We start from the raw sequence: 57083 nt of genomic DNA on the forward strand, positions 1-57083 counted from the left end.
TCTTGATATGATTCAAAAGTTAACCAGTTAATATTTGAATGTGGGTTTACTAACCAGTTATGTTTAGTTGGAATATAGAATTTACAATCGGAAAATTGTAGTAACTCCTTCGGATAGATATAAAACCCGTAAATACACTCATTATTTAGTTGTTTAAAGTTTTTTCCGAAGTCTTTTAAAGGAACAAATAATTGTGCTTTAAAATATACTTGTTGTATTATTTTATCTACATTCAACTTTAATTCATCTAAATAAGTTTTAGTATGATTGGAGTAGAGTAGTGGTAATTGTTTTTCTTTTAATTTACTAAGTTTTTGAACGAAAGAATCTCGTCTATTTGGTCCAATCCAATGTTCAACTTCAGAATTACCAACAGAAGCATCATATAAGTAGAACTTATATATAATTTCTAAATGAATTGGTTTCTTGTTTTTCAACAATAAACAATCTAATTCACCTACAGTAATTTTTTCTTTTTGAATTTGAATGTTCTCAGCAAGAATTGATACAGAAGTGTCTTGATTTAATTCAAATGAAACAAAACGTTCTACCAATTTTCCTAAACGTAATTTTTGTGTAATCTCTTGGTTAAACGAAGTTGTTCGAGTTATTGAAATAGGAAATTGTTCTAAATTAAAAACACCTTTTCCATGCCATAGAAAAGGTGTTTTTAAAAATCCTTCGTATTGTAATTGTAAGTCTTTTTGTTTTTGGTACATAAAGAATTACTCTTTAATTCCTAGTTTGTCTAATACTAATTTTGTGATGTCGAAACGCTCATCAAGATATCCAAATTCATTTCCTGTAGTTGTCAAAATTTGAGTGTATCCATTTTCTTTGGCTACTTCAGCAATTACTTCACTTACTTTTTTATATAACGGACGTAAACTTTGTTCTCGTTGAATTTGCATCATTGCTGTTCCGTTTTGACGAAATTTAGCCATTTCTTGTTCTAGCACTTGTATTTCTTGAACTCGAGTCTTTTTATCATCATCCGTCATAATTTTTTCTTCAGCCTTAAAAGAATCAATTTTAGATTTATACTCTGTTGCTTTAATTTGAAAACTAGAATCTAATTGTTTACCATAGTTTTCTACACGTTGCAAAACACCTTTCATTTGTGGCATTTTACTAATAATTAATTCGCTATCTACAGTACCAACTTTCGTTTGTGCATTTGTAAATCCGATAAAAAATAAAGCTAGTATAAATGTGATTTTTAATTTCATAAATTTCTGTGTTTTGTGACAAATATAAAAAAGTGGTTAATGTACGAACCTTAAAATTCGTTAAATTTTATTTTTTACTCTCGATAGTTGTAAAAATGTTATTTACATCTTCTTTAAAATCAAACCAAATAATTTCAGGATCTTTACGAAACCAAGTTCCTTGACGTTTGGCAAACCTTCGAGAATTTTTCTTTATTTCTTCAATAGCAAACTCTTTGGTGAAATTCCCATCAAAATATTCAAATAGTTCTCTATAACCTACCGTTTGTAATGCGTTTAACTCTTTATATTGGTGTAATTGTTTAGCTTCTTCAATTAGACCATTTTCAACCATAATATCTACTCGATGGTTGATACGATCGTACATAATTTCTCTATCTGCTTTTAAACCAATTTTTATAATTTGAAAATTGCGGGGAGCTTTTGGTTTGTTTTTAAAAGAGCTATATGTTTCTCCTGTTCCAATACAAATTTCCAAGGCACGAATTAATCGATGTGGATTGTCAATAGCAATTGTATTGTAGGTTTCAATATCTAATTCTTTTAATAGCTTTTGAAGATGTTCAATTCCTTTATTTTCAAGTTCAGTAGTTAAATCAATCCTAATTTGAGGGGCTACATCAGGAAATTCATCAAAACCCTTTAAAACTGCATCAACATACAATCCACTACCACCTACCATAATTTGAATAGGGTTTTCAGCAAACAATTCGTCAAGTTTTGCTAAAGCATCTTTTTCAAACTGGCCTACAGAATAATCTTCAAAAATACTACGATTTTGAATGAAGTGATGTGGGGCAGCAGCTAGTTCATCTGGATCAGGAACCGCTGTTCCTATAGTCATTTCTTTATAAAACTGACGAGAATCACACGAAATAATTTCACAGTTAAAATGTTGGGCTAGTTTAATACTTAACGCCGTTTTTCCAATAGCCGTAGCTCCTACAATTGTAATTAAGGTATTTGTTTGTGGCATTTAGTTCAGTTTTGTTCCGCAATGATAGCAAAATTCTGCATCATCTTTATGACCTTCGTACGAGCAATTTGAGCAAGATTGAGTATTTAAATCTACTTTCTTTTTTGTCATTTCAGAACTCACAATTCCTGTAGGAATAGCAATAATAGCATAACCAATAATTACGGTTATACTCGCTATAAACTGTCCTAAAGCAGTTTGTGGCGCAATGTCACCGTAACCAACTGTAGTAAGGGTTACGATGGACCAATAAATACTTCTAGGAATGCTGGTAAAACCATTTTCTGCACCTTCAATAAAATACATAATAGAACCTAAAATGATACAGATGATGAGTACAAAATAAAGGAATACCCCAATTTTAGCTTTACTGGCATTTAATGCCTTAATAAGTTGATTAGACTCACCTATATACCTTGATACTTTAAGAATTCTAAAAACTCTTAATAAACGTAAAGCTCTTAAAGCTATTAAGCTACTATGTGAGCCTACAAAGAAGAAGGTAAAATACATAGGAACTGTTGATAAGAAATCTATAATTCCATAAAAACTAAAAATATATTTAGTTGGTTTATTGATAGATATAATTCTTAGAATGTATTCTATTGAAAAAAGAATTGTAATAATCCACTCTGATATATATAAAAAAGTATGGTGCTTTTTATCAAAACTATCTACACTTTCTAGCATTACCAATATGATACTTGCTAAAATAGCAAATAACAACACGATATCAAATAACCTTCCAGCAGGAGTATCTGCTTCATAAATTATTTCGTGTAATTTATCCCTCCAATTAAGTGATTTTTCTTCCAAAACAGTAAATTATTGAGTGGTTTACAACAATATTACAAATTATTTTCAACTTGTAATCGTACAATTTTAGACACTTTGTTCTTTAACAAGTAGTTTTTAATTATCGTTTTTGCTAGCTCTTTGTTTTCAATAGGAGTCAGCATTGATTTTAAGATAGATAACTGATTTTCTTGAAAAGCTAAGTTTGTATATGTGTAACCTATTACTTCATTACTTTCTATTAAAATCACAGCGTGTTCTTCTGGAATACGACCTTTATCAATAATCATCATGTGATCATGATTAAAGTTTTTATCTGCAATTTTTTTTCTTCTAATAATATTGTATTTAGGTCTTAATTTTTCTAGTTCTAAATGATATTTAAGACGTGTAAAAAGTAAATTACCAGTTTCATTAAAAGTAACTTCCGAAGCTCTTTTTGCTATTTTTAAACCTTTTCTGGTTTCTGTTAAAAAAAGCTTATTTACTTCATGTTTCATATTGTTTCCTCTACCAATGTAAATAATACTGCCTTCTTTATTGTGAATGTAGTATACTCCTTGTTTTTCTGGTAGACCGTCTAATATTTTTTGAACTCGAAATTTTTCGTGTCTATTATCAAAATACTTGATGGATTGTTGGATAATCTCTTTTTCGGTGTCTTTTTCTAATAGTAATTTAAATAATTGTATGGTAGCTAATGCATCGCCTGTAGCTCTATGACGGTCAGACATTGGAATACCAATAAATCTACACAACTTACCTAAACTATGTGAAGGAGCTTCAGAAATCAGTTTTTTGCTAAGGGTAACAGTACACAACGTATTACGCTTATAATCATAACCAAGACGGTTGAATTCTGTTCGTAAAATTCGATAATCGAAATTGGCATTGTGAGCAACAACAAAGCAACCTTCTGTAATTTCAACGATTCGTTTTGCTATTTCATAAAATTTCGGAGCATTTCGGAGCATTTTATTGTTAATTCCTGTTAGTTTAACAACAAATTCTTGGATTTCTCTTTCCGGATTCACTAAACTAATAAATTGATCTACGACTTGATGTCCATCAAATTTATAAATAGCAATTTCAGTAATTCCTTCTTCGTTATACTTTCCTCCAGTAGTCTCTATGTCTAAAATAGCGTACAATTCTCTCTTTTTTTAGCAGATTTATGTAAATCTAAGCAATATAATTTCTAACTCCAAAAATAGAGCTTCCTATTCGTACCATATTACTTCCGTTTTCAATGGCTAATTCATAATCTCCACTCATTCCCATAGATAGAGTAGTTAGATTCGGATATTTTTCTTGATTTTTATTGAAGAAGCTCGCTAACGATGAAAATTCATCTTGTAATTGCTCTTGATTCTCCGTAAATGTTGCCATTCCCATCAATCCAACGATTTTGATGTTCTTTAACTCTTTTAACTCATCCGATGCTAAAATTTCTTCTATTTTGTTAAAAGGTAATCCGAATTTGGTATCTTCTTTGGCTATGCGAGCTTGTAATAAACAATTAATAACTCTATTATGTTTTTTAGCTTGTTTGTCAATTTCTTGTAAGGTTTTAAAACTATCTACACCATGAATTAAATGCACAAAATGTGCCATGTATTTAACTTTATTACGTTGTAAGTGTCCAATCATGTGCCATTGAATATCCTTTGGAAGTTCATCATATTTGGTAACCATTTCTTGAATTTTGTTTTCTCCAAATACACGTTGCCCCGCATCGTAAGCTTCTTGTAAATCGGAAACAGGTTTCGTTTTTGAAACTGCTACTAAAGTTACATGTTCTGGTAAACTTGATTTTATTTTTTGAAGATTTTCTTTAATTCCTGTCATAATAATAACTGTGTGTACTGGAAACAGTACTAAAATTCGTAAATAGTTAAAGCACTGCGTAATTTAGGCTCTATGTATGTAGTTTTAGGAGGCATCATTAAACCTGCATCTACAATAGTTTTTAATTCTGCGATGTTGGTAGGTAACATTCCAAAAGAAACTTTAAACTCCCCACTATCAACCTTAGTTTTTAATTCCAATCCGTCTGATTTATTTTGAGAATACACAATTTTAGAAGCATTTCTAATATCATCTATTCCTAAAATAGGTTGTAATACCGTTGTATATAAAATATATGCATCTAACTCGCTTAGGCAATCTGTGAATTTATAGAGTGATTTACGCAAATACAAGGCATAAAATTCACCATTTAAATACATGCTAAAATGATGTTTTTCTTTAGGTTTATACAATTCTTGTCCACGATTTTCTATTCTGAAGTGCGTGTCTAATTCAATCAGTAATTCTTCAGGAGTTAATCCGTTCAAATCTTTAATAAATCTATTGAACTCGTAAATTTTCAACTGGCTTTCTGGTAATAGATAACTCATAAAAAAATTGTAGTCTTCTTTACCTGTATGCTCTGGATTGTTTTCAGCTAAGTTTTGAGCTAATAAACAAGAAGAAGTAGAGCGATGGTGTCCGTCAGCAATATATAAAGTATTTACTTGTTGAAATGCTTCAGAAATTTGAGCTACATCCTTGCTATCATTAACGACCCACAAAAAATGTAAATCTCTATCGGAAGTAGAAAATTCGTATTCTGGTCGTTGTTCCTGATATTTTTGTATGATTGAATTTATTACCTCATTATCAGGGTAAGTAAGTAAAACCGGTTCTGCATTAAAACCTGTATTTTTTAAATAGTTTTCAAACAATAACTCACGTTCTCTTAAAGTGTCTTCATGTTTTTTTATAACATTGCTATGGTAATCTTCAACAGAAGTTGCAGCTATAATTCCACAGAAATTATCGGAAGGAGTTATTTTTTGATATACATAAAAAGCGGGAGTTTCATCTTGTTTAAAAACTTCGTTCTCTTTAAACTCCAAATAACGATTATGCACCAATTTAAAGCGTTGTTCCCCAGTTACATCTTGTTTATGATATTTATACCCAGGATTAATTACATGTAAAAATGTATACGGATTAAAGTCTAACTTTGCTCCAATTTCCGCAGGGGTGTAAATTTCATATGATTTAGAAGAAACTAACGCTACTTTATCACGAGTAGCTCTTACCGCTTTAAAAGGTTTTACAATCGCCATGAATTATTCGCTTAACAATTTTATAATTTTATTGGCTAACTCAACTCCAATTCTTTCTTGCGCTTCTATAGTAGACGCTCCAATATGAGGAGTCATAGAAATTTCAGGATTCATTAATAATTGAATTTCAGGAGTTGGTTGATTTTCAAATACGTCTAATCCAGCATATTTAACTTTGCCACTTTCAATAGCATTTACTAAATCAACTTCATTTAAAACACTTCCTCTTGAAGTATTAATAATTCCAACCCCATCTTTCATTTTATCTAACTGGGCAGCTTCTATAACATACTCTTCTTGTGCTGGTAAATGCAAGGTTACAAAATCAGATTTTGATAAAACATCATTTAACGATTGTGTTTTTACAGAAAAATTAACTGATTGTCCATCGAAAAAAGAAATTGTAATAGTTGCATTCTCAACTTCAGTATCAGTCGCTACTATTTTCATGCCCAATCCTAAAGCCATTTTAGCTACCTCTTGTCCGATATGACCAAAACCTACAATACCTAAAGTTTTACCTCTCAATTCAATTCCTTGAGAAAATTGCCTTTTTAATAAATTGAAACTCAGGTCGCCTTCTAAAGGCATCTCACGATTGGATTGATGTAAAAAACGAACCATTCCGAATAAATGCGCAAATACTAGTTCTGCAATTGAAGTAGCAGAAGCATCTTCGCTATTCACAACGTGAACTCCATTATCAATAGCATAATCAACATCAATATTATCCATCTCGGTTCCTAAACAAGCAATAAGTTTAATGCTTGGGCAAGCATCAATTAACTCTTGTCGTACTTGTGTAGTATTACCTACTGTAATAGCATCAATAGTATGGTCGTTTATATAGTTTTCTAATTGCTTTTGTGCAACTTTAGTGTTTATTACTTCAAAGCCTTTGTCTTCTAAAGTTTGTATTCCGCTAGCGGAAATTCCATCGGTCACTAATATCTTCATCGTTCTTTATATTAAAAATGCCATTATAAAAAATGACGTTGTATCTAACTTATTCTTTCTAATTCTTGCATTACATCTACTAAGGCCTGAACACTGTATAAAGGTAAGGCGTTGTACATGCTTGCACGGTAACCACCAACACTTCTATGACCGTGTAATCCATTAATGTTAGCTTCTTGCCACATTTTATCAAACTTAGCTTGTAAGCTTTCATCGGTTAAAGTGAATGTTGCATTCATATGGCTGCGATCTTCAACAGTAGCAACTCCTCTAAACAAAGGGTTTCTATCTATTTCATTATAGAGTAACGCTGATTTTTTCTCGTTTACTTTTTCAATAAATTCAATTCCACCTAAATCTTTTAACCATTCTAAAGTTAGCATTGAAGTATATACTGGAAATACAGGAGGTGTATTAAACATGCTATCTTTATCGATAAACACTTGATAGTTTAACATTGAAGGAATTTGACGTTCAACTTTACCTAAAATGTCTTCTTTTATTACAACAAGGGTGGTACCAGCGGGTCCCATATTTTTTTGAGCTCCAGCATAGATTAAATCAAACTTTGAAAAATCTAATTGACGAGAAAAAATATCAGAACTCATATCACATACCACAGGAACCGAAGTTTCAGGAAAACTCTTCATTTGTGTTCCGTAAATGGTATTATTACTAGTACAATGGAAGTAATCTACATCCGTTGGAATTTGATATCCTTTCGGTATATATTTGAAATTTTGATCTTTAGAAGAAGCTACTTCTACTAATTCACCAAATAGTCTTGCTTCTTTAATTGCATTGCTACTCCAAGTTCCGGTATTTAAATACGCTGCTTTTTTATTTAATAAATTGTATGCAACCATTAAAAATTGCATACTTGCACCACCTTGTAAAAACAATGCTTTATAGCCTTTGTTTTCTAATCCTAATAACTCTAAAGCTAAACTTCTTGCTTTCTCAATTATCTCTACAAAAGGTTGACTTCTGTGAGAAATTTCAATTAAAGATAAGTTATCATTATTAAAATTAATAACCGCTTCAGAAGCTTTTTGAAGCACTTCCTCAGGTAAAATACAAGGACCTGCGCTAAAGTTGTGTTTTTTCATTTGTCAGTTGTGTTTTGTTACACAAAGGTGCAAATTTATACAGAGACTCTCTTTTAAATTTTTGATAAAAATTCTAGTGTATTTACCCCATCAGCATAATCCCATAACTTAGGATATTGCGTTTGTCCGAACTCAATTTCATTTTCGATAAAATTGTTAGCTACAACACACTGAATTTGCTCTCTATCTTCCCACAACTTAATTTTTAAATCATCAGTATTGTCATAATACTCATAAAAAACAGAAGCGATAGGAGAGGCGTAACTTTCATCTTCTTTAATCATTAAAAAACCATTCTCTAAAATATCAAACTCGCTCATTAAATACACCGCTTTGTTGTAATCGTAATTGTTAGCGTATTTAATATTGTTGATTATTTCATGTTGTTGGTACATTCCATTGAAAAACGCATCAAAGTTATAGTTCTTTGGGATGAATATTTTTGAAACCGAACGACATCCTAATCCGAAATAACGGAAAACATCTTCACTTAAACATTGCATTTGTTTTTCAGATTCGTTACCTGTTAATACAGCAACAGAATTCCTATTCTTTCGGATGATATTAGGCTTACCTTTAAAATAATATTCGAAATAACGAGCGGTATTATTACTTCCCGTAGCAATCACTGCATCAAAACCAGTCAGTTTTTCTTCAGTAAATGATATTTTACCTTTCAATTTAGGTTCAACATACTCCAAATATTTAGCTAAAAAGGGTAATATGTGTTTATCATTAGACGATTGTTTAACTAAAACTGAATGACCAGAGATTAATACTGATAAAAAGTCGTGAAATCCAACTAAAGGAATATTTCCAGCCATAATAACGGCAACTAACTTAGCATTATTTCCTCCTAAATTTTCTTTAGAAGTCCATTCTGTTAAATTATCAGAAGTCAATGCCTTTGTCCAGTTTTCAATTGAAAACAGTAAGTTTTCTCTTGTAAACCATGTATTATTTTCTTCTGCTATTTTAAGCTGATGTTTAAATCCGTCAAAAAACAATTCGTTATGTTCTATACCTTCTTTTTTCTCTATTTTCTCTTGAGAAAACTGGCTTAAAAATTCTCCTAGTTTATGAAAAGCGTTAATTCTACTTTTTATACTATCCATTTATTTGGTTCTAAATTAAATTGGAACTATTTTTGCGTGTGCAAAGTTACAAAACTGAAAGAGATTAATTATGGCAATTATAATAACAGATGAATGTATAAATTGTGGGGCTTGTGAACCTGAATGTCCAAACACAGCTATTTACGAAGGAGCTGATGATTGGAAATATGCAGATGGAACTGATTTAACAGGTAATATTGTTTTACCAAACGGTAAATCTGCCAATGCAGACGAAGATCAAGAGCCTATTTCTGATGAGATTTATTACATCGTTGCTGATAAATGTACTGAATGTAAAGGTTTTCATGAAGAACCACAATGTGCTGCAGTTTGCCCTGTAGATTGTTGTGTTCCTGATGAAGATAATGTAGAAACAGAAGAGGAGTTATTAGCGAAACAACGTTTTATGCATAACGAATAGAAAGTAATTATACTTTTAAATAGAACAAAAAATCCCGAGAATATTCTCGGGATTTTTTTGTTTTACGTGACTATCTTTTTAAAGTTTAAAACCTAATCTAGTAAAGAAATAAGCTCCATCTGATCCCATTTGTACAGAATCAGCTAATCCTCCTTGATCTGTCCACCCATCAAATTGTGGAGTAGGGTACACGTTAAAAATGTTATTTCCTCCAATAGTAAAGGTTATTTTATCAGTAAAAGCATAACTTAAACTTAAGTCAGTTGTAATTTTACTTTCATAAATGTCAGTAGCTACAGAATATAAAGCGTCTGCTTCTGCTTGAGTAGTTGCAGGTGATTCAACCCATTGAAAATCTTGTAATTGTACTTCGCTAAATTTAGTAAAGTTTAAAGATACATCAAGCTTTTTGTAACCATACCCTAGATTTAAGCCAAATTTATGGTCTGGAGCTGCAGCTTTTAAATACGCCTCAGAAAAAGGACTGAAAAATGTAAATCTATTTAAATTACCATTATTTATTTTTTCAATTTCAGTGTCATTAAAATTACCTACTAAACCTACATTAACTCTGTGTTCATCAAAGGTTTTTTTATAGTTTAAAACAATATCTATCCCTTGAGTTTTGGTGTCGACACCATTTGCAAAGAACTGAGCTGCATCAACTCCTAAATTTAATCCTGATGCATCAAAGTTATCCGTTAAAATAATACGATCATCAACCGTAATTGAATAGGCATCAATTGTAGCTGTAAATCCGCCTATTTTATAGGTAAAACCTAAACTAGCATTAAAAGCAGTTTCTTCTTTTAGCTGTTCTATACCAAAAGCTTTAGTTACGGTACTGTTGTTAGCAGATAACAATGAAGGAAGAGACTCTCCATTTACAATATTGGTAAATTTTAAATTATAATATAATTGAGCCAATGAGGGAGCTCTAAATCCTGAAGAAATAGAACCTCTTAATGTTAAATTGTCACTCGCTTTAAATCTTGAGGCTAACTTAAAATTAAAAGTACTTCCAAAGTCACTATAATCTTCAAAGCGAAGAGCTGCACCTACTAAAAATTTCTCAGTAAAGTTAAATTCCGAATCAAAATAGAGACCTACATTACTTCTAGAACGGTCCACTTCATTATCTGGACCATATCCAGGGAATCCTTGAGACCCTCCAGGTAGTTCATCTCCATTACCATCAACAGCAACAGGTTGAACAGCAGGATTTGTCATTAAAACTCCATTATCATCATATAACCCATATGAAGCTTCTTCTCCAGAAAAAATGATAAAGTTTTCTGTTCTGTATTCTAGTCCAAAAGCTAAGTTAACTCCACTCATTAAATCCTCTAAATATTTGGTAAAATCTAATCCTGTAGTATTTTGTGATAAACTATGCCCTCCAGCATTAAAATCAGTAGGAGAAGCGTCTTTCATCGAAGCATTATTAGAGTCTTTTATAAAGTAATGAAACTTGTTTTCTCCGTAGGTATTATTAAAATCAACTTCCCAACCATTTTCTAATTTATGTTTAATTCCTGTAGAAACTGAAATATCAGTGATATTTGAAGTAATTCTTGGAGTAAAACCATTTGGATGTATGCTTGGAACACTTCGATTATCACCATCTGCATAACTATCTCTTGAAAAAGCATAAGCATCGGTATCTCTATAATTTCTTCCTCCAAAAGCATATACTTCGGTGTTATCATTAATAGGTAAACTAGCATTTACCATAAAGTTAAACCCGTCAATAGCGGCGCTACCATATCCTTTACGCCAAGAAAACCCTGGTCTTAAGGTTCTTTCCTTAGATAATAGTTCGGTAGTAAAGTTTACAAAGCCTCCTTTATCATTCAGTTTAGCTCCGTAATTTAAGTCTAACTTAAAAGTTCCTCCATCAAAACTTTTGTCTTCTCCATCCAATCTATTCTTTCCTTCCACATTGTATAAAGTTTCACCAGTAGCTTCAGCCCATCCATCTCCAATTGCAGTACTAAAAGCACCATAACCTAAACTTCCTGAAACCCCATTGGTATTATCTTTTAAAACAATATTAATAACACCTGCAATAGCATCAGAACCATATTGAGCAGAAGCTCCGTCTCTTAAAACTTCAATTCTTTTAATTGCAGCGGAAGGAATTGCATTTAAATCGGTTCCTGAATTTCCACGCCCACGTGTCCCAAAAATGTTAACCAATGATGATTGATGACGTCTTTTTCCATTAATCAATACCAATGTTTGATCAGGTCCTAAGCCACGTAAAGAAGCAGGCACTATATGATCAGCACCATCAGAACCAGATTGTTTTGTAGCATTAAAGGATGGGGCTGCATATTGTAAAATATCATTGACTTCTACTTTACCATTTTTGGTAGCCAAGTCACCTACGTCAATAACATCAACTGGAACAGGAGTGTCTATTGCTGTTCTTCTTACATTTCTAGACCCTACAATAACAACTTCTTCTAGTTGTAACCCTTCTTGTAATATAATATCGAAGCTAGTTTTTCCATTGATAGGAATTTCTTGAGTTTCAAATCCCGAAAAACTCACAATAAGTATTCCATCATTAGCTACTTTTAAGGAGAACTCCCCATTAAAATCTGTAGCAGTTCCATTAGTAGTTCCTTTTTCTAGAATGTTAGCTCCTGGTAAAGGTTCATTATTGACATCCTTTACTGTTCCTTTTATTTGTATTTGAGCATGTATTACTTGTAATCCAAGAAATAAAAAGCAAATGACAAAAAGTTTTTGTTTAGACATAAGAAAAGCTTTTAGTTTATTAATATCTAAAAATAGTTAAAATCAACTAAAATCTTAAATAAATGTTAATTTTTTAATTAAGTGTTAATATATTAGTGTAATTGATGAGTTTTAAATAAATAGTGTTTTTAGAAAGCAAAGCATTATATTTGCACTCGCAAAATTTCAATAAAGACATAGAATGAAAGCTGGAATTGTAGGATTACCAAACGTAGGGAAATCAACCCTTTTTAACTGTTTATCAAACGCGAAGGCACAAAGTGCTAACTTTCCGTTTTGTACAATTGAACCAAATTTAGGAGTGGTAAATGTACCAGATACTCGTTTAGAAAAATTAGAGGAATTAGTAAATCCTGAAAGAGTATTGCCTGCAACTGTAGAGATTGTAGATATTGCAGGATTGGTAAAAGGAGCAAGTAAAGGTGAAGGTTTAGGAAATCAATTCTTAGCAAATATTCGAGAAACTGATGCTATCTTACACGTATTACGTTGTTTTGATAATGATAATATTGTACACGTTGATGGATCTGTAGACCCTATACGTGATAAAGAAACAATTGATATAGAACTTCAATTAAAAGATTTAGAAACAGTTCAAAAACGTTTAGAGCGTGTAAAAAGAACCGCTAAAACTGGTAACAAAGAAGCTCAGGTTGAGTTAGAAATTCTATTAAAAGTGGAAACAACTTTATTAGAAGGAAAATCTATACGTTCTATTGAGTTTACTGAAAAAGAAGATGAATTTGTAAAGCCATTACAATTCATTACAGCTAAACCTGTGTTATATGTTTGTAATGTTGATGAAGGTTCAGCAGTTTCAGGAAATGCTTATGTTGATAAGGTAAAAGAAGCTGTAGCTGATGAAAATGCAGAGGTAATTGTATTAGCTGTAGGTACAGAAGCTGATATTACAGAGTTGGAAGACTACGAAGAACGTCAAATGTTTTTAGCTGATATCGGATTAGAAGAGGCAGGAGTTTCTCGTTTAATTCGTTCAGCATATAAATTATTAAACTTACAAACTTATTTTACTGCGGGTGTTAAAGAAGTAAGAGCTTGGACTATTCCTGTAGGATCAACAGCACCACAAGCAGCTGGAGTAATTCATACTGACTTTGAAAAAGGGTTTATCCGTGCTGAAACTATTGGATATGATGATTTTGTTGCATATGGTAGTGAAACTAAAGTAAAAGAAGCTGGTAAAATGAGAGTAGAAGGAAAGGAATACATTGTTAAAGACGGTGATGTAATGCATTTTAGATTTAACGTGTAATTTTTTTAAAAGAATAAAGAATAAACTCCACTAATTTTTAGTGGAGTTTTTTTGTACCTTAGAATTCCAAATTCACTCACAATAATGCAACTCAAAAAACAAACATTTCAGTTTTTAAAAGACTTAAAAGAGAACAACAATCGTGATTGGTTTACAGAGCATAAAAAAGACTTTACTGAAGCCCAAAATAATGCGAAAGCTATTTATAAGAAGATTGAAGAAAACTTAAATAAACATGATGAGATTGATAAGTTTAAGTTGTTTAGAATTTATAGAGATGTGCGTTTTTCAAAAGATAAAACGCCTTATAAAACACATTTTGGAGGTTCTTTTCATAGAAAAAAACCAGAATTAAGAGGTGGGTACTATTTGCATATTTCTCATGGAGACAGTTTTGTTGCTGGTGGATTCTGGGAACCAAACAAAGAGGATCTTTTACGTATTCGTAAAGAGTTTGAAGTAGATGCTTCTGAAATTAGAGAGATTTTAAAAGAAAAGAACTACGTACAACATTTTGGAGGTAAACTAGAAGGAGATGAGCTTAAAACAGCTCCTAAAGGTTTTGATAAAACGCATCCAGATATCGATTTGATTCGTAAAAAAGGGTATGTTGCTATTCAACATTTTTCTGACGAAGAGGTTTTAGCTCCAGACTTTTTAACAAGAGTGGATGAAGCTTTTAAAGCATTGCGTCCGTTTTTTAATTACATGAGTGATGTATTAACAACAAACTTAAACGGAGAAAGTCTTTTAGATTAATTTAAGTTTAATCGAACTTCTCTTCTTAAATAAAAGTAGGTAACTATAGTTGATGAAATATCAGCAATAGGAAACGACATCCATACACCATTTACACCATAGAATTTAGGTAATATATATACCAAAGGAATTAAGAAAATACCTTGTTTTAACAGCGTTAAAAGTAAAGCGGGTAGCGCTTTTCCTGTTGCTTGAAAATAGGCAGCACCAATTAATTGAGTTGTAATTACAGGAGTTGCTAAAAAAGCTATAATTAAAGCATTTGGTGTACTGTTTAATAACTCTTTATCTTCTGTAAAAACACCTACTAACTCCGTTGGAAACAACATTATTGTGATAAAAATGATGATAGCTATTCCTGTACCAAAAAATATCGAAGTTTTAATACTTTCTTTAACTCGTTCTACGTTATTTGCTCCGTAATTATATCCAGCAATAGGTAAAAATCCTTGGGTTACTCCTAAAACAGGAAAAAGGGCAAACAACATAACCCTGTTAATGATACCATATATCGCAATTGATATTTCTCCTCCATATTTAAAAAGAGTGTAGTTTAAAACAATTGTTAATAAACTTATGGTTCCTTGTCTTACTACAGTTACACCTCCTAACGAAACAATTTCTTTTACAATTAAAAAATTGAGTTTAAAGTGTTTTGGGATAACTTTTAATTGAGTATTATTAGAAAGAAAAAACCATAAAATAAACAATCCACTAACAGCATAAGATATAGAAGTTGCTAATCCTGCACCAAACATTCCTAAATTCATAAATTTTATAAAAACAACATCTAAGAATATGTTAGCAACTGCAGGAAACAGCATAGTAAGCATAGCATAATTAGGTTTTCCTACTGCTCTAATAACAGGGTTTCCCATCATAGCAAAAGCTAAAAAAGGAACACCCCAAACGATTACGTTAAAATATTCGGTTGCAGGTACAATAATATCTCCATTAGCACCAAAAAGTTGTAAAATAGGTGTACTAAAAAAGGTTCCTAAAAGCACAAAAATTACTGAAAGTACAATAGTTAATGATATTTGGTTTCCAAAAACTTCAAAAGCCTTATCAGCTTTATTAGCACCTAATGCTCTGGAAATTATAGAGCTTCCTCCAATTCCAACTCCCATTCCTATAGATGAGATTAAAAAAGCAATTGGCAATACTACAGTGATAGCTGCAATAGCCAACACTCCAATCCATCTTCCAACAAAAATAGTGTCTACTATCATGTTAATTGACATCACCAAAATACCTATAGATGCAGGAATAGCTTGTTTTAAAAGAAGTTGACTAATACTTTTTGTACCTAAGTCGTCAGCGATTCTATTCATGTTGCCTAAATTAACACGAAAAATCGTTCTAATTTAAAATCTACGTTATATTTAAGTAATAATTAACATCAAACCTGTAAGTTTGTTTTATGAATATATTTGAACAAAAACATATTGTAACAGCTAATGAAATAGATGAGTATAACCATGTAAACAATGTAGTGTACGTGCAATGGATGCAAAATATTTCTGATGCTCATTGGAAAGAATTATCAAAAAAAGCGACAAATATTGATTATGTTTGGTTTGTTATTCGTCATGAGGTTGATTATAAAAATCAAGCTGTGTTAGGAGATGAAGTAACGCTTAGAACTTGGGTTGGTAAAACTGAAGGAATAAAATCTATTCGTCATTTTGAAATATATAGAGATGAAACTTTATTAGTAAAATCACAAACCACATTCTGTTTATTAGATGCTGTTACTAAAAAGCCTAAAAGAATTACGAAAGAAGTAACAAACTTATTATTACCGTAAAAAAGAACAATATCTTTGCACTTATAAATTTATACAATGACAACATTTACCGCATTAGGAGTACGAAAAGAATATGTAAAAGGACTGAAAGAGTTAGGAATAACAACTCCTACTGAAGTGCAAGAAGAAGCGATACCTTATTTGCTTGAAAATAATTCAGATTTTATTGGCTTAGCGCAAACAGGAACTGGTAAAACAGCAGCATACGGATTACCTATCTTACATAAAATTAACCCTTCTAAAGACCATATTCAAGCATTGATTTTAGCTCCTACAAGAGAATTGGCGCAACAAATAAAAAAGCAATTATTTAAGTTTACTAAATATGTAGATGAACGAATTTTTGTAGAAGCTGTTTTTGGAGGTGAAAAAATTGATCGTCAAATTAATAATTTAAAGAGAACTACCCATATTGTTGTAGCTACACCTGGGCGTTTAATTGATTTGATTGAAAGAGGTGAAGTCGATTTAAAAAACATTAAAACTCTTGTACTTGATGAAGCTGATGAAATGCTAAGTATGGGATTTAAATTAGAATTAAACCGTATTTTAAAGTATACCACTTCAGGTACTCGCAAAACATGGTTGTTTTCAGCTACCATGCCAGATGAAATACGAAGTATTATAAAAAAATATATGAGTTCTTCAGCAAAACAAGTAGAGGTAAACAAGAACTCGTTGGTGAATGCTAATATTACACATCAGTTTGTACAAACAACAATTCAAGAAAAAACTGATAAGATAGTTTCTTTTTTAGAAAAACGACATGCTGAAAGAGGTATTATTTTTACTAGAACTAAAGCGGGAGCTCAAAAATTAACTAAAGAACTAAAAGAAGAAGGATTTTCAGTTGAAGCGTTAGAAGGTGATATGCAACAAAAGGAGCGCGATAAAGTAATGCGTGCTTTTAAAAATGAGAGTCTTCAAATATTAGTTTCTACAGATGTTGCTGCTAGGGGAATTGATGTTCAAAACTTAGGTTTTGTTCTACATCATCAATTACCAGAAAAGTTAGAATATTATACACACAGAAGTGGTAGAACAGCCAGAGCAGGTAAAAGAGGGGTGTCTTTAGCTTTAATTCTTCAAAATGAAAGAAATCGTATTGCTGAAGTAGAAAAGGAATTACAAATACAATTTTCAGAAATATCTATATAAATGAGTATTATCTACGCCATAGACATCGCAGGAACATTCGCATTTGCCATTAGTGGAGCATTAGTAGCTATTCGAAAAAAATTTGATGTTTTTGGGGTGCTAATTATTGCTTTTGTTACGGCTGTAGGTGGTGGTATGACTCGAGATGTACTTATTAATGCGCACCCCATAAATTGGATTGGTGATATCAATTATATTTGGACAATACTCACAGCAGTAGTAGTTACTTTTTTATTTAGAAGTAAAATAGCTCCACTAAGAAAAACGATGTTTTTGTTCGATACGATTGGTATTAGTGTATTTACTTTAATAGGTGTTCAAAAAGGATTGAGTTTTGATTTGCATCCGTTTGTGGCGTTAGTTATGGGAATGTCTTCTGCTGTAATGGGAGGAGTTATTAGAGATGTGTTAACAAATGAAATTCCGTTAATTTTTCATAGAGAAATTTATGCATCTGCCTGTTTAGCTGGAGGTATGGTGTACTTACTTTTACATTCTTTTAATATAAATGAAGATTTTCTTTTTGTAATTTCTGCGGCAATAATTGTTACTGTTAGAACTATTGCTGTACAATATAAATTAGAATTACCTAGAATTAAGAAAGATGTTTTTGGAAAATAATATGGACTATGAAAAAACTAATTTTTGAAAATTTAGAAGAACTTTCTAGTATAGAAGGAAAACAGTTGCCAATAGGAGAGTGGTATACTGTTACACAGCAAATGATTAACGATTTTGCTAATGCTACACTGGATAAGCAATGGATTCATATAGATGAAAATAAAGCAGCTAAATATTCTCCTACAGGAACAACGATAGCTCACGGATTTATGTCTGTTTCTATGCTTTCTGAACTAATTTCGAAACAGTTTGAGGTTAAAAGTATAAAAATGGGGTTAAATTATGGACTGAATAAAGTACGTTTTCCAAATCCAGTTCCTGTAAACAGTGAATTACGACTAATAAGTTCTTTAAAGCAATTAGAAAATTTTAAAAAAGGAAAAAAACTCACATTTGACTGTACAATAGAAATAAAAGGACAAGAAAAACCTGCCTGTGTTGCTGAGTTTATCTTTGTACTATTCGAATAAAAAAAGCTGCTATAAAAAGCAGCTTTTTTATTATTTGTATTTTAGGTTAAGACATCCAACCTTTTTCAATAGTTTTTTTAGAGTACATTAACAAAAAGACTCCTATAAGAATAACCATTACAGGCATAACAACTCCACCAGGACCATATACTTCAGCTGCTCTACTCATAAATAAATTGTAAGACATTTGTGCTAGAATTGCTATTAAAGAAATTAAAAACACGAATCTGGCTGCTTTTTTTCTAGCTAATAAGAAAATGCTACCAAGTAACCCAGCAAAAACAGCTATAGCAAATGCGGCTGTTACCCAAGTAGGAATGTTTTCATATAAAACTCTTTCAGCTTTAGGTAAGGCGGCTTTTACTTCATCTGTCATAAAGGCTTGTCCGATGTAAGACATAACACCTAAACAATTCCAAATAAGTGCAGCAACAGCAATAATCCAAAACAATGTAGTAGGTTTGTTTGAGTTTGTCATAAAATTAGGTTTAAAGTTAGTTGTAGTTAAATGTACTTATAAATAACTCAAAAAACAAAACAAACTGTAAATCAGTGCTTAACAAAATAAGTTTTTCAATGTGGTCTTAAAATAATGTTAAAGCTAATAAACTTATGTAACGAGTCGTAAAAACAAACGTCTTATGAGTATATAATTACTTAACAAGTAATGTTTAGTGATTAGTTAGTTTTTAATAGTTGATTGAAAAAGGCTCGAGATATTATCCCGAGCCTTTTTTATATTTAATTGGTGTCTAAAACTTTTATTTTCTTTCTAAAAGCGCCATGTAAAATCCATCATAACCAGATTTGTGCGATAGTACTTTTTCGTCTTTTACAAACTTAAAATCTTTTCCTGCATCAGAAGCTAAAAAGAACTCAACTTGTTGTTGATTTTCAGAAGGTAGTACCGAACAAGTAGCATAGACCATTTTTCCACCTGGTTTTACCATTTTAGAGTATTGTTGTAAAACTTCTTGTTGCGTACCACGAATTTGATCTAAAAATTCAGGTTGTAATTTCCATTTACTATCAGGATTTCTACGAATAACCCCTAAACCAGAACAAGGAGCATCTATTAAAACTCTATCTGCTTTTCCTTGTAGTTTCTTTATTACTTTTGTAGAATCGATTACACGAGTATCTATATTGTGAGCACCATTTCTACGAGCACGAACTTTTAGCTTTTTCAATTTACTCTCATAAATATCCATAGCTATAATCTGCCCTTTGTTTTTCATCAACGAAGCTATATGTAATGTTTTTCCGCCAGCGCCAGCACAAGTATCTACCACTTTCATACCTGGTTCCACATCTAAATAAGCTGCTACTAATTGAGAAGAAGCATCTTGTACTTCAAAGAATCCTTTTTTAAAGGCTTCTGTTTTAAAAACATTAGCTCTTTCTACTAATTTTAAAGCATCATCATATCCTTTGATAAACTCAGTTTCAATTCCTTCAGAGGCTAATTGTTTTTGTAGGTGAGCTTTGGTTGTGTTTAAGGTGTTTGTACGTAAAATGACCTCTGCTTGCTTGTTTAAAGCAGCGATTTCTTTTGTCCAAACCTCTTCTCCTAATTCTTGAACACCTACTTCATCAATCCAATCAGGAATAGATTCTCTAAACTTTCTTATTTTTAATAACTCATCAAACTTACCTTTAATTCTTCTTGTAGGAGTAGGTTCTATCTGGTTCCAATCTGGTAATTGAATTCCTTTTAGTACACACCAAACAGCAAACAATCTCCATAAATCAGGACGAGAATATGGCGCTTTTACATTAGCTATTTCAGAATACAATCGTTTCCAACGAACAATATCATAAATAGTTTCAGCAACAAACTTTCTGTCACGTGCTCCCCAACGTTTATCTCTCTTTAAAGCTTTTTCAACGGCTTTATCTGCATATACATCTTCATTAAAAATATCGCGTAAACTATCTATAACCGCGAAAACTAAATTTCTATGTAATCTCATTTGATGAATTTAAGAGTGCAAAGATAGTTGATTTTAATGGCTTTTTGTATTTTCGTTTACAGTAAAAAAAGCTAATTGAAATAATATATGAAACTGTTTAAATTAATGCTTTTCTTGTTTTTTGGATGTACTTTGTATGCTGAAGCACAAGAAGTATATATTGAGCCTTTAAAAGAATTTACGATAAACCAAAAGGTTTATCTATTTGGAAATGATGTAAAATTAAGAAAAGAGCCTAATACGAACTCTGAGGTAGTCTCACTATTAAAAATAGCCTCAGAAGTAATTATTATAGAAAAATCTCATCTAAAACAATTGTATAATGGTTATATGCATAACTGGTACAAAGTGAAATATAAAAATGAAGAAGGATTTATACTTGGAGGCTTGTTAGCTTTAGATTCAAAAAAAATAAATGATTCAGTCTATTTAGCTTCTCTTAAAAAAGAAAATGAAGATACTTATGCTTCTATAAGAGTTGTGAATGGACATAATGAATATATTGAAAATAGTTCAAAACTAAAAACCACAACATTTTCTATTAAAGTTTATAACAATAAAGGAATTGACAGCATTAAAAATATGATTTATGTAGATTATTTAGCTGAAGCTTGTGGTGTTGAAGGAGGAGGTTATTATTTATTTAATAATGAAACAGCTTTGGTAAAAGTAATAGAGTTGTCTAGTATATCAGAAGCAGGTTTATTTTGGTTTAAAGAGAATATTGTTTTTCCTTCTGATGTAGGTGGGAAAAAAGACAAAATAATTATAAAAAGAGAAGCAGGAGAAATGATAGATGAAGAGAGTAACCACACAAAAGTAACAATAGAAACTAAAGAATTTAGTTGGGAGGGAAAACAATTAGCATTTTATACTAAATAACCTATATTCCTAGAATTTTTCATGAACTTAAACCATCCTGTAACATACATTAAAGGCGTAAGTGTAGCAAGAGCAGAGTTGTTATATAGCGAATTAGGTATTAAAACCTGTGGAGATTTGTTGCATCTTTTTCCGTTTAGATATATCGATAAAACACAGTTCTATACTATCAATCAACTACAGCAAAACTCAGCTGAAGTTCAAATTGTTGGAAAAATTACAGGAGTAAAAACTGTAAAACAAAAAAGAGGAAGCCGACTAGTAGCTACTTTCTCTGATAATACTGGTTCTATGGAGTTGGTATGGTTTAAAGGGGCTAAATGGATTAAAGATAGTTTAAAAGTAAATGTTCCATATGTTATTTATGGAAAACTAAATTGGTATAATGGTACTCCTAATATGCCGCATCCAGAAATGGAAACAGTAAAAGAATACAAAAGCAAGCTACAAATGGCTATGCAACCAGTATATCCTTCTACTGAAAAATTAAGCACTAAAGGAATAAGTAACAAGGTTATGCGTAGCATGATTCAAAATTTGTTTCAGCAAGCATACGGTAATATTGAAGAAACTTTTCCTGCTTATTTTATTGAAGAACATCAATTTTTAGGTAAAAAAGAATCCCTTTTGAATATTCATTTTCCTAAAAATCAAGAGTTACTAGCCAAAGCACAATATCGATTAAAGTTTGAGGAATTGTTTTTTATCCAACTCCAGTTATTACAAAAAAAGCTCATCCGAAAATCAAAACTAAAAGGATTCGTTTTTGAACAGGTAGGAGAGGAGTTTACCAATTTTTATAACAATCACTTGCCCTTCGACTTAACAGGGGCTCAAAAACGAGTATTGAAAGAGATTCGTAAAGATGTTGGCTCTGGAGCGCACATGAACCGATTATTGCAGGGAGATGTAGGTTCTGGAAAAACGATTGTAGCATTATTGACTATGTTGTTGGCTATTGATAATGGCTATCAAGCCACCATTATGGCTCCTACCGAAATTCTTGCAACACAGCATTATAATGGGATAATAGAATTATTAGAGAAAACCGATATTAAAGTTGAATTATTAACAGGATCTACCAAAACAAAAAAGCGTAGAGAAATTCATGAAAGTTTAGAAGATGGTTCGCTACATATCCTGATAGGAACACATGCTATTTTAGAAGATAAAGTACAATTTAAAAACCTAGGTATTGCTATTATTGATGAGCAACATCGTTTTGGAGTTGCACAGAGAAGAAAGTTATGGGAAAAAAGTCATTCTGATGGAAGGGCTATTCCTCCACATATTTTAGTTATGACTGCAACACCTATACCAAGAACATTGGCAATGTCCGTTTATGGTGATTTAGATATTTCTGTAATTGATGAACTGCCTCCTGGGCGTAAAGAAATAAAAACTGTACATCGTTATGATAGTAATCGTTTAGGAGTTTTTAAGTTTTTGAAAGATGAAATAGCTAAAGGAAGACAAGCATATGTAGTATATCCATTAATTCAAGAGTCTGAAGCAATGGATTACAAAGACTTAATGGATGGTTATGAGAGTATTTCTCGTGAGTTTCCTTCTCCTAAATATCAAATAAGTATTGTTCATGGACAAATGAAACCTTCAGATAAGGATTATGAAATGGAGCGATTTTCCAAAGGAGATACTCAAATTATGGTAGCTACTACAGTTATTGAAGTGGGAGTAAATGTGCCTAATGCTTCTGTAATGGTTATAGAGAGTGCAGAACGTTTTGGGTTAAGTCAGTTACATCAATTACGAGGTAGAGTAGGGCGTGGTGCAGAACAGAGCTACTGTATTTTATTATCGAGTTATAAATTATCTTCTGACGGAAAAACTCGTTTACAAACAATGGTAGAAACTACAGATGGATTTAAAATTGCTGAAGTAGATTTAAAACTTCGTGGTCCTGGAAATATTATGGGAACACAACAAAGTGGTGTTTTAAATCTTAAAATAGCTGATGTTGTTAAGGATAGTCCAATATTACATATAGCTCGTAAAGCTGCTATAAATTTACTTCAAGAAGATCCTAATTTATCAGAAACAAAAAATTCCAGCTTGCTGAAAGCTTATGAAAAGCTTAGAAAAACAAGTGGAATTTGGAGTAATATAAGTTAGAATTAAGTACTACTAGTTAGTACTTAATTCTTCTTCACTATCTGTATTATCACTTTTATTGAATCTTAATATTAGATATCCAATTATAGCAGAAACTAAAGATCCTAATAAAACACCAATTTTTGCAGATCCTAAAAACTCAGGAGTACTAGCAAATGCTAAACTAGCTATGAATATTGCCATAGTAAATCCAATTCCTGCCAAGAAGGAAACTCCAATAATATGCTGACTGTTTATATCTTTAGGAACTTCTATTATTTTAAGTTTTTTAACTGTAGTAATAATAGCAGTAATACCTATACTGTTTCCTAAAATTAAACATAAAGCTATATTTATAATTAAGGAAGTGTCTAAATTAGCATCTCCATCTATTAAAACTCCTGCATTAGCCAAGGCGAAAATAGGAATAATAGCATATGCAACTATACCATGTAGTTTATGCTCTAAAAGTTGAAGAGGAGATTGATAGTCTTCTATCCAGTGATCTAGGTTATCTATTTCAGCAATTTGTTCTTTTGATAATATTGGTTTAGGAGAAACTTTAGCTTTTTTAATATTATCCATTATTTGAGATAAATTAGCTAAAAACTCAGGGGTATGTGCTTTTTGTCTAATAGGCACGGCAAAAGCCATTAAGATACCTGCAACTGTTGGGTGTATTCCTGCTTTTAAAAATAAAACCCAAATAACAGTACCAAACATAAAGGTTATATATTTAGAATAAAAACCTCTGTAAGCAATAAAATAAAGAAAAGCTAATAAAGCTATGGCAGCAGATATTAAAGTGATATCTATACTAGCACTGTAAAATAATGCAATAACTAAAACAGCTCCGATATCATCTACAATAGCAAAAGCAGTTAAAAATACTTTTAAACTAAGAGGCACCCTTCTTCCTAAAGTATTTAAAACAGCTAGAGAAAAGGCAATATCTGTAGCCATTGGAACACCCCATCCGTGGGCTGTTTCTGGATTTTTATTAAATAAAATAAAAAATAAAACAGGAAATAACATTCCACCAACTGCTCCAAAAAGAGGAAATGCTAGTTTTTTTGTAGAGTTTAACTCACCGATTAAGAATTCTCTTTTAATTTCTAAACCAATTAAAAAGAAAAACACAGCCATTAAACCATCATTAATCCAAAGTATTAATGGTTTATATAGCTCAAGATGCTCGGACTTAAAACCTATTTTATATTCCCATAAAGCGTTGTAACTATCTCTAAAAGGGGAATTTGCCCAAATAAGAGCTAATAAAGTTGCACCTAACAATAAAATACCACTAGCGCTTTCAGTTTTTAAAAAATTTTGAAATGGAGATATTATTCTCTTTTTACTCATATTTATATATAGATTGTAGCTTACTTTTTGAGAGGTAAAAAGTAAGGATATTATTTTTTTGTTTTAGAAAGCGAAGATAATTCATCAAACTTTAACGAAAAGTTAAATTTTTAAAGATTTTTAACACTCAAGAAGGTAAAACGATATGAAATACCCAAATTTAATTGAGTATTACTTAAATTCCCTCCTTTTGCTTTTACATAACCCGCTCCTAATCTTAAACTTAATTTATTAGTAAGTTTTTGATTAACTCCAATACTAGGTTTAACAATTAATCCTTGTCCAGTACTAATACCTCCACCACCTGCTGCACCACCAAGAACTTGTACAAAAATAGAGGTTTTTTCGTTAAAAAACTCATTTGATTGAGCTCCTAGTCCAACAATTCCTTCAGCATAGGCACCCGCACCACCAAAATCAGCAAATGAAGTTTGACCTGCTGCGTATAAATATTTATTTAAAAAGAAGTTTAACTGTAATGATATTTGATGCATATTTTGATTAAATCCATCGTCTCTTGCAGCATTTAAGTATAAATCTTGCTTAATAATTGTTTCAAACCCTTTAAACTTTCCTTCAGAAAATTCTAAATCTTCTCTTTCTGAAAAAATTCCATCTCTATCAACATAATATTTTAATCCTAAACCATAAGTAGAGGAAACAAAATGAGAATTAGGACTCATCATATATCCCTTGTTAACAGAAGCGTATACATTTCCGAATAACTTTTGCTCTATAGAAAGATCAGGATATATTAAAAAACCTCCTTTAGTATCAACACCACCGCCACCGCCAGCGCCTACACCAAATTTAGCTAAAATATTCGTGCGATTTTTATTCATTGATAAATGATATCCTCCTCCTAAGAAAACATCCATATATCCAGCTTTGATACCATGATATGCTCCATCAGCTCTTACGAAAAAGAAAATATCATCAGTTATATATGAATTTAATTCAAATCCTGCTAAACGTATTGTATTTCCTTCATAAGATCCTTTGGTTACATAAGCATTATTTAAATGCATTAATAGTGAAATTCGATTACTTAAAGCATTCCATGAGGAGGTTTTTAAATCATCAATAGAAAAAGAATTTTCTCGTTCTTTAAAATCAGCTATCTTGAAAGACAAAGGAATCTGCACAGCAACATTAAATTGGCTACTGTTTATTGTTCCTCCATCAAAAAAGTCAACATAACTATATCCAGCTGTAGCTGAAAAGTGTTTAAAATCATATCCTAAGTTAAGATGTGGTAAAATAAAAGCGCCTCCACCGTCTGGAGCTGATTTGCCACCACCTCCACCAAAATGAAGTCCAGCATCTACAAATAGTTTATCTGTTATTTTTTGTTGGATTCCGGCATTTACACCTAAAGTAAAAAAACCGCCTCGTATACCTCCAACAGCTCCGTACAAACCAACCCCAGCATAACTCCAATCATTTAGTTTTAGGTTGTAATGGAGCCCTGTGTAATCCATATTTTCTTCTCCATCAGGCATTTTAATAGATAAAAAGTCTATTTGTCCGAAACCTAATTGTGTTTTCTGTTCTGGAATTGTGCTCGTTTGGGCATAAAAAAAATGAACACTCATTAGTAAAACTACTATGAGTGCTCTTTTTAGAAAAATGTTTAACATTTTAATTTATTTAGTTGTGTATTTGCTGACGTTCTCCATTTATGTATGAAGCTATAAAAGCGTCTTCAAATCCTAATTTAACCAGTTCTTTTTTTAGTTCTCTTGCTTCATCTAAAGTTAAAAATAAACCTAATGAATATTTAAAATAACCATCTGTATTAGCTACTATTGAAGGAATAACTTCAGAGGATAATAACGGATATTGGTTGTTAGACAGTACACCTATTTGAACTGAATATATGGTTTCACCTCTTGTGCCTTCTGCTATTTCGTTTGTAGCTGCTTCAATATCTATGGTAGATGTTTCTGTATCTCCATTTCTTGCAGCTCTAGCGTTGGCTCTACTAATACTATCTAGTACTCTGTATGCCTCTTGTTTTTTTACTGCTTCTATATCTACATTGTTGATAGCACTGTTACCACCATAAGCATAAAAATAATAAGCTGCTCCTGAAGCTATTCCGAATAAAAGCCCTAAAAAGATTGATAGACTTCTTGAGCTTTTTTTAAATGAAGAGAATTCTTCTTGAGTACTGGCTAATTCATTTTCAGCTTCCTCTCTTTGTAATTTTGAATTGTCTAAGTCTTCTTGTATTAACTTAAACTTTTCTTCTTCTATAAAAGGCATAAGTATATGGGTTGATTAGTTAATATTCTGTGCACTAAAATACAAATCTTTTTTTTATCATTTAATTCTGGTGATAAATAGTATTGTAAAGAGGTAAATCTATACTAAAAATTGGGGGTTAGCGTAAACTGTCATTTTATCATCTCGACTAAAACCAATCAGGCAAATGCCAAATTCTTTAGCAAAATCTACCGCTAAAGAAGAACAGGCAGAAACGGCTATTATAAATGGAATTTTAGCTAAAAAGGCCTTTGATACAATTTCGTAAGAAACTCTACCACTTACTAGCATGTATTTTGCTTCTTTAAGATTCGAATTACTAATTAAATCTCCTATGCATTTATCAACAGCATTATGACGACCAATATCTTCTTGTATAGTTAATAGCTCTTGGTTTTTATTGAAGATAGAGCAAGCATGACTTCCGCCAGTTGTTTTGAATATTTTTTGTAATTCATTCATTTTTAAAAACATATGTTTTGTAGTATAAACAAACGATTTAAGATAAGTGGTGTCTTTATTTTTTAACGTATTTCCTGTTACTTCTAAATCTTTTAATTCTTTTTTTCCACAAATTCCGCAAGAAGAAATAGATAAAAGAGTACGTTTATTTAGGTAGCCTTTACCTAATCTTTCTTTCTTTATATCTACGTTTATTATGGTAGAATAATTTTCTTCATTTTTTTCTACACTTAATTTAAAATCTTCATTTTTCTTACAAATATCTTCTGCATATAATAATCCTTTTATCAAGGCTTCATCACTTCCAGGAGTACGCATAACAACAGTATAGGGCTCATTATTTATATTAATTTGTAAAGGAGCTTCAATAACTAGATTGTCTTCTATTTTTATTGAAGCATTTTCAGATAGCTTAACAGATTGGTATGTGCTAGATTGTTTTGTCATAAAACAAATTTATATAAAAGGTAATTAAAAAAAAGTCTTGATTTAAGTATCAAGACTTTTAAAATGTTTTGCTTCCCCTAATAACAAAAACATTTCTTGAATATAAGGAAGTTATGTTAATTTAGCAACTTTAATTTTTACAAAATACTATTGAGTGTTTGTTTTTACACAATTAATAACGATTAACTCATTTTTTAAGTTTGTAGAGAAAAAAAGAAATGTATCACCTCCGTCTTTTAATTTTGTTTCTTTTCTTATTTGTGCTACAGTTTTAGGGAAATTACGAGTTGTGATATTAGCTTTGTCTACTATTATTTCTCTTTTTAATTTCTTTTTGTTATAAGAAAAAACAGAAATAATCTCAAAAATTCTTCCTGGGAAATCTTCAATTAATTCATCAGATGTATATAAATGAGAATGTTGATGTAACTTATAGATTTTTAATTGGCTTGCAACTTCATTAAATCCTCCAGATTTTAAAATTGCTGCATTAGGTTCGTATAAATACTTCTGAGGTAATGAATACTCAAAATCAATGTCGCTTTTTAAATAAAAATAAAAAGATTGTTTTCTGTTTTTCAATAAGTTAAATGTTTTCACCTTAACCAAATCTTCAAATTCTTTTTTTAGTAAAAAAAGTAATTCTTTCACCTCGTTGTTAACAGCTACTATATGAATTTCTTTAACAAATTTTAATTCATTTATTGTTGAAGTTATGTCTAGAATAGGAGAGTTCTTAATTAAAATAGTGTCTGATTTTTCGAATAAAAAATCTAAATTTTCTGGCACATTAGGTAGGCAGTCTTTTAACAAAAAGACCTTTCCTTTTATATCACTTCTTCGAGATGGGTCAATATAAATACAATCAAATTTTTGAGAAGTGTTTTTTAAATACTCTAAACCATCAGTAGCTATAGTCTGAATATTTGAAATACCTAATTCTTTGTAATTATGAGCAACAATTTCAGATAAATCATTATTAATTTCACAATGAATAACTTCTTTAAAGTTTTTAGAAAAAGCTAAACAATCAACTCCAAAACCTCCAGTAATATCAATAATAGAGTTTCCTAGCAACAAATTAGACTTATAATTAGCTGTAATTTCTGAAGAAGTCTGTTCTATACTAATTTTAGCGGGATAATAAATATTTTGTGAAGTAAACCAAGTAGGTAATTTTTTCTCTGATTTCTGTTTTGCGACCAGTTGATTTGCTAATTCTTGTATGGTAATGTCTTTAAAAGGACTTCCTTTAAAAATTAATTCTTCAATATTGGCGTGTAAGTTTTCGTTAATATAATTCTGAACCTCAGTATGTAAAATATTTTTATTCAAAAAAGATTGATTTTAAAAGTGCTGTAAGCCGCAATATTACTAATATTTTAACAGTAATTAAACGTCTGCAATCATAGATTTTTACTACGTTTGTTTACTTATTATCAATTTAAAGTTAACAAATAATTTATTATGAAAAAAAGTATTTTAATGCTTGCTATGATTTTTATTACAGCAAGTGCAAGTGCTCAATTTTATGTTTCTGCTAGTGGAGGTTATTCAATAGGAAGCGCAGGTACTAAGTTTGGAACAGAAACAACTATGGCTGGAGTAGAGAATACCTATGGGAGTTATGGAGAAGGGATGCATACTCAATTAAGAGGAGGGTATTTTTTTAACGATACTTTTGGTGTTGAAGCAGCCTTCGGATACTTACATGGAGCTGATCAAACTATTAGAAAAGTAACTATTCCTGGAAATGATGTTGATGTAGTTGCTAGAGCTAGAGCTTATGGAGCTTCTGCTTCTTTAGTGTATAAGTTTACAAATAATGTTTATGGGCGTTTTGGAGCGTTAATTAAAGTAGGAGGTGAAACTGAAGCTAAAGGATATATTAAACAAGATATGTCTGGTCAACCAGCTCCAAATGGAGGTAATTTCCCTGATGGAACATATAATGAAACTACTTTTGTTCAAGATTACAAAGGTCGTTTACCTTTAGGTTTTATAGGTGCTATTGGTTATAAGTATGAGCTTTCTAATAACGTTTCTTTATTTGCTGAATTAGAGTATATGGGAATTAGTGTTACTAGAGATAAAGCTATTTTTAAAGAGTTTAACTCAGAAATTGTTACTCCAGATGGAAATAGAACTACAGTAGCTACTATTAATAATTTACCTGCAGGTTATTCTAAAGAGATTTTATATGTAGATGATTTAACTCTTGCTGAGTACCAGGAAGCACAAGCAAATCCTTATGCTCGTAAGCAATTATCTGAAAAAGTACCATACTCTTCTTTTGGTATAAACTTCGGAATATCTTATAGTTTCGGAAAATAATATTCTTGAAATACAAAATAAAAGAGCAGCAAATATTTGCTGCTCTTTTTATTTTAATAGTTTGTCATTAAATTAATTATACCCTTTAACATCTCCTAAATCTAATATTCCTACAGTCATTTTGTGTTTTGTAGGCAGTATTGCTCCAGATTCTGTAGTTACCCAATCATTCCAGCTAGCTTCTGTTCCGCCCGTAGGAATTATAGAAACCCACATTTTATAGCTTGTAGGCTTACCGTTTTCGTCTAAAATCCACAAATACGAATCACCTGGTGTAGAACCGCCCGTGGTGTAAGTAACTAATAAAGCGTCTTTCCCTTCATAATTTACAAGTTTTCTTTCTATACCGTCATCAAAAACTTTGTATGGAGCAACTAACCAAAAACTATCATTGTTAAAATAATCAATTGATTTTTGAAGAGTTTCTTTGTCTTCAATTTCTTTTCCATTAATCAAAACAATACTTTTTCCCGGTTCTTTTGTGTGTAATGTTACTTTATTTTCATCCCAAGATACTTCAACTATATTTTCTTGTTTATCCCATTTGTAAAAACGTTTTCCTCTAAAACTCCATTCTATAAAGCGTGTATTTTTATAAGCCTCATAATTTAATGCATTCAGCATTTTGGTAGCTAACTCATCCGCTTCAGGTCCTTTTTTCCCTGTAGGAATACTTTCGTTGTTTTTATAGTAGAAAACAGCTAATACTACCGCTCCTATTAAAAGTAAACCACCTAATATTTTAAATAACTTTTTCATTTTTATTGATTAATTGTTTAATTCCTTTAGCTAATTCATCAGCTGCCGTTGGATGTTTTCTAAACCACAATTCTGGTTCTATCAACTCTAGTTCAGCGATAGCCAATTTATCATTATTATCAGTAAAAATATCTACTCTAGCGTAAATAGGCAAGTCGATGCAAGCTTTTACGGCGTTCTCGGCAAAATCGATTTCCTCTTGTGTAGGAGAATAGTTGTGAACAGAGCCACCAAAATCATCTTGTACTCTAAAATCTCCTGATTTTGCTATTTTTAATACTGCATGTGTAAACTTACCATTCATTACCATTAATGATATTTCCCCTTTTTTCACAATATTATACTGAAAAGGTTGAAGAATCATTGCTTCTTCAGTTATCAATTCAGAAAAAACAACCTCAAAAGACTCTATATTTTCAGAATTGATTTTATAAGTATGTCTTGCTGCTCCTGAAACACATGGTTTTAAAACAAACTCTTTTAAATCAAATTTATTTGAGAGTTCTTTTAACGTTTGAGTAGTGCCTTGTTCTATAAAATATGATTCACAAATATGTATTCCGTTTCGTTGTAAATCTTGTAAGTAGTGTTTGTCAATATTCCAACGAATAATTTTTTCTGAATTTAATAAGATGGTTTTCTGACTCACATTGTTTAACCATTCAGAAAATTCAGAAAATCGATCAAAATAATCCCATGTAGTTCTAAATAAAATATAACGAGTTGTTGACCAATCAAAGCTAGCATCATCCCAAGAAAGACGATCTACATTTAAACCTTGATTTTCAAGTGCTAATTTTACATAATTATCTTCATCAAGTACGTTTTTTATGTATGTGTTTGTTTCAGTTGGATTTACATACCTTTTATCTGTTAAGATAATTACATCATATCTTTTCATTTGATATTAAATTACTTTGGTTTTATACGGGCAATGTACAGTAATTTTAACTGTTATAAAATGCTTATTTATGCTTATTTATGCTTATTGTAATACTTTATTGAAAGTTAGTTTTTTTTTCAATTTAAAATACCTGAAGGAGGAATGGCTATTTGGTTACAATTAGATCAAAAATATAATTGGAAGGAAATTGCAGTAGAAGCAAAAAAACATCAGTTAGAAATAGGAGAGTGGCAACGTTATGATTTAGCGAATAAAAAACACAATGCTATAAGAATTAGTTTTACTAGTTATAATGAAGAAGAAATAATGTTATTAGTAGAAAGGTTAAAATCAACATTTAATTATATAAAAAAAGCGCTTTGAAAGCGCTTTAAAATATATCTTTTACCATGTCATTCATACTATCGTATTCTTTGAATAGAAACCCAAAAAAGTCCTTGCTGCTTTTCTTTTCTAACTTTGAATCGCTTTCAGAAAACCTATGCTGTCTAAATTCTTTTAAAGTCTTATTTAGGTGCTTTTTTAAAGTTTTCTCTATAGGTAAATGATTTGTATTTTTCATGATTTATATTTTTATAGAGCTTTATTTAGTTCTACTTTATATTTATTTAACAAAGCTTTAGTTATACCTAAATTAGCTTCTTTTGAGTTTACTGCTAAATAAACAAAGTAAGTACCACTAGGGGCAATATTAATAATATGTACTTGACTTGTTAAAGTAATAGTAATATCATTAATTTCTTCATTTAACGCTAACGCATCAATTGCTTTTAATTTAGCCTTAACAACCTCTAAGTTATAAGCTGAAGCTAAGTTAGGGTCAAAACTTTCATCTTTTGTAAAAGAATCGTACGCTTCTCCTGAACTCACATCTGTAATAGATACAGCTATAAATCCTGGAACATTAGTTTTTAAATTTTCGATAAAATCGTTTAGAATTTCATTCATTGTAAAATGGTTATTATAATTAATTAAAAAAGGGTTATTGGGGGGTAATTTTCTTAAGTGTTAATTTGATTATAGCTTCTTTTGATGTATCATTTGCAAGTAAACAAACAATATGGCTATCATCATATTTACTCACAACAGCAAGTGCTTCTGGAGAAGTTAAAACTATTTGGTTAAGTTTATCGGATTGTAGGGTGTCTTGAAAAAATTCATTAGCCATTGTTAAAATAACATTAGCCATTGCTGCAACATTATTTTCTTTTGAAATATTCAACGAGTCAATCACGTTACCTTCAGAATTAAAAATAAGTCCTCTATCCGCCTTAGATTCTTCTATAAGTGTCTGTAAATCTGCTTGTTTCATTAATTTTTTGGTAAATTTGTAGTATTTATTAAGAGGTTAAAAATTTGTTTTATGCTTGTAATGTTCTAACTATGACACTTAAATTTTAATAAGGTCACAATTAAAATTATCTACAGATAAATAGTATAAATAAGTCTCGGGGATATTGGACGGCAAATATATAAAAAAAAGAATATAACTATTATTTTTTCTTGCTAGCTTTAATCATTTGGCTATATCAAATAAATTTTTTCGAAGTTCAATCAGTGTAAACCCTTTGTTTCTCAGTTTTTTAATAGTTTTTAAACCAATATACTGGTTAATTTCAAAAAAAGTAGTCCGTTTTCTAAAGAATTGTTTTTGTAAGTCCAATTTCTTTATAACTTTTCCACTAATATAAAGTTTTTTATTATTGAAAAAAATAAAAATATTTGTTTTGTGGTGAATAATGTAAATTTTTTATTAAAAAATAACATTAATAAAACTAAATATCTAGTTAAGCGGTAATTATATAATTTAAACATTCGGTTTTAACTTTAAGTTAACTCTAACTTAATTTTATAAACTATTTTCATTAATAGAGTATGATTTTTGTCATGTTTTAAAAAAAAAATGATCTTTAGGTTTGTGGCAGCTGTGTTAAGAATACTTCATGAAAAATGATATTTTTTCTCAGTTGTTTTATCCCCCGATAATCTAAAACGTAAACAAAACACATTTTATAATTATGAAAACATAAATCAAATCAATTTAATTATATGACAACCAACTCTGAGAAAAAGTGGGATACTTTAAAAAGAAATCCAAAACTACCAACTCCAACCCCTGTAGATCGTGAAATTATACTAGATGAAAATGCTATTCTTCTAAGTATTACAGATACCAGAGGTGTAATTGAATATTGTAACGAAGATTTTGTTGAATCTTCTGGCTATGAAGAGTACGAATTAGTAGGATCTGGTCATAATGTTGTAAGACATCCAGATATGCCAAGAGTAATTTTCAAATTAATGTGGGAACGAATTCAAAAGAAACAAAACATTATTGCTTTTGTGAAAAACATGGCTAAAACAGGTAGATACTACTGGGTAATGACTGATTTTGTTGTAAAAGAGAATGAAAAAGGAGAGGTTACAAATTACAAAGCACTAAGAAAGCCTGCGCCTAAAGAAGCTATTCAAGAAATCACCCCTTTATATAAACGATTAAGAGAAATAGAAGATCTTAATGGTATCGAAGCTTCAGAAAAATTCTTGAAAGGTTTTTTAGATGCTAAAAACACTGATTACGATACTTATGTAGAGAGGTTGATTACCGACAATTTAGGTAATATCTCACTAAGTAGTGCTTCTAAAGAAGTTTCAAAAACTACTGAAAAGAAAAAAGGATCTTTCTTTAAAAGATTCTTTGGTATAGAATAATTCTTAATATCAATATTCCCCTGTAAAGGTTTTATGTTTAACAAGTTGCTTTAATCATCCGATTGTTGCCAAACAAATCTTTTCGAAGTTCAACTTTAGTAAAACCTTTACGCTTTAACATTTCTATAGTTTCTGTACCCAAATATTGATTAATCTCAAAAAAAAGTACTCCATTTTTAGTTAACGACTTAATGGCTAAATCGGCTATTTTTTTATAGAAAATCAAAGGATTATCATTATCAACAAATAAAGCTAAATGTGGTTCGTTTTCTAAAACATTGTTTTTAATCTCTATTTTTTCTAACTCACGTACATAAGGAGGATTAGATACTATTACATCGTATTGTTTAGGTAAACTCTCAGTTTGTAATATATCTTGATGTATAAAAGTAATTTCAGCTTCGTTTAACAAGGCATTTTCGTTAGCTATTTTTAAAGCTTCTTCAGATACATCAATGGCGCTTACTTTTGCGTTTGGAAGCTCATTTTTTAAGCTAATAGGAATACAACCTGTACCAGTTCCTATATCCAAAATGGATAACTTTTGTTTATTATTTTCTAAATCTAATTCTTTTACTTCATTAAGAATCCATTCAACTAGTTCTTCAGTTTCTGGCCTCGGAATCAGTGTATTTTCATTTACTTTAAAAGGGTATCCGTAAAACTCTGCTTTACCTAAAATGTATTGAATTGGTTCTTCTTTTTTTAATCTAGCAAGAGCTGTGTTTAAAAGATCATACTCTTCCGAAGAGGTTTTTAAAGCTGGTTGTAAAGTAAGATCTATTCGTTGAAGCTCTAAATATTCCTCTATCAACAAAAAAAAGAAGGTGTCTATTTCTGTTTTAGGGTATATATTTTCTAATTCTTTGGTAAAATGTACTCTATAATCTTTTAACTGCATTGACTCTAAACTTATTTTATAAATCTTTTAGCATCCATACATTACATGAATAATGGCCTGTGTTCCCCATCGGTTTATCAAGATTTATAAATCCATTTTTGGCATATAAAGCTCTCGCTGCTTCCATGTAAGGCATTGTTTCTAAATAACATTGTTCAAAACCTTGTTGTTTAGCCTTATCTAAGCAATAATCAATCAATTTACTTCCCAAGCCTTTTCCTCTAGCAATGGGTAAGAAGTACATTTTTTGGAATTCACATACGTTACCTTCAAAATTGTCTAAAGGGGCAAAACCAGCACCGCCAACAACTTTTTCTTGATGCTCAACTACAAAATAACCTGCCTTGTCTTTTTGGTAGGTTTCAAACATTTCATCGGTAGCCTTGTCTTCATAGGCTGTCCCTATTTTAGGAACTCCAAATTCGATCAGTACACCACGTATAACAGCAGCTAATTCTGCGTTATCTTGCGGTTTTACTTCTCTAATAATAAAATCAGAAGGTATCATAAGAATATAGTACTTTTGCTAAAGCAAAGTACCCAAAAAAACACGAGTTTTCATGAAGAAAATCATATATTTTTTACCTTTTTTACTTTTTATAGTAAGTTGCTCTGTAAAACAAAAACCTATCTTCTTAAAAGTAGATGATATTAAGCTGCTTTCAGCTACTACCGATACTATTAGAGTAGGAGCCAACGCTTATTTTAAAAATCCGAATGATATAGGTGGTAAAATAGCTACAGATGAAATTAAAGTCTTGGTTAATCAGGTACAAGTTGCTCAAGTGTCTTCAGAAGAATTTAAAGTTCCTGCTCGTAAAGAGTTTTCTATTCCTTTAAAAGTAGTTATTCCTGCTAAAAGAGTTTTTGAAAATAATAAAAATGGAGTTTTAGGTGGAATTCTTTCTTCTTTATTAAATCAAAGTTTAAAAGTTCAGTTTAAAGGAGATTTAAAATATAAAGTATTAGGTTTTTCACATGTGTACCCAATTGATCAAATTGAAGATGTAAAAATAAAATTATAACAATTTGAATCACGAAATATACATACAACGCTGCTTGCAATTGGCTAAAAATGGAATAGGAACAACACGCCCGAATCCATCAGTTGGAGCTGTAATAGTTCATAATAATAAAATTATAGGTGAAGGATTTACTTCTCCTTATGGTGATTCTCATGCTGAAGTAAACGCTATTCGTTCTGTTCATAATCAAGAGCTATTAAAAGAAGCTACTATTTATGTTACACTAGAACCTTGTTCTCATTATGGAAAAACACCACCATGTGCCGATTTAATAATAGAAAAAGGAATTCCGAATATAGTAATCGGTAGTGTAGATACAAATAGTTTGGTAGCTGGTAAAGGTATTGAACGTCTAAAAAAAGCAGGTAGAAATGTAACTGTAGGTGTTTGTGAAAAAGCTTGTAAAGACCACCATAAACGTTTTTTTACGGTTCAAAATAAAAAGAGACCTTTTATCATTTTAAAATGGGCGGAAACCAAAGATGGTTTTATCGCTCCTTTAACTAAAAATGAGCAAAAACCTGTATGGATTTCTAATACTTATTCTCAACAGTTAGTTCATAAATGGCGTAGCGAAGAACATGCTATTTTAGTCGGTACAAATACCGTAATTGCTGATAATCCATCATTAACTGTTCGTAGTTGGTACGGAAATAACCCTGTGAGGATTGTTATTGATAAAAACTTACGAATTCCTTTAGAAGCAACTGTTTTAGATAGAAGCGTTAAGATAATAGTTATTGTAGGAAAGAACAATGAGGTAAAAGATGTTATTTCGAACGATAGTGAGAAATCTCATGTATTCATTTACGAACAAATCAATTTTTCTTCTCGAGTAGCAGAACAAATTTGTGAGGCACTACATAAACATCAAATACAATCGGTAATTATTGAAGGAGGGGCACAAACCTTACAAACATTTGTAGATGCAAATTTATGGGATGAAGCTAGAGTATTTATCGGCGATGTAAACTTTGGAGAAGGAGTGAAGCATCCTGTTTTCAACGCGAAACTTTTTTCCGAAGAAAAAATAGATAACGACATATTAAGAATATATAAGAATGATTAAAAACATCATTTTTGATTTTGGTGATGTATTCATCAATTTAGACAAAGAAGCAACATATAAGGAGCTTGCAAAATTAGGGGTTACAGAAATCTCTGAAGATATGATGCAGCAATACTATCAGTACGAAATGGGTTTAATTTCTACGGATGATTTTATTGATTTTTTCTACAATAAATTCAATATTCCTAAAGAAAAACTAATCTATTCATGGAATGCCATTTTGTTAGATTTCCCGAAGCATCGCTTAGATTTTTTGAAGAAACTTGCAGCAACGAATGATTATCGATTGTTTTTATTGAGTAACACCAACGATATGCATATTTCTTGGATTCAAAACGATTGGGGAGAAGAACTTTATAATGAATTTAAAAGTTATTTTGAACAGTTTTATTTATCGCATGAAATCAATCTAAGAAAACCAAATACTAACATTTTTGAGTTTGTTTTAAGCGAAAATAATTTACAGGCTTCTGAAACTATTTTTATAGATGACACCCAAGAAAACACCAATGCTGCACAAGAATTGGGTATTCATGTATGGAATAATTGTCCTAAAACAGAAGATGTGGTAAATTTATTAAAAAGAAAGGAGTTTATAGCGTGATATTCTTAATTTTCAGTGTTTTTATAACAAGTTTACTCTTTGTAATCTTTAAATTATTTGATGTTTACAAAGTAAATACATTTCAAGCCATTGTTTTAAACTATGCAGTAGCATTGTGCTTCGGATTTGTGCATTCAGAAATTTCACTTTCTGTAGCAGAAGTTCCACAACAACCTTGGTTTTTAGGAGCAACCATACTAGGTTTTTTATTTATTACCGTATTTCTTGTTATGGGAATCACAGCTCAAAAAAATGGGCTTTCTGTTGCTTCTGTAGCAGGAAAAATGTCAGTAGTCATCCCTGTTGTCTTAGGTGTTTTTCTTTATAATGAAAGTATTGGTTTTGTAAAAATTATTGGGATAATCCTGGCTTTAATAGCTGTTTATTTATCTTCTGCTAAAAGTGATACTGCTCCTGTTGAATTCAAAAACTTACTCTTTCCTTTATTACTTTTTCTAGGTTCTGGGAGTATTGATACTTTGTTGAAGTACACAGAAGACACTTATGTTTCTAAAGGAGCTGTACCTATGTTTTTATCCACCATTTTTGGTTGTGCCTTACTTTTTGGTGTTTTCTTTACTTTACTACAGTTTTTCAGTAAAAAAGTAAAGTTAGAATGGAAAACACTTATTGGAGGGATTGCCTTAGGAGTTCCTAACTATTATTCGATGGAATTTTTACTAAAAGCATTACAAACAGAAGGACTCGAAAGCGCTACAATTTTCACCATTAATAATGTTTCGGTAGTAGTTTTAACAACCATGTTTGCCTTGTTGTTTTTTAAAGAAAAACTCGTTAAAAAGAATTGGATTGGTATTGGGCTTGCCATAATTAGTATTTTATTAGTAGTTTCGGCGTAATGAATGAAGAAATAAAAGACACCTATAAAACCATAACCAAACCTTCAGAAGAAACCTTGTTTAAAGACCGAAATAGCAAGTTTTTCGGGTATGCGTTTCCTGTTTTTTCTGAAGAGGATATTAAAGAACGATTAGAAGAACTTCGTAAACAACACCATACAGCTCGTCATCATTGTTATGCGTGGCAATTGGGAACCGAAAATATTCGTTTTCGTGCCAATGACGATGGTGAACCAAGTAACTCTGCGGGTCAGCCAATTTACGGACAAATACAAGCATTTGACGTAACCAATATCTTAATTGTTTCGGTTCGTTATTTCGGAGGAACCAAACTAGGAGTAGGAGGTTTGATAAATGCCTATCGAAGCTCTGCGCAACTAGCTTTAGAAGCTTCAGATATTATAGAAAAAACGATTGATATTCATTATAAGTTAAAGTTTGGCTATGATATGATGAATAAGGTACAGCGTATTATTAAAGAACGAAACTTAGATATTATTAATCAAAAGCTAGAATTAGACTGCGAATACATTATTTCTGTTCGTAAGAAAGAAGCTGAAAGTATTTTTGAGGTTTTTGATAACTTGTTTAAAGTAGAAATTAAGGAAGTGGAGTAGTCTATTTTTTAAGTAAACGCATTTTACAGTTTGATTTTAAGTAAATTAAAATTACTTTTATCTCAGATTTAACTTAAAAAATATGAAAATGAAAAAACTAGCCTTCGTTATATGCCTATTTATGTCTTTTCAACTTTTTTCGCAAGCACAAGCTGAAGTAACAAAAGAGAATATATGCAGAGGTGCAGCTATTAGTGTAGTAGCGAATGTAAAACCTTTTTTAGAAAATGGTATTCCTAAATCAGAGGTTTTACAAATGGGTAAAGAATTGGTAAAAGAAGTAATTAAAGATGCTCCTGCTAAAGCATACGATTTATTAAAAGCTAAAAAATCTCGAGACGAAGTTATAGAAATTCTTTATAACGACTTTATGAAGTTAGACGAAAAAACGGTGCTAAACTTTTTATTAAAGCCAGATACTGATGATTTTGAGGATGAAGAAGATGATTATTAACATTCTTAACCTTTAAAACGATAACTTCGCTATTGGGCGATATCTCATCATTAAAATGACGGATATCTTAACCATTATCATTAATTTATAGAAACATTGAACTACGAAATAAAAGACTATTCGGAATTGCAAGAATCATTAAATAAATTCAATATTAAATCTGATGGGTTACTTTGCTTCTTACCAGAAAATTTATTTGATACCGAAAACACAAAAAACTTTATTTACTCCGAAACAACGACAGACCTTAACAAGGCTTTAAAAAATGAAAGCCAGAAAATAAATTATCTGACTAATGACAAACCTCTATTGCGTTCAAGAAAAAGTGCCGATTGGTTTGGACCAACTATTTTCATAGGGTACACGATTTTAGTTGAAAATCCTCATTTAGTAGATATTTCAATGAGTCTACTTTCTAGTTATTTATACGACTTGTTCAAAGGAACAAGCGGGAATAAAAAAGTGAAGTTCGATATCGTAATCGGAAACGAGAAGAAAAAATCTTTTAAAAAAATATCATACGAAGGTAATGCCGAAGGTGTAAAGGAATTAAAAGATGTAATCAAAAATTTAAAAAAATGATTATACAAAATCCAGAAGTTAAGAATCTGCTCGATGAGTTTAATTTAATTGTAAAAAGAGCTGAGAATATTGCAATTTTTACGAGGGATATAGGTCTTCAAAAAGAAGAGATTGAAAAATTAGAAAATTTTAGCGAAAAGGCAGATAAACTAAAAAATACAAATAAAGACAAGTACTCAGAAGATGAGCTAAACCTAGTATTATGTTTATTACTTAGTGCTAATGCACTGAGATTGGAAATCTCAATGATAGTCTGCTTAAAAAACAACGAAATGAACTTTGCTTGGGGACATTTAGTAGAAGCTCAAACTTTGGTTTCTGTTGTTGCCCGAAATCACCCTTTTTCCGATGGAGAGTACTTAAATGGCTTTAGTTCTAAATTGAACTTATTTGAAAAATTATTTTTCCCTAGAATGATGTTCGCAAGTACAGGAGCAATAATTAAAAAAACAAGATGCAATATATGTGGGTTGGAATATGAAGAATGCAACCATATGAAAGGTAGAATGTATTCAGGTGAATTATGCGTTAGAGAAATTCATGAGGCTGAATTAGAGGAGGTCTCTATGGTTGAAAATCCTGCAAATAAATTATGTCGACAATTACAAGTAGAATTTGATGGTAAAATGGTGGATACGTTTACTCTAGTTGAATAAAACTAATGGCGACAAAACCTATAAACAATACAGGCTTCGGGCTTAAACGAATGGTTTACCTATTTTTATTGAGTCCGCAAAATCTTTTGGATTTTGCTCTGGACAGGTAAAAATAAATCAAAACAAAAAGATTTCGCTATATGCGTGACGGTAAGCAAACGCTAGTTTACTCCCTTACTTTTCATAGCTAAACCAATAGCAAAACATCTTCATAACTCGCTAAAAACCAAAACATTTTAGGTTACTTCAAGAATTATTCGTAAATTTGCACGCCTTTTTACGAGTACAGATTTAAAAAAGGTTTAAAATTATATTTATTAAGTTTAATTTCTCTTGGCGTTAGTATCGTTAAAAATCTGGTTAACAAAAAGATACAAATAATTTTCAGAATGTCTGAAACAAAAGTAAACCCACAAGAATTTTTAGCTGACTTTGATTGGCACAAGTACGAACAAGGTATTGAAGCTGTAGATGAGGCTAAATTAAAAGAATTTGAAACTGCGTTAGAAGGAACTGTAGGTTTCGTTAACGAACGTGACGTAATTGAAGGTGAAGTAGTACGTATTACTGATCGTGATGCTATTATCGACATCAACTCTAAATCAGAAGGAGTAATTTCGTTAAACGAGTTCCGTTATAACCCAAATTTAGCAGTGGGTGACAAAGTAGAAGTATTAGTTGACAAAAGAGAAGATTCATCTGGTCAATTAGTATTATCTCACAAAAAAGCACGTGTAATCAAAGCTTGGGATCGTGTTAACAACGCACACGAAACTGGTGAAATCGTTAACGGTTTTGTTAAGTGTAGAACTCGTGGAGGTATGATCGTTGATGTATTTGGTATTGAAGCTTTCTTACCAGGTTCTCAAATCGATGTGAAGCCTATCCGTGACTACGATCAATACGTAGAGAAAACTATGGAATTCAAAGTTGTTAAAATCAACCACGAATTTAAAAACGTAGTAGTATCTCACAAAGCGTTAATCGAAGCTGATTTAGAAGATCAAAAACGTGAAATTATCGGTCAATTAGAAAAAGGACAAGTATTAGAAGGAGTTGTTAAAAACGTAACTTCTTACGGTGTATTTGTTGACTTAGGAGGTGTTGACGGATTAATTCACATTACTGATTTATCTTGGTCTCGTATCAACCACCCGAACGAAGTTGTTGAATTAGATCAAAAATTAAACGTTGTAATCTTAGACTTTGACGATAACAAGTCTAGAATTCAATTAGGTTTAAAACAATTATCTGCTCACCCATGGGAAGCTTTAAACTCTGACTTAAAAGTTGGTGATAAAGTAAAAGGTAAAGTAGTTGTTTTAGCTGATTATGGTGCATTTGTAGAGGTTGAAGAAGGAGTAGAAGGATTAATCCACGTTTCTGAAATGTCATGGTCAACTCACTTACGTTCTGCGCAAGATTTCGTAAAAGTTGGTGATGAAGTAGAAGCTCAAATCTTAACATTAGACCGCGAAGAGCGTAAAATGTCTTTAGGTATGAAGCAATTACACCCAGATCCTTGGACTGATATTACTACTAAGTATCCTGTAGGTTCTACACATACTGGTACTGTACGTAACTACACTAACTTTGGTGTATTCGTAGAGTTAGAAGAAGGTATCGACGGATTAGTATATATCTCTGATTTATCTTGGACTAAGAAAATTAAGCACCCATCAGATTTCGTAACTGTTGGTGATAAATTAGAAGTACAAGTATTAGAATTAGACGTAGAAAACCGTAAGTTAAACTTAGGTCACAAGCAAACTCAAGATAACCCTTGGGATGCTCACGAAGCTACATATGCTATCGGATCTATGCACGAAGGTACTATTAAAGAGAAAAATGATAAAGGTGCAACTGTAGTATTTGCTGACGGAATTGAAGCTTTCGCTCCAACTCGTTTCTTAGAAAAAGAAGACGGTAGTAAATTAGCTAAAGGTGATGCTGCTCAATTCCAAGTAACTGAGTTCAGTAAAGAGTACCGTAGAATCGTTGTTTCTCACACTTCTATCTTTAGAGAAGAAGAACAAAAGAACATTAAAGCTGCTGCTGCTAAAGCTCAAGAAGTAGAAAAAACTACTTTAGGAGACATCGGTGGATTAGCTGAATTAAAGAAGAAAATGGAAGGAAAATAATCCAACCTACTTCTTAAAAAAGATAAACCGTTAAGCTGAAAAGTTTAACGGTTTTTTTATTTTTTATATGTAACAAATGTTACATTTAAAGCTTCTTAGTTTTAAGGCTCTTTTCTTAAATAACTTTATATTTGTTGCCTAATAAAAATAAATATGACACTTATTAAATCTATATCAGGTATTAGAGGTACCATAGGCGGAAATACAGGTGATAATTTAACTCCGATTGATGCGGTAAAATTTGCAGCAGCTTACGGAACATTTATTAAAAAGAAAAACGCTGAAAAAGAAAAAATAACAATCATTATAGGAAGAGATGCTCGTATTTCGGGTAAAATGATAAGCAATTTAGTAGCCAATACTTTAGTTGGATTAGGGATTGACGTGATCGACCTTGGCTTATCAACTACACCAACTGTAGAAGTAGCTGTTCCTTTAGAAAAAGCTGATGGAGGTATTATTTTAACAGCATCCCACAATCCAAAGCAGTGGAATGCATTAAAGTTATTAAATGAAAAAGGAGAATTTTTAAATGGTGAAGATGGAGCTGAGATTTTAAAAATTGCTGAAAACGATGCAACTATTGAGTTTGCTGAAGTAGATGATTTAGGTTCATACAGAAAAAAGAAAAACTATATTAAGAAACATATCAAAGAAGTTTTAAAACTTAATTTAGTTGATACAAAAGCTATTAAAAAAGCAAAATTTAAAGTAGTTGTTGATGGTGTTAATTCTACAGGAGGAATCGCAATACCTGCCTTGTTAAAAGAGTTAGGTGTTAAGTGTATTGAATTATACTGTGAACCTAACGGACACTTTCCACACAACCCAGAGCCTTTAAAAGAACACTTAACAGATATTTCTGAATTGGTTGTAAAGAAAAAAGCTGATTTAGGTATTGTTGTCGATCCAGATGTAGATCGTTTAGCATTAATTTCTGAAGATGGTTCTATGTTTGGAGAAGAATATACCTTAGTTGCTTGTGCCGACTATGTGTTAGGTCAATTAGGAGGTGGTAATACCGTTTCTAACCTATCATCTTCAAGAGCATTACGTGATGTTACTGAAAAACATGGCGGAACTTATACTGCAAGTGCAGTAGGAGAGGTGAACGTAGTGCAAATGATGAAAGATACCAACACCGTTATTGGTGGAGAAGGAAATGGTGGAATTATTTATCCAGAATCTCATTACGGTCGTGACTCTCTAGTTGGAGTTGCACTATTCTTATCACATTTAGCACATAAAAAAATGTCTTGTAAAGAGCTTAGAGATTCATATCCTAGTTACTTTATGAGTAAAAATAAAATCCAGTTAACACCACAAATTGATGTTGATAAGATTTTAGAAACTATGGCTAACAACTATAAAAATGAAGATGTTAATACCATTGATGGTGTTAAGATTGATTTTGATAATGAATGGGTACACTTACGTAAATCAAATACAGAACCTATCATTAGAATTTATACAGAAAGCACCAGTCAAGAGAAAGCAGACTCTTTAGCTGAAAGAATTATCACTGAAATAGAACAAATAATAAAATAAACCCTTGAAATTAAAAATAGTAAGTTTATTGATGCTGATTGCTTCAGTATCAATAGTAGCGCAGGAGAAAAACGAAGAAGTTATTCAAAAGAAAAAAGTAACTAATAAAGGAAAATTCTTCGTTTACTGGGGATGGAACTGGGCTAGTTATTCTAACTCAGATATCCGATTTAAAGGAGAAAATTACGATTTTACCCTATATAACGTAAAAGCAAGAGATAGACAAACAAAGTTTTCATTTAACGATTATTTCAATCCTGGGAGAGTAACTATACCTCAAACAAATTATAGAATTGGTTATTTCTTTAAAGAAAACTATACTGTTTCTATCGGTGTAGATCACATGAAATATGTAATGATTGGAGATCAAGATGTCAGAATTAATGGTAATATTAATATTGGTAATACTAAATATGACGGGACGTATAATAATGAAACTATCAATTTAGCTGCTGACTTTTTACGTTTCGAGCATACAGATGGTTTAAATTATGTAAATGTGGAAGTAAAACGTTTTGACGATATAAGCCATTGGTTTGGTTTAAACTTAGAAAACTTACAGATTAATGTAACTGAAGGAGTTGGCCTTGGTGTTTTATACCCAAGAACAAACACTACTTTGTTAGGTATGGAAAGACACGATGATTTTCACTTATCTGGTTACGGAGCCTCAATAGTAGGTGGTTTAAATATAACTTTCTTAAAACATTTCTTTGTTCAAGCAGATTTAAAAGGAGGTTATATTTATATGCCAGATGTTAGGACAACTAAGTTTTCTTCAGATTCTGCATCACAAAGTTTTTATTTTTTACAAAATACAATCTTAATAGGTGGTAAATTTAGGCTTTAATAACAAAATGTTATAAATACGTTAATATTATAATTATTTTAGGCTACCTAGTAGCATACTAGTAATTTTATCACCCAACAAACAACACAGATTATAATTATGGATTTAGAACAGTATTTTGATAAGTTCAGAAGAAATATTGTAGGAATAGACCAAACTTTTCAAACTCCTTATGGTGAAAAGAAAATGGTATATACTGATTGGACTGCTAGTGGTAGATTATACAGACCTATTGAAGAGCAACTTTTGTATAAATTCGGTCCTTTTGTAGCAAATACACATACAGAAACCTCTACATCAGGAGCTGCTATGACACTTGCATATCATGAAGCTCGTAATATTATAAAACGTCACGTAAATGCTTCTGCTGATGATGTGCTAATTACTGAAGGTTCTGGTATGACAGGAGTTGTAAATAAATTCCAACGTATTTTAGGACTCAAAGTATCTGAAAATCTTAAAGAAAACACACAGGTTCCTAATGAAAAACGACCTATTGTTTTTGTAAGTCATATGGAGCACCATTCGAATCAAACTTCTTGGATTGAAACTATTGCAGATGTTGTAGTAGTGCCTTGTAATGAAGAAGGTTTAGTGTGTTTAGACAAGTTTGAAGAAACCATAAAACAATATTTAGACAGACCTATTAAGATAGCTTCAATTGTTGCTGGATCTAACGTAACTGGAATCAAAACAAACTACCACGAAGTGGCTTCTTTAATTCACAGATATGGTGGTTTATGTTTTGTAGATTTTGCTTGTTCTGCACCATACGTTGATATAGATATGCATCCAGAAAATGAAGATGAGTATTTAGATGCTATTTTCTTTTCTCCACACAAGTTTTTAGGAGGTCCTGGTAGTTCTGGAGTATTAATTTTCAATAAAAAACTATATAAAAACATGGTTCCTGACAACCCAGGTGGAGGAACTGTTAGTTATACAAATCCATGGGGACAACATGATTATTTTGATGATGTTGAAACTCGTGAAGATGGCGGTACTCCTGCTTTTTTACAAACCATAAAAATAGCATTGTGTATTCAAGTAAAAGATCAAATGGGTACTGATAAAATTAAAGAACGTGAAGATGAAATAAATCCGATCATTTTTAATTGCTTAGAAAATTTAGAGGGAGTTCAAATTTTAGCTCCTAACCATAAAGATCGCTTAAGTATTTTTTCTTTTTACTTTGAAAAATACCATTTCAACTTAGTAGTTAAGTTATTAAACGATCGTTTTGGTATTCAAACTAGAGGAGGTTGTTCTTGTGCTGGAACTTACGGACACTTTTTATTAAATGTAGATCAAACAAGATCAAATGAAATAAAAGGACAAATTTTAGGAGGCTGCAGTACAGAAAAACCAGGTTGGGTACGCTTATCAGTTCATCCAACTATTACAAATGAAGAAGTAGAATTTATTTGTGATTCGTTAAAATCGTTAGCTGAAAATATAGCAGAATGGTCAAAAGATTATGAATATGACATGACCAAAAACGATTATGTACACAAAACAGTTGAACCTATTGAAAAACAGCTAGTAGCTGATTGGTTTTCGTTATAATATGATACACATTAGTAGCTCTTTTTTAGAAGAAAACTATTTAAAAATCAAAGAAGACTCTATATCTGGAAGGTGGATTACACTAACAGATATAGAGCCTTTATATTTTGAATTACAAAATTCTAAAATAGAAACAAAAATAATTGGTGAATCAGAGCAGGAGAGAGCTATTTACCAATTAAAATTTGGAACAGGAGAGAAAAGAATTCTTATTTGGAGCCAAATGCATGGTAATGAAAGTACAGGAACTAAAGCTGTTTTCGATTTTTTAAACTTTATTCAACGTTTTCCAAATCATAAAATTACTCAAGCAATTGTTACTAATTGTAGTATTACCATTGTTCCCATGCTAAATCCTGATGGAGCACAAGCCTATACACGTGTTAATGCTAATAATATCGATTTAAATAGAGATGCTGTTGAATTACAAGCTAAAGAAAGTAAGTTATTACGTAAAATTTTAGAAGAGGTAAATCCGCAGTTTTGCTTTAATTTACACGACCAAAGAACTATTTTTGGAGTTGAAGGTACTACGAATACTGCTACCATATCATTTTTAGCTCCATCAGAAGAAGAATCTAGAAAAATTACAGAAGGTAGAAAAGAGACTATGAATGTTATTGTAGCAATGAATAAATTGTTACAAGAAATTATACCTAATCATATTGGTCGTTATACAGATGAATTTTATCCAACCGCTACAGGAGATAATTTTCAAAAAATGGGACATAATACTATCTTAATTGAAGCAGGGCATTTTCCTGATGATTATGATAGGGAAGAGGTAAGAAAATATAATTTTTATGCATTATTACAAGGGATTTATCATATTTCAATAAACAATAACTTCACCTCTTATCAAGATTATTTAGCTATTCCAAACAATATCAAGAACTTCTACGACATTATTTATCGCTCAAAAAATAATGAAAAAGATGTTGCTTTTCAGTATGTAGAAACTATAGAAAATGGTAAATTTGCACTGGTTTTAACAAAAGAAAAAGAAGGAAATTTATCTTCATATTTAGCTCATAAAGAATTCATAAAAAATAGTTAAAAATTTATATTTCCTTAAACAAAACTTACATTTTTTACAAAAAAACTATATTTTAGCAATATTACTTGAAGAAAACAAAAAAATGAAGAAGTTCATACTAGATGAGATCGATCATCAAATTTTAGACATTTTAATTGAAAACGCCCGTACACCTTTTACAGACATTGCAAAAAAGTTATTAGTATCTGCCGGTACTATTCACGTGCGTGTAAAAAAGATGGAAGACGAAGGTATTATTCAAGGGTCAACATTAACCTTGAACTATGAAAAAATGGGATACTCGTTTATTGCTCATGTAGGAGTTTTTTTAGATAAAACATCTATGACTCAACATGTACTAGACAATTTACGTTTAATATCTAACGTTACAGTTGCTTATGTAACAGCAGGAAAGTATAATATTTTCTGTAAAGTTCGCGCTAAAAATACTGCAGACGCTAAAGATATTATTTATAAGATAGACGATATTCACGGAGTAAATAGAACTGAAACTATGATTGCTCTTGAAGAAAGTATTAATGATAAAAAGCGTTTAATGCACGCTATTTTCCAAGATATATAATTCTATCATCATATTTTATCAAAAAGGGTTACGAAATTCGTAACCCTTTTTGTTGTTTTATTTATTACCATCCAAACTTTTCAAAAACAGTATTCCAATCTTGAGGGAAATCAGCTATGACTTCTAGTTTTTTATTCGAATAAGGGTGTATAAACTCTAACGAATGCGCATGCAAAAACAAATTTTCACAATTAAAGTTTTCTAGAAACATCATATTGTGATTTTTATCTCCGTATTTAGGATCACCAATTAACGGGTGACTTATTTTGTTCATATGAATACGCAACTGGTGTAATCTACCAGTTTTAGGCGTTAATTTCACTAAACTATATCTTGAAGTATCATACGGTTTTACAGGAATGTTAATGGTAACCTTTTTTTCTGTAGCTAAATGTGTTTCTGCTTCTTTATGCACATTAGCATCTCTTCCTTTTACAGGAGAATCGATAATTTTTGTTTCAGGAGCATGTCCTCTTACAATTCCGTAGTATGTTTTTTGAATTTGGTTATTCATAAACAACTCTTGAAATTTAGCAACATACTCACTTTTTTTGGCTAACAATATGATTCCTGAGGTTTTTCTATCAAGACGATGTATAGGGTACATTTTTTCACCACATTGCTCTTGTAATAGCTGTAATAATGAAGCTTCATCTGCTACATTTCTAGAGTGATGCGCATGGTGTACAACTACATTATTAGGTTTTGATGCACATACTATATAATCGTCTTCAAAAAGAATTGGTACATTCATAATATTAATTTACCTGTTTAAGTTTTGTTAGGTTTACAAGCGCTAAAGATAAAGCTCCACAAATAAAAAATCCGATAAAAAGTGGGAGAGTAGTTGAACTAACAAATCTGCCAATAACAGTTGCAATTGGCACTGCCATAATCGTTGATACAAATCCGTTAATAGCTGCTCCAATTCCAGCAATATGACCTACAGGTTGCATTGCTAAAGCACGTAAGTTTCCGAATAAAAATCCGATAGAAAAAAATTGTAATGCAAAGAACACCAATAAAATTGTTATGCTTGGATTCTCTTTTTGGTAAAATAATGTTACATAAATTAAAGGAACTAAGGTAAATACAATTAAAAAGAATGACACCAATTTGTGCATTCCGAATTTCATTACAAATGAACCATTTAAAAAAGTAGCAAACCCAACAGAAATTGCCAATCCAGCAAAAATGAACGGAAACTCATCGACTAATAAATACTGCTCTTGAAAAATTTGTTGAGAAGCACTTAAATAAACCATAAAAGACCCAGTTATAAAACCTGAAACCAAAGTAAAAACAGTTGCTTGTTTGTATTTTATAAACTCTTTTAAACCGTCATAAAACAAACCAAAAGAAAACTTAATTCTATTTTCTTCTTTTAACGTTTCTGGTTGACGTTTCCATAACCAAAACATTACTAAAACTCCAAAAATTAACTGACTATAAAAAATAGATTTCCATCCGTAAGCATCGAGCATAATTTTTCCTAGAGCAGGAGCCACCACAGGAACTAAAATAAAAATGACTACAATGAATGACATAATTTTAGCCATATAATTACCACTAAAACTGTCTCGAACCATAGCTATACTTATAGTTCTTGGCGCAGAAAGACCTATTCCTTGTAAAATTCTTCCTACAACCATCATTTCTAAGCTTGTTGAGCTAACACAAATAAAGCTAGCTATTACAAAAAGCAAAAAACCTCCATAAATAACTGGCTTTCTTCCTAAACTATCAGAAATTGGTCCTGAAATTAACTGCCCAAACCCTAATCCTAAAAAAATCATTGTTACTAATAACTGACTATCGTTAGAAGATTCTTGAACATTAATACTAATACCTATGTGTTCTAAAGCAGGAAGTAAGGCATCTATTGAAAGTGCTACAAGCGACATTAGTGACGCCATTAGAGCAATGAACTCTAACTTTGATTGATTATTTTCTTGCATTGGGCAAAAGTAGTGCCTTTGTTTTGGTTAGAGGTTAAAATTTATAAAAAAAGGCTGTTAAAATACAGCCTTTAAACAAACAATATCACGACTTTCAAAGTCTAAATAATTTGACGCTGCAAGGAATAAATTGTAGTGAAACAAAAAAATTAAAAAGTTGAAGGGTCTTTCTTCCTTAACAGCGTCTAATATTATAAATACATCTTACATAACATAAAACAGACTTCGTCAAAAATACCCTACTTTTTTTGTTAAAAAATTATCACTTCTTTTGTTTTTTTTAGAGTTATATATAAAAACACTCCAAATTATGGAGTGTTTTTATATACTTTTATATTGATTGTGATTATTAAATAAAGCGCTTATTTTATAACTATTGGACCGCCACCAGAACAATCTTTATCATATCCATCACAGTTTTGGTCGATGTTATCCCCACATATTTCTGGTGCTCCTGGATATATTGTAAAATCAAAATCATTACAATCAACATCAGCAGTATAGCCATCACCATCAGCATCTGGATAAATAACAGTATCAGGTGTAGCTGGGTTACAATCATCATCTATACCATTATTTGGTATCTCAGGGTTTCCTGGGAATCTATTTGGGTCATTGTCATCACAATCAAGGTCTGAAGTAACACCGTCGTTATCAGTATCTACCGTATCAGGTGTTAACGGATTGCAATCATCATCTATACCATTATATAAAATTTCGGAAAGTAGGGGACTTACAGCAGGGGTCATATCGTCACAATCTCCCATAACTCCATAATTGCATTCATTGTTTGGTACAGTTCCGTCTTTATCTTGATCATCTAATCGAACATCGCCATGTGTAGAATGTTCTTCCCAAGAGTTTACATTCACATTTAAAATTTTCCAGGAATCAGTTTCTACATCATAATGGCAGATATCTATTTTATTAGAATTTGATTTTCTTAATGTAAAGTTTTCAGTTTCTTGAAAATTTTCAATTGTACTGTCAGTTGTACATGCAGCTATAAAACTTAAAGTAACTATAATGAAAATTACTTTTATAAATTTTATTTTGTTAATACTTAATTGTGTTTTCCTCATAATATTTAATTTTTGGTTAATTCATTTATGTGAGGAGTTCTATTACAAAAATAGTGGTATGCTTAGTTGAAAGCATTTATTCTTAATAGACAAGTGAGGAACAATTAATAGACAAATAATAGATAGAGGAGTATTTTCAAAACATCTATTTAACATAATATTAATTATAATGCAAATGTTTATTGTAGTAAATTGGTGTATCGCTGTGCTATTATGTAAAAACCAATTTGTGATTATATATTTATTCCACATTCGTTCGTAAGCTATAATTCTATACTATGTAAAATATCTCAGAAACTGCTGTAATTCTTTTTAATATTCAGTACTTGGGTCATTAAAATTTACTATACGTGATTCTCACGGATTAAGATTTTATAAACAATATAAATTCATTTTCATTACAATACCTAGAAAATTCTTAAATATTTGAAAATCGACTTCTTTGCATTAAGACTACTTAATATTATGTAAAATAAAGTTTAAAAACATGAATTTCAAAAGTTTTATAATGTCTTTTTTTTATAATTATCAAACATATGCAATCTAAGAAACTTCAATTAATAAAAATGTTTGTGTTTTTTTTCTAAAAACCTTGCTTCTTCTCTATTCAATCTTTTTTCTTTTATTTCTTTATCCTTTCTTAAAAATTCGTAAATTTATAAGGAAGTACTCATTGTGTTTTCACTAATGCAATTATTAAAGACCAACCTAAACCTACCTCTCTTGGTTTTATTAGCTTTATTATTAAAATAAATATCCAAGAGTCATGAATAGATTTACAATACTTTTTGGCATTTTAGCCATAATCTTCCTTGCCGGAATCCGTATAATTTTTGAATATAAAAGAGCTATCAAATTTAGGTTTGGTAAATACATTAAAACTTTAAATCCTGGATTTAGATGGATTATCCCATTTATTGAAACCATTCAAATAGTTGATATTCGAGTGATTACTTTTAATATAGATTCTCAGGAAGTAATGACTGAAGATAACGTACCTTGTAGTATTGATGGTGTTGTTTTTTTTAAAATTAACGATCCTGAACGTGCAGTTTTAGAAGTAGAAGAATATAAATTTGCCATTACTCAATTAGCACAAGCAGCACTTAGAGATGTTTGTGGTAAAGTTGAACTAGACACCATACTTTCTAAGCGAGAAGAAATGGGAAAAAACATTAAGGAGATTGTTGAATTGGAAACTAAAGAATGGGGTATTGAAATAAACGATGTTAAAATAAAAGATATTCAATTACCTGAAAACATGCGCCGTATGATGGCAAATCAAGCTGAAGCAGAACGTTCTAGGAGAGCGCGTATTATTCTTGCCTTAGCGGAAGAACAGGCTGCGTCTAAACTTTTAGAAGCGGGTAAACTTATAGACCAGTCTCCTTCGGCTATTAAACTACGTTTATATCAAACATTATCGAATATAGCAGCAGAGAAAAACTCAACCATACTATTTCCTTTTCCAGAGGAAGTATTACCAACTAAAAAAAAGTAGATATTGAAATATCTACTTTATATAAAATTTTACAGATTAACAGATATAATCATCAGTAGCAGGTCTGTAACAACAAACTTTTACTCCATTTTGATAGATATAAGAACCATCTCCTCCACATTCAGTAGGAACAGGTATTCTAATTCCTCCTTTAATTTTTTGCAAAGTAATTTTTGTTAATTCTTGTGAGCCTGTTAAATCTAAAATTGATTTTTTCATAATACTTGTTTTAAAGTTAGTTAATAAAGAAACCAAAATAGTTTTATTATAAAATACGTATTCAAAAAAATCCTTACTTTTTGTATGGTATAACCTTATATTTTAATGTCCGTGTTCTCCTACCCAGCTTGTAACAAAAGGTATAAGAGACAACCAAAACAATAAATGTAAATTAGCCCAAAGTATTTTTCCATTTACTTTTTGAGTTACTTGCATTAAATGATGGTGATTATTCCAATAAATACCTAAATAAATAAAACTTAACAAATAACTAATAAACACAGGTGTTACAGCTAACAACCCTTGCAATGTAGTGTCTTCTGGTGCTTTCATTTCTAACACCATAATGGTAATTACTATAGCTAAAACACCATCGCTAAAAGCTTCTAATCTACCTGTTTTCATATTGTTTGATTTTTTGTTGATTTTTTATCCTCCAAAACGTGATGGTTCTGGTAATGGAATTTTAATAGTTTCGTTTGGTACTGTTGGAAACCTGTTGTTTTTCCAGTCTTCTTTTGCTCTTTCTATCAATTTTTTATCTGAGGCTACAAAATTCCACTCTATAAAACGTTCTTCTGAAAAAGCATCTCCTCCAAAAATATAAATAGTAGAATTTGCTTTAATTTCAAAAGAACATAAGGTACTATCATTCGCTACCAATAATTGTTTCTCTTTATAAGTGTTTTTATCACTGGTAATGCTTCCTTCCAAAATATACAATGCACTTTCTCCAAACAAATGTTCTCCTATAGTAACCGTTTTCGTTATTTCAGATTTAATTTCAATAAAATACAATGGACTATAAACTGGAACAGGTGATTGCTTTCCAAAGGCTTTTCCTGCGATAAGTTTAAATTCTACTCCGTCTTCATTCCAACTTGGTATTTCATCGGCCTCAACATGTGCAAATGTTGGTTCGCATTGTTCCTCTTCTTTTGGCAATGCTACCCATATTTGCAATCCATGAAGTTGTTTTTGAGAATGTCGCAAACGATCTGGTGTTCTTTCCGTGTGAACCACTCCTTTACCGGCAGTCATCCAATTCACTGCCCCTGGAGTAATTTCTATTTCTGTTCCTAAACTGTCGCGATGTACAATCGCTCCTTCAAACAGGAAAGTAAGTGTAGATAAACCTATGTGAGGATGCATAGCTACATCTAAATTATCTTGATCACTCAAACACACAGGCCCCATATGATCAATAAAAATAAAAGGCCCTACCATACGTTTCTGGCGAAAAGGTAATAAACGGCCTACTAAAAAGCTTCCAATATTTGCCGCTCGTTCTTCAATAATTAACTTAGTGTTCGACATAATTTATAATTTATCATAACCTTTAAAGCTTTTATCTACGATACGCTTCCATTCAGGATGTTTTTTTATATAAGCGAATACATAAGGGCAAAATGGCAACACTGAATTATGGTGTTTTTCAAGATAATTCATCGTTTTTTCTACCAAAGCTGCAGCAACACCTTTACCTCCTATTTCTTTTGGTACTTCTGTATGTATCAAAGCTATTTGGCTATGTGTTTCTTTATAATCTATAAAAGCAATGCTTCCTTCTACTACTATCTCAAAACGATGTTCTTTTTCGTTTTTTACAAGTGGTATGTTTAGAAATTCTTCTTTCATTTTTATAAATAGTTTTTTAAAGATTGATTAAAACTTCTTAGCAGACCTCTTTTATTCTTTGATAAAAAAGCAACTCATTGATTTTGAGTTGCTTTTTAATTTTAGAGTTAATCTTCTAAATATCCAAACTTTCCTGTATTGAAATCCTTAAAAGCTTCTACTAACTCCTCTTGAGTATTCATTACAAATGGACCATAAGCTGCAATAGGTTCATTTAATGGTTCTCCGCTTAATACTAAAACTACTGTATCCTCTAGAGCTTCGAGTGTAAATGTATCACCATCATTTGCGAATAAAGCAAAGTGATCTTGTAAAACATTTTCCGCTTCATTTATCTTTACACTACCTTCTATAGCTAAAATTGAAGTAGTATAATGCTCAAGAAATGTCAATTGAGTTTTCGCTCCTTTTTTCAATCGTACATTAAACATATTAACGGGCGAAAATGTAGATGCAGGCCCCTTATTTCCTTTATATTCTCCTGCAATTACCTCTATTTCTCCTTCATTATTTGGTAACTGAACTTTAGCCATTTTAGCATTTTCAATTGCTTGATATTTTGGCGGACTCATTTTATCCTTTGCAGGAAGATTTACCCACAATTGTACCATTTGAAACTCTCCTCCTTTTTTGCTCCATTCAGTTTCGTGAAACTCTTTGTGTAAAACTCCTGAAGCAGCTGTCATCCATTGTACGTCTCCTTCACCAATAATTCCTCCACCTCCTGCACTATCTCCATGCTCAACACGTCCTTTATAGGCAATAGTTACGGTTTCAAAACCTCTATGAGGATGTACTCCCACACCTTTAGGTTTATCTGTAGGTGGAAAGTTATACTTAGAGTTATAATCTAACATAATAAACGGATCCATTCGTTGCATACTTGAACTTCCTGGAATAAAATTATGTACTCTAAATCCGTCTCCTACAAAATGTGGAGTTCCTGGTTTTACTACTCTTTCTATATTTCTTTTTTTCATCTTTCTATCCTTTTTATTAATTTAAACTATATGCTAGCTTTATTTCAAATGAATTATCTAAATAATTACGTTGTGCTCCTGGTTTATTTTTTGACCAATAAGCTTTTTTTACATTTTCTGAAAGTGTAGTTTCATTCTTATAAACCATTACAATCGCTTCAGGAAATAGTACTGTAATTATCTTCTTTAATTTATTTCTATCTATTTCATTTATACCTTCTGAGATAGCTAACACACTATATGATTGTTGATATAATTTTTCAATGGCTGTTTCGACATTACTAACAGTTGAAACTTGCCAGTTTAAAATTTTAGGCATTGTTGTATTTTTTGTTACAACTAATGTTTTTAAATGTCTCATAATAAATCCTTTTATTTTACTGTAAAATTACAGCAACAAAAAAGGATATGCATTGACCTATG

61 protein-coding genes and 1 pseudogene (1 of these 62 cut by a window edge) are annotated in these 57083 nt (G+C 31.1%); 27 read left to right on the forward strand and 35 right to left on the reverse strand.

The window, feature by feature from the left end; all coding sequences use genetic code 11:
• From C8N26_RS07155 to C8N26_RS07200, 10 genes are all read right to left on the reverse strand, one after another.
• Positions 1-719: the 5' portion of a DUF1853 family protein gene (locus C8N26_RS07155; RefSeq protein ID WP_120186701.1), read on the reverse strand. Its footprint begins 103 nt before the window's first position; 719 of the gene's 822 nt are visible here — the first part of the coding sequence; it begins with the start codon at positions 717-719; its stop codon lies off the left edge, out of view.
• Positions 720-725: 6 nt separating this feature from the next.
• Positions 726-1229, reverse strand: coding sequence for an OmpH family outer membrane protein (locus C8N26_RS07160; protein WP_028892017.1), 504 nt, complete (start codon positions 1227-1229; stop codon positions 726-728).
• A 67-nt stretch (positions 1230-1296) separates the two neighbouring features.
• Positions 1297-2205 carry a tRNA (adenosine(37)-N6)-dimethylallyltransferase MiaA gene (gene miaA, locus C8N26_RS07165; RefSeq protein WP_120186702.1) on the reverse strand — a complete coding sequence of 303 codons (909 nt, stop codon included), beginning with the start codon at positions 2203-2205 and terminating at the stop codon, positions 1297-1299.
• Positions 2206-3021: an ion transporter gene (locus C8N26_RS07170; protein ID WP_028892015.1), complete on the reverse strand. Its 816-nt coding sequence runs from the start codon at positions 3019-3021 to the stop codon at positions 2206-2208. It abuts the gene before it with no gap.
• Between the two features lie 32 nt (positions 3022-3053).
• Positions 3054-4151: an exonuclease domain-containing protein gene (locus C8N26_RS07175; RefSeq protein WP_120186703.1), complete on the reverse strand. Its 1098-nt coding sequence runs from the start codon at positions 4149-4151 to the stop codon at positions 3054-3056.
• A gap of 31 nt (positions 4152-4182) precedes the next feature.
• Positions 4183-4848 carry a YggS family pyridoxal phosphate-dependent enzyme gene (locus tag C8N26_RS07180; protein WP_120186704.1) on the reverse strand — a complete coding sequence of 222 codons (666 nt, stop codon included), beginning with the start codon at positions 4846-4848 and terminating at the stop codon, positions 4183-4185.
• Positions 4849-4877: 29 nt separating this feature from the next.
• Positions 4878-6116, reverse strand: a complete 1239-nt coding sequence (locus tag C8N26_RS07185) for a DUF1015 domain-containing protein (protein ID WP_120186705.1) — start codon at positions 6114-6116, stop codon at positions 4878-4880.
• A 3-nt stretch (positions 6117-6119) separates the two neighbouring features.
• Complete coding sequence (locus tag C8N26_RS07190) at positions 6120-7073, reverse strand: D-2-hydroxyacid dehydrogenase (protein ID WP_120186706.1); 954 nt, start codon at positions 7071-7073, stop codon at positions 6120-6122.
• A 44-nt stretch (positions 7074-7117) separates the two neighbouring features.
• The gene (serC, locus tag C8N26_RS07195; RefSeq protein WP_120186707.1) at positions 7118-8182 is read right to left on the reverse strand and encodes a 3-phosphoserine/phosphohydroxythreonine transaminase; all 1065 of its coding nucleotides are present in this window, start codon (positions 8180-8182) and stop codon (positions 7118-7120) included.
• Between the two features lie 53 nt (positions 8183-8235).
• Positions 8236-9297 carry an acyl-CoA reductase gene (locus tag C8N26_RS07200; RefSeq protein ID WP_120186708.1) on the reverse strand — a complete coding sequence of 354 codons (1062 nt, stop codon included), beginning with the start codon at positions 9295-9297 and terminating at the stop codon, positions 8236-8238.
• 70 nt (positions 9298-9367) lie between these two features.
• On the opposite strand from C8N26_RS07200, the gene C8N26_RS07205 reads away from it, so the two are divergent.
• On the forward strand, positions 9368-9718 hold the full coding sequence (locus tag C8N26_RS07205; RefSeq protein WP_028892008.1) for a 4Fe-4S dicluster domain-containing protein: 351 nt from the start codon (positions 9368-9370) through the stop codon (positions 9716-9718).
• 78 nt (positions 9719-9796) lie between these two features.
• Here the strand turns inward: C8N26_RS07205 and C8N26_RS07210 are convergent, their stop codons facing one another.
• Positions 9797-12484: a TonB-dependent receptor gene (locus tag C8N26_RS07210; RefSeq protein ID WP_120186709.1), complete on the reverse strand. Its 2688-nt coding sequence runs from the start codon at positions 12482-12484 to the stop codon at positions 9797-9799.
• 181 nt (positions 12485-12665) lie between these two features.
• On the opposite strand from C8N26_RS07210, the gene ychF reads away from it, so the two are divergent.
• Together ychF and C8N26_RS07220 are read left to right on the forward strand one after the other, a co-directional pair.
• Positions 12666-13757, forward strand: a complete 1092-nt coding sequence (gene ychF, locus C8N26_RS07215) for a redox-regulated ATPase YchF (RefSeq protein ID WP_120186710.1) — start codon at positions 12666-12668, stop codon at positions 13755-13757.
• An 84-nt stretch (positions 13758-13841) separates the two neighbouring features.
• Positions 13842-14516, forward strand: a complete 675-nt coding sequence (locus C8N26_RS07220; protein WP_120186711.1) for a DUF2461 domain-containing protein — start codon at positions 13842-13844, stop codon at positions 14514-14516.
• Here the strand turns inward: C8N26_RS07220 and C8N26_RS07225 are convergent.
• Positions 14513-15850 (reverse strand): MATE family efflux transporter, encoded by a 1338-nt coding sequence (locus C8N26_RS07225; RefSeq protein WP_120186712.1) that lies wholly within the window; start codon positions 15848-15850, stop codon positions 14513-14515. The two genes, C8N26_RS07220 and C8N26_RS07225, sit on opposite strands and share 4 nt — an antisense overlap.
• Before the next feature lie 89 nt (positions 15851-15939).
• On the opposite strand from C8N26_RS07225, the gene C8N26_RS07230 reads away from it, so the two are divergent.
• The 4 genes from C8N26_RS07230 to C8N26_RS07245 are packed head-to-tail and all read left to right on the forward strand — an operon-like array spanning position 15940 to position 18575.
• Complete coding sequence (locus tag C8N26_RS07230; protein WP_120186713.1) at positions 15940-16326, forward strand: acyl-CoA thioesterase; 387 nt, start codon at positions 15940-15942, stop codon at positions 16324-16326.
• A gap of 36 nt (positions 16327-16362) precedes the next feature.
• On the forward strand, positions 16363-17484 hold the full coding sequence (locus C8N26_RS07235) for a DEAD/DEAH box helicase (RefSeq protein ID WP_120186714.1): 1122 nt from the start codon (positions 16363-16365) through the stop codon (positions 17482-17484).
• Positions 17485-18105, forward strand: a complete 621-nt coding sequence (locus tag C8N26_RS07240; protein WP_028892001.1) for a trimeric intracellular cation channel family protein — start codon at positions 17485-17487, stop codon at positions 18103-18105.
• Positions 18106-18113: 8 nt separating this feature from the next.
• Positions 18114-18575 (forward strand): MaoC family dehydratase, encoded by a 462-nt coding sequence (locus C8N26_RS07245; protein ID WP_120186715.1) that lies wholly within the window; start codon positions 18114-18116, stop codon positions 18573-18575.
• Positions 18576-18621: 46 nt separating this feature from the next.
• Here C8N26_RS07245 and C8N26_RS07250 read toward each other — a convergent pair whose 3' ends face one another.
• Entirely contained in the window at positions 18622-19053 is a 432-nt protein-coding gene (locus C8N26_RS07250; protein WP_120186716.1) for a hypothetical protein, read from the reverse strand.
• Between the two features lie 283 nt (positions 19054-19336).
• Complete coding sequence (locus tag C8N26_RS07255) at positions 19337-20548, reverse strand: RsmB/NOP family class I SAM-dependent RNA methyltransferase (RefSeq protein ID WP_120186717.1); 1212 nt, start codon at positions 20546-20548, stop codon at positions 19337-19339.
• Between the two features lie 87 nt (positions 20549-20635).
• Between C8N26_RS07255 and C8N26_RS07260 the strand changes: the two genes are divergently transcribed.
• Both C8N26_RS07260 and recG read left to right on the forward strand, forming a co-directional pair.
• Positions 20636-21430, forward strand: a complete 795-nt coding sequence (locus tag C8N26_RS07260; protein ID WP_120186718.1) for an SH3 domain-containing protein — start codon at positions 20636-20638, stop codon at positions 21428-21430.
• A 21-nt stretch (positions 21431-21451) separates the two neighbouring features.
• Positions 21452-23563: an ATP-dependent DNA helicase RecG gene (gene recG / locus C8N26_RS07265; RefSeq protein ID WP_120186719.1), complete on the forward strand. Its 2112-nt coding sequence runs from the start codon at positions 21452-21454 to the stop codon at positions 23561-23563.
• A 12-nt stretch (positions 23564-23575) separates the two neighbouring features.
• Here the strand turns inward: recG and nhaA are convergent, their stop codons facing one another.
• The 5 genes from nhaA to C8N26_RS07290 form a co-directional block, all read right to left on the reverse strand.
• On the reverse strand, positions 23576-24904 hold the full coding sequence (nhaA, locus tag C8N26_RS07270) for a Na+/H+ antiporter NhaA (protein ID WP_028891996.1): 1329 nt from the start codon (positions 24902-24904) through the stop codon (positions 23576-23578).
• Positions 24905-25014: 110 nt separating this feature from the next.
• Positions 25015-26499 (reverse strand): hypothetical protein, encoded by a 1485-nt coding sequence (locus C8N26_RS07275; protein WP_245962536.1) that lies wholly within the window; start codon positions 26497-26499, stop codon positions 25015-25017.
• Between the two features lie 55 nt (positions 26500-26554).
• Positions 26555-27172 carry an SPOR domain-containing protein gene (locus C8N26_RS07280; RefSeq protein WP_028891994.1) on the reverse strand — a complete coding sequence of 206 codons (618 nt, stop codon included), beginning with the start codon at positions 27170-27172 and terminating at the stop codon, positions 26555-26557.
• 99 nt (positions 27173-27271) lie between these two features.
• Positions 27272-28081: a formate dehydrogenase accessory sulfurtransferase FdhD gene (gene fdhD, locus C8N26_RS07285; protein ID WP_120186721.1), complete on the reverse strand. Its 810-nt coding sequence runs from the start codon at positions 28079-28081 to the stop codon at positions 27272-27274.
• 147 nt (positions 28082-28228) lie between these two features.
• On the reverse strand, positions 28229-29416 hold the full coding sequence (locus C8N26_RS07290) for a class I SAM-dependent methyltransferase (protein WP_120186722.1): 1188 nt from the start codon (positions 29414-29416) through the stop codon (positions 28229-28231).
• Between the two features lie 132 nt (positions 29417-29548).
• On the opposite strand from C8N26_RS07290, the gene C8N26_RS07295 reads away from it, so the two are divergent.
• Complete coding sequence (locus tag C8N26_RS07295) at positions 29549-30415, forward strand: outer membrane beta-barrel protein (RefSeq protein WP_120186723.1); 867 nt, start codon at positions 29549-29551, stop codon at positions 30413-30415.
• 72 nt (positions 30416-30487) lie between these two features.
• Here C8N26_RS07295 and C8N26_RS07300 read toward each other — a convergent pair whose 3' ends face one another.
• Both C8N26_RS07300 and C8N26_RS07305 read right to left on the reverse strand, forming a co-directional pair.
• Positions 30488-31174 (reverse strand): hypothetical protein, encoded by a 687-nt coding sequence (locus C8N26_RS07300; RefSeq protein WP_120186724.1) that lies wholly within the window; start codon positions 31172-31174, stop codon positions 30488-30490.
• Positions 31158-32075 carry an ATP-grasp domain-containing protein gene (locus tag C8N26_RS07305; protein WP_120186725.1) on the reverse strand — a complete coding sequence of 306 codons (918 nt, stop codon included), beginning with the start codon at positions 32073-32075 and terminating at the stop codon, positions 31158-31160. The genes C8N26_RS07300 and C8N26_RS07305 overlap by 17 nt, the downstream gene beginning before the upstream one ends.
• 144 nt (positions 32076-32219) lie before the next feature.
• On the opposite strand from C8N26_RS07305, the gene C8N26_RS07310 reads away from it, so the two are divergent.
• Positions 32220-32441 carry a hypothetical protein gene (locus C8N26_RS07310; protein WP_120186726.1) on the forward strand — a complete coding sequence of 74 codons (222 nt, stop codon included), beginning with the start codon at positions 32220-32222 and terminating at the stop codon, positions 32439-32441.
• Positions 32442-32448: 7 nt separating this feature from the next.
• On the opposite strand, the gene C8N26_RS07315 is transcribed toward C8N26_RS07310, so the two are convergent.
• The 3 genes from C8N26_RS07315 to C8N26_RS07325 are packed head-to-tail and all read right to left on the reverse strand — an operon-like array spanning position 32449 to position 33390.
• Positions 32449-32640 carry a hypothetical protein gene (locus tag C8N26_RS07315; protein ID WP_120186727.1) on the reverse strand — a complete coding sequence of 64 codons (192 nt, stop codon included), beginning with the start codon at positions 32638-32640 and terminating at the stop codon, positions 32449-32451.
• An 11-nt stretch (positions 32641-32651) separates the two neighbouring features.
• Entirely contained in the window at positions 32652-33026 is a 375-nt protein-coding gene (locus tag C8N26_RS07320) for a hypothetical protein (protein ID WP_120186728.1), read from the reverse strand.
• Between the two features lie 34 nt (positions 33027-33060).
• Positions 33061-33390 carry a hypothetical protein gene (locus C8N26_RS07325; RefSeq protein ID WP_120186729.1) on the reverse strand — a complete coding sequence of 110 codons (330 nt, stop codon included), beginning with the start codon at positions 33388-33390 and terminating at the stop codon, positions 33061-33063.
• A 737-nt stretch (positions 33391-34127) separates the two neighbouring features.
• On the opposite strand from C8N26_RS07325, the gene C8N26_RS07330 reads away from it, so the two are divergent.
• On the forward strand, positions 34128-34790 hold the full coding sequence (locus C8N26_RS07330; RefSeq protein WP_120186730.1) for a PAS domain-containing protein: 663 nt from the start codon (positions 34128-34130) through the stop codon (positions 34788-34790).
• A 37-nt stretch (positions 34791-34827) separates the two neighbouring features.
• Here C8N26_RS07330 and prmC read toward each other — a convergent pair whose 3' ends face one another.
• Entirely contained in the window at positions 34828-35691 is an 864-nt protein-coding gene (gene prmC, locus C8N26_RS07335) for a peptide chain release factor N(5)-glutamine methyltransferase (protein WP_120186731.1), read from the reverse strand.
• A gap of 16 nt (positions 35692-35707) precedes the next feature.
• Complete coding sequence (locus C8N26_RS07340) at positions 35708-36199, reverse strand: GNAT family N-acetyltransferase (protein ID WP_120186732.1); 492 nt, start codon at positions 36197-36199, stop codon at positions 35708-35710.
• A 52-nt stretch (positions 36200-36251) separates the two neighbouring features.
• On the opposite strand from C8N26_RS07340, the gene C8N26_RS07345 reads away from it, so the two are divergent.
• From C8N26_RS07345 to C8N26_RS07410, 14 genes are all read left to right on the forward strand, one after another.
• On the forward strand, positions 36252-36716 hold the full coding sequence (locus C8N26_RS07345; RefSeq protein WP_028891979.1) for an LEA type 2 family protein: 465 nt from the start codon (positions 36252-36254) through the stop codon (positions 36714-36716).
• A gap of 4 nt (positions 36717-36720) precedes the next feature.
• Positions 36721-37785: a bifunctional diaminohydroxyphosphoribosylaminopyrimidine deaminase/5-amino-6-(5-phosphoribosylamino)uracil reductase RibD gene (gene ribD / locus C8N26_RS07350; protein WP_245962537.1), complete on the forward strand. Its 1065-nt coding sequence runs from the start codon at positions 36721-36723 to the stop codon at positions 37783-37785.
• Positions 37778-38389: an HAD-IA family hydrolase gene (locus C8N26_RS07355; RefSeq protein WP_120186733.1), complete on the forward strand. Its 612-nt coding sequence runs from the start codon at positions 37778-37780 to the stop codon at positions 38387-38389. Before ribD ends, C8N26_RS07355 begins: the two co-directional genes overlap by 8 nt.
• Positions 38386-39249, forward strand: coding sequence for an EamA family transporter (locus tag C8N26_RS07360; RefSeq protein WP_120186734.1), 864 nt, complete (start codon positions 38386-38388; stop codon positions 39247-39249). The genes C8N26_RS07355 and C8N26_RS07360 overlap by 4 nt, the downstream gene beginning before the upstream one ends.
• Positions 39249-39866 carry an IMPACT family protein gene (locus C8N26_RS07365; protein ID WP_120186735.1) on the forward strand — a complete coding sequence of 206 codons (618 nt, stop codon included), beginning with the start codon at positions 39249-39251 and terminating at the stop codon, positions 39864-39866. The genes C8N26_RS07360 and C8N26_RS07365 overlap by 1 nt, the downstream gene beginning before the upstream one ends.
• Positions 39867-39954: 88 nt before the next feature.
• Positions 39955-40320, forward strand: a complete 366-nt coding sequence (locus C8N26_RS07370; protein ID WP_147418490.1) for a hypothetical protein — start codon at positions 39955-39957, stop codon at positions 40318-40320.
• 96 nt (positions 40321-40416) lie between these two features.
• Positions 40417-40902: a hypothetical protein gene (locus C8N26_RS07375; protein ID WP_028891973.1), complete on the forward strand. Its 486-nt coding sequence runs from the start codon at positions 40417-40419 to the stop codon at positions 40900-40902.
• Positions 40899-41558, forward strand: a complete 660-nt coding sequence (locus C8N26_RS07380) for a hypothetical protein (protein WP_028891972.1) — start codon at positions 40899-40901, stop codon at positions 41556-41558. The genes C8N26_RS07375 and C8N26_RS07380 overlap by 4 nt, the downstream gene beginning before the upstream one ends.
• Positions 41559-41947: 389 nt before the next feature.
• The gene (gene rpsA / locus C8N26_RS07385) at positions 41948-43699 is read left to right on the forward strand and encodes a 30S ribosomal protein S1 (RefSeq protein WP_120186736.1); all 1752 of its coding nucleotides are present in this window, start codon (positions 41948-41950) and stop codon (positions 43697-43699) included.
• Between the two features lie 153 nt (positions 43700-43852).
• The gene (glmM, locus tag C8N26_RS07390; protein ID WP_120186737.1) at positions 43853-45247 is read left to right on the forward strand and encodes a phosphoglucosamine mutase; all 1395 of its coding nucleotides are present in this window, start codon (positions 43853-43855) and stop codon (positions 45245-45247) included.
• Positions 45248-45278: 31 nt separating this feature from the next.
• Complete coding sequence (locus C8N26_RS07395) at positions 45279-46097, forward strand: hypothetical protein (protein ID WP_211327796.1); 819 nt, start codon at positions 45279-45281, stop codon at positions 46095-46097.
• Between the two features lie 99 nt (positions 46098-46196).
• Positions 46197-47663, forward strand: a complete 1467-nt coding sequence (locus C8N26_RS07400; RefSeq protein WP_120186738.1) for an aminotransferase class V-fold PLP-dependent enzyme — start codon at positions 46197-46199, stop codon at positions 47661-47663.
• Between the two features lies 1 nt (position 47664).
• A complete protein-coding gene (locus C8N26_RS07405) occupies positions 47665-48720 on the forward strand; it encodes a M14 family zinc carboxypeptidase (protein WP_120186739.1) in 1056 nt (351 codons plus the stop codon).
• Between the two features lie 82 nt (positions 48721-48802).
• Positions 48803-49282, forward strand: a complete 480-nt coding sequence (locus tag C8N26_RS07410; RefSeq protein WP_028891967.1) for an Lrp/AsnC family transcriptional regulator — start codon at positions 48803-48805, stop codon at positions 49280-49282.
• A 64-nt stretch (positions 49283-49346) separates the two neighbouring features.
• Here the strand turns inward: C8N26_RS07410 and C8N26_RS07415 are convergent, their stop codons facing one another.
• The 3 genes from C8N26_RS07415 to C8N26_RS07425 form a co-directional block, all read right to left on the reverse strand.
• On the reverse strand, positions 49347-50036 hold the full coding sequence (locus C8N26_RS07415; protein WP_120186740.1) for a pseudouridine synthase: 690 nt from the start codon (positions 50034-50036) through the stop codon (positions 49347-49349).
• Positions 50037-50040: 4 nt separating this feature from the next.
• On the reverse strand, positions 50041-51240 hold the full coding sequence (locus C8N26_RS07420) for a multidrug effflux MFS transporter (RefSeq protein WP_120186741.1): 1200 nt from the start codon (positions 51238-51240) through the stop codon (positions 50041-50043).
• Between the two features lie 362 nt (positions 51241-51602).
• The gene (locus tag C8N26_RS07425) at positions 51603-52322 is read right to left on the reverse strand and encodes a putative metal-binding motif-containing protein (protein WP_120186742.1); all 720 of its coding nucleotides are present in this window, start codon (positions 52320-52322) and stop codon (positions 51603-51605) included.
• A gap of 766 nt (positions 52323-53088) precedes the next feature.
• Between C8N26_RS07425 and C8N26_RS07430 the strand changes: the two genes are divergently transcribed.
• Positions 53089-53823: a slipin family protein gene (locus tag C8N26_RS07430; protein ID WP_028891963.1), complete on the forward strand. Its 735-nt coding sequence runs from the start codon at positions 53089-53091 to the stop codon at positions 53821-53823.
• 36 nt (positions 53824-53859) lie between these two features.
• On the opposite strand, the gene C8N26_RS07435 is transcribed toward C8N26_RS07430, so the two are convergent.
• The 6 genes and pseudogenes from C8N26_RS07435 to C8N26_RS07460 form a co-directional block, all read right to left on the reverse strand.
• Positions 53860-54042 (reverse strand): hypothetical protein, encoded by a 183-nt coding sequence (locus C8N26_RS07435; protein ID WP_147418491.1) that lies wholly within the window; start codon positions 54040-54042, stop codon positions 53860-53862.
• Positions 54043-54153: 111 nt separating this feature from the next.
• Positions 54154-54447: pseudogene (locus tag C8N26_RS07440) on the reverse strand (TMEM175 family protein); the annotation flags it as partial.
• Positions 54448-54471: 24 nt separating this feature from the next.
• A complete protein-coding gene (locus C8N26_RS07445) occupies positions 54472-55359 on the reverse strand; it encodes a pirin family protein (protein WP_120186744.1) in 888 nt (295 codons plus the stop codon).
• A gap of 3 nt (positions 55360-55362) precedes the next feature.
• Positions 55363-55680 (reverse strand): GNAT family N-acetyltransferase, encoded by a 318-nt coding sequence (locus C8N26_RS07450; RefSeq protein WP_120186745.1) that lies wholly within the window; start codon positions 55678-55680, stop codon positions 55363-55365.
• A gap of 107 nt (positions 55681-55787) precedes the next feature.
• Positions 55788-56660: a pirin family protein gene (locus C8N26_RS07455; protein ID WP_120186746.1), complete on the reverse strand. Its 873-nt coding sequence runs from the start codon at positions 56658-56660 to the stop codon at positions 55788-55790.
• A gap of 16 nt (positions 56661-56676) precedes the next feature.
• Positions 56677-57021, reverse strand: coding sequence for a hypothetical protein (locus C8N26_RS07460; protein ID WP_120186747.1), 345 nt, complete (start codon positions 57019-57021; stop codon positions 56677-56679).
• Positions 57022-57083: the final 62 nt, after the last annotated feature.

It is taken from the genome of Tenacibaculum lutimaris, from assembly GCF_003610735.1.
In the GTDB taxonomy this organism is placed as follows: domain Bacteria; phylum Bacteroidota; class Bacteroidia; order Flavobacteriales; family Flavobacteriaceae; genus Polaribacter; species Polaribacter lutimaris.

What these genes read in the sequence shown, in the direction of transcription:
- C8N26_RS07160 (WP_028892017.1), bottom strand. Translation starts at nt 1,229, where the DNA reads ATGAAATTAAAAATCACATTTATACTAGCTTTATTTTTTATCGGATTT.
- miaA (WP_120186702.1), bottom strand. Translation starts at nt 2,205, where the DNA reads ATGCCACAAACAAATACCTTAATTACAATTGTAGGAGCTACGGCTATT.
- C8N26_RS07180 (WP_120186704.1), bottom strand. Translation starts at nt 4,848, where the DNA reads ATGACAGGAATTAAAGAAAATCTTCAAAAAATAAAATCAAGTTTACCA.
- C8N26_RS07185 (WP_120186705.1), bottom strand. Translation starts at nt 6,116, where the DNA reads ATGGCGATTGTAAAACCTTTTAAAGCGGTAAGAGCTACTCGTGATAAA.
- C8N26_RS07190 (WP_120186706.1), bottom strand. Translation starts at nt 7,073, where the DNA reads ATGAAGATATTAGTGACCGATGGAATTTCCGCTAGCGGAATACAAACT.
- serC (WP_120186707.1), bottom strand. Translation starts at nt 8,182, where the DNA reads ATGAAAAAACACAACTTTAGCGCAGGTCCTTGTATTTTACCTGAGGAA.
- C8N26_RS07200 (WP_120186708.1), bottom strand. Translation starts at nt 9,297, where the DNA reads ATGGATAGTATAAAAAGTAGAATTAACGCTTTTCATAAACTAGGAGAA.
- C8N26_RS07205 (WP_028892008.1), top strand. Translation starts at nt 9,368, where the DNA reads ATGGCAATTATAATAACAGATGAATGTATAAATTGTGGGGCTTGTGAA.
- C8N26_RS07210 (WP_120186709.1), bottom strand. Translation starts at nt 12,484, where the DNA reads ATGTCTAAACAAAAACTTTTTGTCATTTGCTTTTTATTTCTTGGATTA.
- ychF (WP_120186710.1), top strand. Translation starts at nt 12,666, where the DNA reads ATGAAAGCTGGAATTGTAGGATTACCAAACGTAGGGAAATCAACCCTT.
- C8N26_RS07220 (WP_120186711.1), top strand. Translation starts at nt 13,842, where the DNA reads ATGCAACTCAAAAAACAAACATTTCAGTTTTTAAAAGACTTAAAAGAG.
- C8N26_RS07225 (WP_120186712.1), bottom strand. Translation starts at nt 15,850, where the DNA reads ATGAATAGAATCGCTGACGACTTAGGTACAAAAAGTATTAGTCAACTT.
- C8N26_RS07230 (WP_120186713.1), top strand. Translation starts at nt 15,940, where the DNA reads ATGAATATATTTGAACAAAAACATATTGTAACAGCTAATGAAATAGAT.
- C8N26_RS07235 (WP_120186714.1), top strand. Translation starts at nt 16,363, where the DNA reads ATGACAACATTTACCGCATTAGGAGTACGAAAAGAATATGTAAAAGGA.
- C8N26_RS07240 (WP_028892001.1), top strand. Translation starts at nt 17,485, where the DNA reads ATGAGTATTATCTACGCCATAGACATCGCAGGAACATTCGCATTTGCC.
- C8N26_RS07245 (WP_120186715.1), top strand. Translation starts at nt 18,114, where the DNA reads ATGAAAAAACTAATTTTTGAAAATTTAGAAGAACTTTCTAGTATAGAA.
- C8N26_RS07250 (WP_120186716.1), bottom strand. Translation starts at nt 19,053, where the DNA reads ATGACAAACTCAAACAAACCTACTACATTGTTTTGGATTATTGCTGTT.
- C8N26_RS07255 (WP_120186717.1), bottom strand. Translation starts at nt 20,548, where the DNA reads ATGAGATTACATAGAAATTTAGTTTTCGCGGTTATAGATAGTTTACGC.
- C8N26_RS07260 (WP_120186718.1), top strand. Translation starts at nt 20,636, where the DNA reads ATGAAACTGTTTAAATTAATGCTTTTCTTGTTTTTTGGATGTACTTTG.
- recG (WP_120186719.1), top strand. Translation starts at nt 21,452, where the DNA reads ATGAACTTAAACCATCCTGTAACATACATTAAAGGCGTAAGTGTAGCA.
- nhaA (WP_028891996.1), bottom strand. Translation starts at nt 24,904, where the DNA reads ATGAGTAAAAAGAGAATAATATCTCCATTTCAAAATTTTTTAAAAACT.
- C8N26_RS07275 (WP_245962536.1), bottom strand. Translation starts at nt 26,499, where the DNA reads ATGAGTGTTCATTTTTTTTATGCCCAAACGAGCACAATTCCAGAACAG.
- C8N26_RS07280 (WP_028891994.1), bottom strand. Translation starts at nt 27,172, where the DNA reads ATGCCTTTTATAGAAGAAGAAAAGTTTAAGTTAATACAAGAAGACTTA.
- fdhD (WP_120186721.1), bottom strand. Translation starts at nt 28,081, where the DNA reads ATGACAAAACAATCTAGCACATACCAATCTGTTAAGCTATCTGAAAAT.
- C8N26_RS07295 (WP_120186723.1), top strand. Translation starts at nt 29,549, where the DNA reads ATGAAAAAAAGTATTTTAATGCTTGCTATGATTTTTATTACAGCAAGT.
- C8N26_RS07300 (WP_120186724.1), bottom strand. Translation starts at nt 31,174, where the DNA reads ATGAAAAAGTTATTTAAAATATTAGGTGGTTTACTTTTAATAGGAGCG.
- C8N26_RS07305 (WP_120186725.1), bottom strand. Translation starts at nt 32,075, where the DNA reads ATGAAAAGATATGATGTAATTATCTTAACAGATAAAAGGTATGTAAAT.
- C8N26_RS07310 (WP_120186726.1), top strand. Translation starts at nt 32,220, where the DNA reads ATGGCTATTTGGTTACAATTAGATCAAAAATATAATTGGAAGGAAATT.
- C8N26_RS07315 (WP_120186727.1), bottom strand. Translation starts at nt 32,640, where the DNA reads ATGAAAAATACAAATCATTTACCTATAGAGAAAACTTTAAAAAAGCAC.
- C8N26_RS07320 (WP_120186728.1), bottom strand. Translation starts at nt 33,026, where the DNA reads ATGAATGAAATTCTAAACGATTTTATCGAAAATTTAAAAACTAATGTT.
- C8N26_RS07325 (WP_120186729.1), bottom strand. Translation starts at nt 33,390, where the DNA reads ATGAAACAAGCAGATTTACAGACACTTATAGAAGAATCTAAGGCGGAT.
- C8N26_RS07330 (WP_120186730.1), top strand. Translation starts at nt 34,128, where the DNA reads ATGACAACCAACTCTGAGAAAAAGTGGGATACTTTAAAAAGAAATCCA.
- prmC (WP_120186731.1), bottom strand. Translation starts at nt 35,691, where the DNA reads ATGCAGTTAAAAGATTATAGAGTACATTTTACCAAAGAATTAGAAAAT.
- C8N26_RS07340 (WP_120186732.1), bottom strand. Translation starts at nt 36,199, where the DNA reads ATGATACCTTCTGATTTTATTATTAGAGAAGTAAAACCGCAAGATAAC.
- C8N26_RS07345 (WP_028891979.1), top strand. Translation starts at nt 36,252, where the DNA reads ATGAAGAAAATCATATATTTTTTACCTTTTTTACTTTTTATAGTAAGT.
- C8N26_RS07355 (WP_120186733.1), top strand. Translation starts at nt 37,778, where the DNA reads ATGATTAAAAACATCATTTTTGATTTTGGTGATGTATTCATCAATTTA.
- C8N26_RS07365 (WP_120186735.1), top strand. Translation starts at nt 39,249, where the DNA reads ATGAATGAAGAAATAAAAGACACCTATAAAACCATAACCAAACCTTCA.
- C8N26_RS07370 (WP_147418490.1), top strand. Translation starts at nt 39,955, where the DNA reads ATGAAAAAACTAGCCTTCGTTATATGCCTATTTATGTCTTTTCAACTT.
- C8N26_RS07380 (WP_028891972.1), top strand. Translation starts at nt 40,899, where the DNA reads ATGATTATACAAAATCCAGAAGTTAAGAATCTGCTCGATGAGTTTAAT.
- rpsA (WP_120186736.1), top strand. Translation starts at nt 41,948, where the DNA reads ATGTCTGAAACAAAAGTAAACCCACAAGAATTTTTAGCTGACTTTGAT.
- glmM (WP_120186737.1), top strand. Translation starts at nt 43,853, where the DNA reads ATGACACTTATTAAATCTATATCAGGTATTAGAGGTACCATAGGCGGA.
- C8N26_RS07395 (WP_211327796.1), top strand. Translation starts at nt 45,279, where the DNA reads ATGCTGATTGCTTCAGTATCAATAGTAGCGCAGGAGAAAAACGAAGAA.
- C8N26_RS07400 (WP_120186738.1), top strand. Translation starts at nt 46,197, where the DNA reads ATGGATTTAGAACAGTATTTTGATAAGTTCAGAAGAAATATTGTAGGA.
- C8N26_RS07405 (WP_120186739.1), top strand. Translation starts at nt 47,665, where the DNA reads ATGATACACATTAGTAGCTCTTTTTTAGAAGAAAACTATTTAAAAATC.
- C8N26_RS07410 (WP_028891967.1), top strand. Translation starts at nt 48,803, where the DNA reads ATGAAGAAGTTCATACTAGATGAGATCGATCATCAAATTTTAGACATT.
- C8N26_RS07415 (WP_120186740.1), bottom strand. Translation starts at nt 50,036, where the DNA reads ATGAATGTACCAATTCTTTTTGAAGACGATTATATAGTATGTGCATCA.
- C8N26_RS07420 (WP_120186741.1), bottom strand. Translation starts at nt 51,240, where the DNA reads ATGCAAGAAAATAATCAATCAAAGTTAGAGTTCATTGCTCTAATGGCG.
- C8N26_RS07425 (WP_120186742.1), bottom strand. Translation starts at nt 52,322, where the DNA reads ATGAGGAAAACACAATTAAGTATTAACAAAATAAAATTTATAAAAGTA.
- C8N26_RS07430 (WP_028891963.1), top strand. Translation starts at nt 53,089, where the DNA reads ATGAATAGATTTACAATACTTTTTGGCATTTTAGCCATAATCTTCCTT.
- C8N26_RS07435 (WP_147418491.1), bottom strand. Translation starts at nt 54,042, where the DNA reads ATGAAAAAATCAATTTTAGATTTAACAGGCTCACAAGAATTAACAAAA.
- C8N26_RS07445 (WP_120186744.1), bottom strand. Translation starts at nt 55,359, where the DNA reads ATGTCGAACACTAAGTTAATTATTGAAGAACGAGCGGCAAATATTGGA.
- C8N26_RS07450 (WP_120186745.1), bottom strand. Translation starts at nt 55,680, where the DNA reads ATGAAAGAAGAATTTCTAAACATACCACTTGTAAAAAACGAAAAAGAA.
- C8N26_RS07455 (WP_120186746.1), bottom strand. Translation starts at nt 56,660, where the DNA reads ATGAAAAAAAGAAATATAGAAAGAGTAGTAAAACCAGGAACTCCACAT.
- C8N26_RS07460 (WP_120186747.1), bottom strand. Translation starts at nt 57,021, where the DNA reads ATGAGACATTTAAAAACATTAGTTGTAACAAAAAATACAACAATGCCT.